A 56962-nucleotide genomic window follows, 5' to 3' on the forward strand; every position below is an offset into this window, starting at 1 on the left:
ACGGCGCGGGTGTCGGGAGGGGTCGCGCACGAAGCGTGGCGTGGCCATGTTTCGGGACGGCACGAACGCGGTGACCCGCGTGTGACGAGTCGGTGGCGCGCCGTCTGCCCCGTCGGCGCACGCCCTCGTCCTCGAGCGACGTCGTCACCCTAAGGGACCACGGCGGAGGGCCGTGGGCGTTTCGCACCCACGGCCCTCCATGTCGTGATCGGGGTGGTCGGCGGCCCGTCCGGTGGGCCGCCGACGCCCCGTCACGGGTACTGCGTGACGAACGACGGCGTGCCCGTGTTCGAGTTGTCGACCTGCCCGCCGACGCCGTTCACCACGTGCCGGATCGTGCCCGCGCTGAGGTTGACGGTCATGACGTGCGTCAGCCGCACGCCCGGGCGCCGCGGCACCTCGAACCCGTTCTCCGTGACGATCGACGGGTTGTTCTGGTTGAACACGTAGACGCCGCCGCCCCACAGCTGGTGCTCGCGGACGCGGTCGCCGACCTTGTAGCCGGCCCAGCCGAGCGTGCCGTCGGGCTCGGTCCAGTCCGCCTGCGTCGGCGGGTCGTACGGCAGCTCGTTCTGGTAGAGCACGACGCGTCCGCGCTCGCCCTCCCACACGGTGTTGTGCCGCTGGAAGTGCTCGACGAACAGGCCGGTCGCGGTGACGTCGTCGCCGGTGACGACGACGCCCGTGCGGCCGATGTTCGTGCGCCACCGCTCCGTGTCGCCGTTGACGCCCTCCGTGAAGCCCTCGACGCCGTGGTCGGCGCGCCACACCCAGGTGTGGTCGACGAGGACGTCGTCGGCGTCGATCCGCAGCGCCACGTCGGTCGATCCCCGGTGCGGCCCGCCGACGCGGAAGTACACGTCGCTCAGCGTGATCGGGTCGAGCCCGCGGCCCTTCTCCGGGCCGCGACCGCGGTGCCCGGCCTCCTGGCCGTCGCGTCCGTGCCCGCGTCCCTGCGTGCCGACCTGCAGCAGCACCGGCGACTCCTGCGGCCCGGCGTCGATCGTCACGCCGGCCACGATCGCCCCGCGCACGTCGGCCACCGTCAGCGGCACCGCCCCGCCGACCGACGTCAGCGTCGCGTGCCCCATCCCCAGCACGACCGTGCCGGCGCGCCTGACCTCGATGCTGCGCGCGGCGTCGTACACGCCCGGCGTGAGCAGCAGGTGCTTGCCGCGTGCGAGCTGGGCGTTGATGGTCTGCACCCGGTCGCCGGGCCTGGCGACGTAGAAGTCGCGCAGCGGGATCGACGTGCCGGGGGTCATGCCGTCCGCCCACGTGATGCCGCGCGTGCCCTCGTGCGCCGACGGCACGCGGACGTTCCAGCGCCCGCGCTCGTCGACGTAGAGGTACGGCTTCTCGCGGCTCAGGGGCGTCTCGTCGAGCGTCGTGTACGGCGGGTCGGGGAACGTCGCGTCGTCCGGGGCGCCCTCGACGCCCGCGAACACCTGGTTCCAGACGGCGTTCGACCAGCTGCGCACCTCGCTGTTGCGCGTGAGCCACTGCTGCTGCGACCCGTTCGTCACGTCGCCGAAGCGGGAGTCCGCGATGAACCCGCCGCTGGCGAACTGCGGGCCGGCCGTGCAGTAGTCCATGAGCGAGAAGCCGGGGTCGCCCTCGTCGGCGAGGACGTTGACGCGCCGCAGCGAGACGGCCTGCGAGACGGCCCAGAAGTTGGCGGTGCGCCGGCAGTCGTCCTGGCCCGTGCCGTCGATGTCGAGCGTGAGGTTCGACAGCGTGCGCCAGAAGTTCACCAGCGCGATGCAGTTCGGGTTCGCGGGGTCGTCGGACAGGCAGCGGTTGTACGTCTCGATCTTGCCGTGCACGACGACGTCGGTCGGGGAGCCGCCCAGGCCCGCGACCTCCGTGTAGTAGCCGACCTTCATCTGCAGCGGCTGCTCGGCGGTGCCGTACTCACCGGGCAGGAACAGCAGGCTGTAGCGGGCCGTGCCCATCTCGGCGTCGACCTGCTGCGCGTGGATCGCGTCGACGCGGGACTGGATGTCGGCCACGGGCATGCTCGGGTCGAAGACGACCACGTTCGGGCCGAGGTCCGGCGCGGGGGAGCCGCCGCGCGGCGGGCCGGCCGCGGCGGACGAGGCGACGGCGCCGGCCGCGACGGTCAGCGCGGCGACGGCGGCGAGCGTGCGGGTGCGGCGGCGGTGCCGGTGGGGTCGTCGCCCGGGGGCGGGCGGGGTGTGCAGGTCCATGCGCGGTGCCTCTCCGTTGAGATCCGACTCGGACATCCGGAGCAGACCACATTCGACGGGCAATTAGTAAGGGGTCCGTGCAATTCGGTCGGCGCCGGTGTGCGGGCCGGTGCCCGCAGGGTCGGCGGGTGGGCTGTCGGCGGGGCGGGTTAGCCTGGCGCGACCCCAACCGGAGGAGGCTGTCCGTGGTGCTCATCGGCGCACACGTGCGGGGCGACGACCCGGTCGCCGCCGCCCACGAGGTCGACGCGCAGGCGGTGCAGATCTTCCTGGCCGACCCGCAGGGCTGGAAGAAGCCGGTGCGCCGCGAGGACGCCGACGCGCTGATCGAGTCCGGCCTCGGCATCTACGCGCACGCGCCGTACCTGGTCAACGTCGCCTCGACGAACAACCGCATCCGCATCCCGAGCCGCAACATGATCGCCCAGCACGCCGCGGCGGCCGCCGACCTGGGCGCGCGTGGGCTGATCGTGCACGGCGGGCACGTCGGCGACGGCGACGACATCGCCGTCGGCATCGACAACTGGCGCAAGACGTTCGCGCGCGCCCAGTACCCCGTGCGCGTGCTCGTCGAGAACACCGCCGGCGGCGAGAACGCCTGCGCCCGCACCCTCGACCGCTGGGCGATGCTGTGGGACGCGATCGGTGAGTACGAGGTCGGCGTCTGCCTCGACACGTGCCACGCGTGGGCCGCCGGCGAGGACCTCGAGACGATCGTCGAGCGGCTCACCGCCATCACCGGCCGCATCGACCTCGTGCACGCCAACAGCTCGCGCGACGAGCACGGGTCGAGCCGCGACCGGCACGCCAACTTCGCCACCGGCACCATCCCGCCCGAGCTCATCGCGCACGTCGTGCGGGAGGCGGGCTGCGACGTCGTCGTCGAGACGCCGGGGGAGCGGCAGGCCGAGGACGTGGCGTTCCTCAGGGCGGCGCTCGCGGGCTGAGGGGCTTCCGGGGGTGCGCTCGGGGCTCTAGCGTCGGGGGCACATGCCTACCGACCACCGTTCCCGCATCGTCGCGTGGGACCGTCAGCTCCGCGACGTCCACGCCCGCCTCCGTGACAGCCTGCAGATCGCGCGCGACGCGATCGACGACGACGCCGCGTCCGGTGATCGCCTCACGTCCGACCTCCGGCTCTTCTGCACCGGCTTCTGCGCCGCCCTCGACGGCCACCACCGCAGCGAGGACGCGGCGATGTTCCCCGACCTCGTGGCGCTCGACCCATCGCTCGCCGACGTCGTCGCCCAGCTGGTGCGCGACCACAGCGTGCTCGCGCAGCTGCTCGGCTCCCTGCAGGAGGCCGTCGAGGCGGGCCACGACGCGGCTGCCCTGCACCGCCACCTCGACGGCATCGAGGCGATCATGGAGACGCACTTCCGGTACGAGGAGAAGCGCCTGCTCGAGCCGCTCGCGAGGCTGACGAGCGACCGGCCGCCGCGCGAGATGCTGGGCCCGCTGGCATGAGCCGTGCGGCGCTCGTCGCAGCGCACGCGACGAACGCCGCACGTGCCCCGGCCGGCAGCCGTCAGGCCGGCGGGGGCAGGACCACCTCGTAGCCCGCGCGGTTCAGGGCCTCGACGTGGTCCATGCCGCCCTCGAACGAGCCCGGCAGGTCGCCCGGCCGCATCCACCCGTCCGCGTCCGACCCGAAGATCTGCGTGACCTGGTACCCGTCCCGCTGCTCCGCGAGCACCACCACGTGCTCGTAGCCGCCGCTGCGCGTCCGCATCGGCGGGTCGAGGCGGTACAGCGACGCCGTGTGCGGGAACAGCGCGACGAGCGTCGGGTCGAGCGGCAGGGTGCGGACCAGGAACGCGTACCGCAGCCCCGTCGGGCGGACGACCCCCTCGACGCACGGGCTTGCGACCGCGTCGGTGGCGACGCTGAGGTACCGGCTGCCCACGCGCACGACGCCGCCGTCGTGCAGGCAGACCGTCGGGTCCGCGGCCGCCGCGTGCTCCGCGAACGGCGCCGGGTCGTGCGTCCACCACCGGGCGGGCACGCCGTCGTGGCGGGTCACCTGCACGACGCCGCCGTCGACGCCCGCGACGCGGTACGTCTCGCCCTCCGCGGACACCGCCGCGCTGACGCGGCGCGCCACCGGCGCGTGACCGGGCTCCTGGCCGACGCAGCCCGTCCGCGGCGTGCCGAGCGGGGACTCGATGTCGAAGGGTGTAGCCATGTCTCCTCCTGGGGAGGTCGAGCGTCTTCCCGCGCCGGGCGGCACGGGCGGATCTTCCTCCGGGGGCACCGTGCGCTCGCGCGGTTGCCAGTCGGCCGGCTGGAGGGCTTGAGGCCGAGCTTCGTGATCGGTGCCGACTGTAGGGGCGGGGTGCGACAAGTGCCGTACGCGCCATCCACAGGGTGGGCGGGGCTGGCGTCGAGCACGTCGGGAACCGGTACTTTCCGGGCATGCTTCGACGACGGCGTAGTGCGCTCGTGGCCGCCTTGACGCCCGTGATGCTCGGGGCGCTGGTCGCCGGGTGCACGGGACAGGGGTCGCCGCCCGCGCCGACGTCCTCCGGAACAGCGTCCTCCGACACGCCGTCACCGACCCCCGCGCCGACCGCCGCACCGACACCGACGGCGGACCTGAGCGTCCCTCCTGCTCGGCCCGACGCCATGGCGACGCCGAGCGCCGATGGGGCAGCTGCGGCGGCGTCGTACTTCATCTCGCTCTACCCGTACGCGTACGCGACGGGGGACACGGCCGAGTGGGCCACCATGTCGGGGGCGCAGTGTGCGTTCTGCACCCGTACCCGCGACGGGGTCAGCCGCGTGCACGATGGCGACGGCCGCGTGACCGGTGGCGCGATCGACATCCACGAGGCGCGCGGTACAGAGCTTGATGCGGGTCGTTGGTACTCGGCCAAGGTGATCGCTACGGAGGCCCCCTCGACTGAGACGGACGCCAGCGGGTCGCGGGTCTCGGCCTCCGAGGGCGGCAGGTATGCGTTTGAGGTCGCGTTGACCTACGCCAGTGACGGCTGGACGGTCGACGCCGTGGACGTGAACCCGGCCGACGCGGGATGACCGCTTGGCTTCCGGCCGTCGCGGTCCTGCTCGTCGTCTCCGCGACCACACTGCCAGGGCGCGGCGTCGATGCCGAGGTGCCTGAGGACGACTCTGCGGCGGTGCGGATCTCGGCCGCTCGCTCGGAGCAGCTCGCTCACGCCAACAGCACCGTGCCGGCGGGACAGAGGTTGGTCGAGTACGTGCGGGCGCCGTTGTGCCGGGAAGTGGCGGCGACGTGGACCATGGGAGCGCCTGGCGGCGGGTGTCCGCCCGGAGCCGACACGGCGGGCGCCCTCGACGCCTGCGAGGGCGACACGATCGTGCAGCCGATGTGGCGGCGGGAGCGCGCCACTCCTGCGTCGCCGTGGGGTCAGTGGCAGCAGATCGACAGTGGCGGCTGCGGTGCCGACATCCTGCCCGTGCTCACGGCGGAGGACTTCCGGCGCCTCCCCATCCCCGCCCCGGTCCTCAACGTCCAACCCGCCGCGGACTGGGTGCTGGTGAACATGGAGACGATCGTCTACACCGACCCCTCCCCGGTGACCCTGACCACCGACCTCCTGGGTTACCAGGTCACGGTCGAGGCGACCCCCACCCGCTACACCTACGACTTCGGCGACGGCTCGACACCCCTGGTCACGACCGACCCCGGCTCCCCGTACCCGGCGTTCGACACGTTCCACGTCTACCGCGCGCTGGGTACCCGCACGATCACCCTGACCACCGAGTGGTCCGGCCGCTACCAGGTCGCCGGCTCCCCGGCCTGGCGCGACGTCGACGGCACCGCCCAGACCACCGCCACCAGCGCCCCGTTCGACGTCGTCGAACGCACCAGCAAGCTCGTCGCCGAGCTGTGCACCGCCGTCCCCACACCCGAGGACTGCTGAGGCAAACCCGAGAAGTCCTGCGCCGTCGTGTCGCACCGATGAGCCGCCGCGGGCGGGCACGTCGGTGGTGAGCGGTCGGCGCGTGCTGCCATCGGGTCACGTGCGGCGCCTCCGACCTCCCCGTGAGCCGCCCACAGACCACGATCAGGGCGAGCCCGTCCACGACCGCCCGGAGGTGTCGTCCGGCGTCCCGGCGCGACGACGAGGCTCCTCCGCATGCCTGCTACGACACCTCCTCCGTCCTCCCGCCACCGTCTCCGGGCCGTTCGTCGCGCCGTGTGTCAGCGCGCGGCCCTTGCGCCCGTGCTCGTGCTGGTTGCCGCGCTCGGCGCCTGCGCGCCCGGTGGCGCCGAACCCGACGCCTCGCCGGCTCCACGCCCCGCTCCGAACGCCGCGGCGAGCCCCACCCCGGACGCCGGTCCGTCGCGGGTGGGTGGCGCGCCCAGCGCAGCGCCGCCGACACCCGACGCCCCGGCGTCCTCCGGGACGGTCACCGTCGCCGGCGTCCCCGGTTCCGCGCCCCCGCCGGCGGCGGGCATGGAGGACCCCGGCCAGTACGGCGCCATGGCCTCGGTCGTCCACCTCTTCGCCCTCGCCGACCACGCCATGACCGCCCTCGAGCCCGAGCCGCTGCTCGCCCTGTGCGCCCCGGAGGTCGCCTTCTGCGGGCAGATCGCACGGCAGGTCGACGAGGTGACCGCGGCCGACGGCGCCGAGACCCTGATGCTCAGCACGCAGGTCGACCACGACATGCTCGTCGGGCAGGACGTCGACGCGAGCTGGGTCGTCGAGGTCGACACGGAGATGCTCGGGACGCGTTCCTGGGTGGACCCCGCGAGCGGGCAGTGGCAGGTCCAGGTGGAGGACCCGGTCCGGCAGACCTTGCGGGTGCGGCTGCGGCACGACGGCGCGTCGTGGAGCGTCCTCGAGGTCGGGGTGCCGTGAGGCTAGACCGACGCCACCCACAGGCCGTCGCGTGCGCGGGTCATCGCGACGTACATCTCGCGCAGGCGGTACTCGCGGCGTTCCCGGTCGACCTCGTCGAGCTGCTCCGGCTTCTCGGTGAACCAGGAGGCGCGCACGTCGACCACGAGCACCTGCTTGAACTCCAGCCCCTTCGCCCGCTTGATGGTGCCGACCTTGACCGCGTCCACCGGGACGCCGTCGTACTTCTCGAGGTTCACGACCGGGACGCCGGCGGCCGTGAGTGCCGCCGTCGCGTCGTCCACCCCGCGGCGCGAGAGCGACAGGACGCCGACGTCGCCGTAGCCGGTGCCGACCTGCCGGACGGCCTCCTGCACGCGAGTGACCATGCGGCGGGCGCGGTCGGCCTGGTTCGCACAGCGCACGTACACCGGTTTGGGCCCGCGGCGGGGCACCTGCGTCGGGCGGTCGCCGCGGGCCGTGGCGCCCTCGATGTCGGCGAACTCGTCGTCCGCGACCAGCATCGACGCGAACTGCAGGATCTCCGCGGTGTTGCGGTAGTTGATGTCGAGGACCGTGCCGCGGCCGGCCACCGAGACGCCGGCCTCGGCGAGCGTGAACCCGCCGGGGTAGATCGTCTGCTGGCCGTCGCCGACGAGGGTGAGGCCGTCGGGAGCGTCGCCGACGAGCGCGTGCAGCATGCGCAGCATCACGCACGACAGGTCCTGCGCCTCGTCGACGATCACCGCGGTGTACGGCTCGGCGGGCGGCTGACGGCGCAGCTCGGCCTCGGCGAGCGCGATCTGGTCCGCGAAGTCGTGCACGCCGCGCACGCGCAGCTCGGCGTCGTACGCCTGGTACAGGTCCCACACCACGCGGCGCTGCTGCGGGCCGAGGCGGTGCCGTCGCCCGAGGCGTGGCAGGTCCGCGTACTGCTCCCACTGCGTCAGGCCACGGCCCTTGATGACGTAGCGGACCTCGTCGTGCCAGTAGTCCTGCTCGTGGCGGTCGGTGTCGATGATGCTGCCGCCCGCGACCCGGCCCCACGCGCTGGTCCACGCCGCGGTGATCTGCCTGCCGTCGATGCGGTGCTGCACGCCGCGCTCGTCGAGGATGCGCTTGGCCGTCTCGTGCACGCCCGCGAACTCGACGCGGTCCACGACGTCCGGCGCCAGGCGGGTCAACAGCTGGCGCAGCACGTCCGGCAGCGTCCGGATGTACGTCGTGACCAGCACCCTGCCCTGCCGCGTGCGCGCCAGGTACGCCGCGCGGTGCAGGCCGACGACCGTCTTGCCGGTGCCCGCCGCGCCGCGGATCCGCGACGGACCGTTGAACGAGCGCCGCACCACGCGCGCCTGCGCGGGGTGCAGGAACGCCATCCAGTCCTCGACCGGCGCCGCCATGAGGCCGTCGAGCAGCGCCGCCTGGACCGTCGCGTCGTCGAGCAGGGGCTCGATGGTGAACGTGCCCGGGTCGTCCGGGACGGGCGGCGCCACGGGCGCGTCGTCCGCTGCGTGCCGCTGGGCCGGGATGGCCACGACGGCGGTCGACGGCGCGGGCAGGACCGGTTCGGGCAGCGTGGTGCTGACGGGGGCCGGTGCACCGACCTGCCGGAACCAGCTCAGCGCGCGCGTGAGGACCACGTCGACCTGCGTCGGGGACAGCCGCTGACCGTGCCGCGCCACGAGCTGCAGGACGTCCCGCTCACCGACCACGCGCACCGGGCCGACGTGCTCGTCGACGCCCGACCGGCCCGCGAGCACCGCCACGGCGTGCACCTCGCCGGGCGCCAGCCCGACCTCGGCCAGCTCGCCCTCCGTGCGGTACGCCAGGTCGGCGAGGGCCATCAGCTCGTCGGTGACGTCGGCGTCGCCGCGGTGGATGCGGTCACCGACGATCGACACCTCCGCCCAGGCCTTGGTGTCGACGACGAACACGCCACCCGGGCCGATCACCACCATGTCGACCTGCGCCCGCCGGCTCCCCGGCCACTGCCGGTCCGCGAGCAGGTGGTACCCGGCTGCGGCCAGCGGCGCGAGGGCGCGCGCCGTGCGCTGCTCCGTCGCCGACGCGAGGCCGTAGCTCGCCGCGGTCCGGCGGGCGTCCGCCGCTGCCTTCTCGTGCGCGGTCGCGAGCAGCAGCTGACGCTGCGCCTCGTTCGCCGCGGAGTCTCCTGCGGGCATGTGGAAGTCCTCCCTGCTCGCCGCTCCATCGGCCCGGCGGGGGCGCAGCATGAGCCGGGGCCGGGCGAACCACCCGATCACCCACGACGCGCCGTCGGCGCTGGCGCACTCGCGCGCCGTACCGGCTCACCCGGGCGAGGTTCCTGGCTCCCTCGGGCGAGGCGACCGGCTCACCCGGGCGAGGCGACCGGCTCACCCCGGGCGAGGTGCCCGGCTCCCTCGGGCGAGGCCGCCCCGGTCAGTCGGCGTCGGGCGTCGTGGGCGGGGTCTCGGTGGCAGCGGAGACGGGCGTGGTCGGCGGTGCGACGGCGCCGGCCGCAGCGCCCGCGGCACCCGCGGTGCCCGTCGCCGGTGCACCGCCGAACCGGGGCGAGACCGCCACGGCGGGCAGGAGCAGGAGGGCGGGGATGAGGAACGCCGGGCCGAGCCCCGGGCCCTCCGAGAGCAGCCCGAGGACGACGGCGCCCAGCAGGGCGCCGACGTAGTTGAACAGGTTGATGCGCGCGATGACCTCGTCGAGGCGGTCGGGCGCGAGCTCGCCCGCCGCGGAGAACGCCTGCGGGACGAGCGCCCCGACGCCGATGCCCGTGAGCGCGAAGCCGACGATCGCCGTGCTCGGCGACGGCACGAGCGCGACCAGCCCCAGGCCCGCGACGGCGAGCAGCACGGTCGCGCCGACGACCCTGCCGCGCCCGAACCGGCGCACCAGCGGGTCGCCCGCGAGCCGCGAGACGAGCACCGCGCCCTGGTACGCGGCATAGCCGAGCGGCGCGACGGTGGCCGGCGCGTCGAGGCCGTCGGCCAGGTACACCGCGCTCCAGCTGCTCACGGCCGAGTCGGCGACGAACGCGGCCGCGACCATCGCGCCGAACAGCCAGATGCCGGCTCGGGGCAGGGGAGTCCTCGCGGCCCGGGCGGTGGCACCGCCCACGGTCCGGGCGGCCGTGCCGGCGGCCTCCGCCGCCGCCCGGGGGATGAGCGACCCGCGGATCGACAGCGCGATCGCCGCCGCGACGACCGCCGCCACCAGCAGCGACACGACGGCGCCCGTCGTGGCCCCGAGGTTCGCGAGCGCCGCCTGCGCGAGAGACGCCACGATCGCCGCGGCGGTCAGGCACGCGAACAGCGTCGACATGATCGACCGGCCCGCGAACCGCTGCAGCAGGACGCCCTGCATGTTGATCGACGCGTCCACCAGCCCGAGGCCGACCGCGAAGACCGCGAACGCCCCGAAGAGCGGCGGCACCGACGTCGCCGTCGTGACGAGCGCGAGACCCACCGCCTGCGCGAGCAGGCCCGCGACGAGCGCCGTCCCGCTGGACCGGCGCGTCGCGATCCGCTCCGCCGTCACCGACCCGGCCGCGGCGAGCAGGCAGCCGAGCAGCAGGACGAGCGAGATCGTCATGTCGTCGATGCCCGTACGCACCTTGAACCCGGGCAGCGCCGTGACGACGGTGGCGTACCCGTACCCCTGCGCGGCGTAGGCCGCGCCCACGGCGGCACGCGTCCGCCACGGCGCGGACGTCGACGTGGTGACCGACATGTGGTGCTCCCCCCGCTCCGGCCGCCTCGTGCGACGCGAAGGGGAGGCTACGGCCTCGCGTCGCCGAACGGGAGGGGACCGGTGCACACCGGACGCTTGGGATGGTCCGGACGGGCGCCCACCAGGGCCGCACGAGGCGCCGCGCGCGCCACCGGTCAGGTTGCCGTGCGCTCCACCTCGCGGAGCAGCACCTCGCCGAGGTCCTGCGGGCGGGTGAGCTGCGGCCAGTGGCCCGTCGGGAGGTCCACGTACGTGACGTCCTCGACGGTCGCGAGCTCGGCGAACCACGGCAGGCCGCCCTCGAGCAGGCGGCGCACCTCGGCGGCGGGGTACTCGCACGTCACGACGGTGACCGGGACCCGGTACCGAGCGGGCGAGTCGGACAGCTGCTGGGGGTCCGTCGCGGCCGCGGCCGGGATCGGGCGCGCGACCGCCCGGAAGCGCTCACGCAGCGTGTCGTCCAGACCGATGAGATCGCGGTCCTCGAAGAACTCCCACGGCGGCAGCGGGATCGAGTCGCCCTCGGCCGGCAGCTCGTCGTTGATGACGCTGCCCTGTCCGGTCGGCCAGCTGTCCGTGTAGATCGCACGCCGCACCCGGTCCGGCCGCGCGTCGACCACGGCGTGGATCACCGCGCCGCCGCCGGAGTGCCCCACGAGCACCACGGGCCCGTCGACCGAGTCCACGAGCGCCACGACGGCGTCGACCCAGTCGCGCAGCCCGAGGGAGGCGTGCCGGGCGACCTCCGAGCCGTCCTCGAGCCCCGGCAGGGTCACGGGGTGCACGCGGTGGCCCGCGGCGACAAGGGGTGGCGTGACCGCGTCCCACGACGACGCGTCGAGCCAGAAACCGGGAACCAGGATGACGTCCATGGCGGTGACGTTACGGGCGCCCACCGACATCTCGGACGAACCCTCCCCAGCCGCACGGCCGGGCCGACCCCAGCCCTCGAGCCGAGCCGACCACAGCCCCGCGGCTCAGCGCGGCTCAGCGCGGCTCCGCCCCGCCGCGCCCCCGGTCGGGCCGCCGAAGGGGCCGTCCGCGCAGCTGCGGCACCGTCCGCGACCGCACCTGCGGCATCGTCCGGCCCGCCACCGCGTCACCGGCCGGCCCGTCGTCGGCGCCCGGGCCGACGAGCGAGTCGAACACCTCCGCCGCGAGCGCGTCGGCCTCGGCGGACACCCGCGCGAGCATGTCCCGGCGGGCAGGTCCGCTGCGCGTGAGCGCGAGGTCGAGCGCCTGGCGCAGGTGGTCGGCGCGGCCGTCCCACGCCTCGGCCTGCACCGGGTCCACGGGCTGACGGTCCGCCGCGAGCCGGGTGACGAGCTCGATCGTCGCGTCGATCTGGCCCTCCGGGGACCGCCGCCGCTGCGCGGCGAGGACCGCGTCGCTCCACGTCTCGACCCGGCGCCGGACCGGCCCGGCGATCTCGGGGTGCGCCTTGAGGTAGGCCGTCACCTGGCCCGACGCGGCCACGACCATCGGTCCGTACCGCCGCACCATCGTCCACAGCCGCTTGCCGTCGGTGGCCACGTGCCCTCCCGCCTCGTCCCGCTGGTCCGCCCTTGGTGGCCGCCCGCGACGACCGTCCCGTACCCGCCCTGCGCTGCCGCCCGATCACCTGCGGCGATCGCCTGCGCCGATCATCTGCGCCGATCATCTGCCGGGCACCACCCTGCCCCGCACGGCACCGCGGCGCACCCGATGAGTCGGCGCGCCGCGGGACGTCTGCCCCTCTGAGCGCGCACGCCCTGTGCGCCCGCACCCCGGGAGCAGCCATGACCGTCACCCTCAACCCCTACCTCGGCTTCCGCGGCGAGGCCCGGGCGGCGCTCGCCTTCTACGCGTCCGTCCTCGGCGGCGCACCGGTGATCACGACGTTCGCCGAGGGCGGCATGCCGCACGACCCCGAGCACGCGGACGACGTGATGCACGGTCAGCTCGACGTCCCGGGCGGGCTGACCCTGATGGCGTCGGACGCGCCGGCGGACATGGACGTGCCCACGGAGTCGTCGGTGACGATCTCGCTGAGCGGCGGCCCCGACGACGCGGACACGCTGCGCGGCTGGTACGCGGGCCTGTCGGCCGGTGGCTCGGACGTGCTGCCGCTGGAGCGGGCGCCGTGGGGCGACGACTTCGGCATGTTCACGGACCGGTTCGGCACGGGCTGGATGGTCACCATCTCGGGCCTGGGGCCGCAGGAGGGCTGAGCGCGCCGCCCGAAGGGTCCCGTCCGGCGCGTCGAGGGGTAGCGGGTGCACGACAAGATGTAGTACACCTACTACATGGCGACGACGACCGAACCAGCGATCCGCGTGGCCGGGCTGCGCATGGCGTACGGGCGCCACACCGTGCTCGACGACGTCTCCTTCGACATCGACGGCGGCGTCGTCGCCCTGCTGGGGCCCAACGGCGCGGGCAAGACGACGACCGTCGAGATCCTCGAGGGGTTCCGCCGCCGGGACGCGGGCACCGTCCGCGTCCTGGGCGCCGACCCGGAGCACGCCGACGAGACGTGGCGCGCGCGCGTCGGCGTCGTGCTCCAGTCGTGGCGGGACCACAAGCGGTGGCGGGTGCGCGAGCTGCTCGACCAGCTCGCCGCCGCCTACCTCCCCTACGCGGCCGGCCGCGCACGCGGGCCCCGCGACACCGACGACCTCCTCGCGCGCGTCGGGCTCACCGCGGTCGGCGCGCAGCGCGTCGGGACGCTGTCGGGCGGCCAGCGCCGGCGCCTCGACGTCGCCGTCGGGCTCGTCGGCCGCCCCGAGCTGCTGGTCCTCGACGAGCCGACCGCGGGGCTCGACCCTGCCGCGCGCCGCGAGTTCCACGAGCTGCTGCACGAGGTCGTCGACGACGACGGCACGCTCGTCCTGCTCACCACGCACGACCTCGCGGAGGCGGAGGTCGTCGCGGACCGGATCCTCGTGCTCGCGGGCGGGCGGATCGTCGCGGACGGCAGCCCCGACGCGCTGGCCCGCGCCGTCGCCGGCCCCAGCGAGGTCCGGTGGACGTCGGGCGGTGTGCGGCACGTCCACAGCACCGACGACCCCGTCGGCTTCAGCCGCGGGCTGCTCGCCGGGCCGGAGCCCATCGACGAGCTCGAGGTGCTGCACGCCCGGCTCGAGGACGCCTACCTCGAGATCGTGCACCGGCACGAGGCCGACGAGGCGGCGGCCCCCGCAGCCGCCGACGCAGCGGACGCCGGCCCGGCGGGCACGCCGTCCCGCACACCCGCGCACCGGACGGGGGCCCGGCGATGACCGCTCCCCGCACCGCCCCGCACGGTCGCACCGCCCACCCGCGCCCCGCCCCGCGCGCCGCCGGACCCCGCGCGTGGTCCGTCCGGCTCGGGATCCGGCGCGGCGTCACCGAGTTCGGGCACATGCTGCGCACGCCCGAGGACGTCGGCTGGAACGTCCTCATCGGCGTCGCGCTGCTGGTCTACCTGTGGACGCAGAAGGACACGCCCGTGCCGGGGGCCGACGGCCTGACCGTGCCCGCGCTCGCCCTGGCGGGCATCCTCGCGGCGACCATCATGTTCGGCATGACGCTCGGACCCGCGTTCGCCCTGGCCACGGAGGTCGAGGACGGCACCGTGCTGCGGCTGCGCGCCGCCCCGCGCGGCACGAGCACGTACACCGTCGGCATGCTGACGGCGCAGGTGCTCGGCACGCTGCCCATGCTCGCGGTGCTGCTCGTGCCCTGGCCGTTCCTGCTCGGCGACCCGATGCACCAGGGGCCGGGCGGCTGGGTCGCGCTGGTCGGCTGGCTCCTGCTCGGCACGCTCGCGATGCTGCCGGTCGGCGTCGTGGTGGGTGCGCTGTGCGGACGGCCCGCGCGCGTCCTGCCGTTCGGCGTGGCGCCGGTGGTGATCCTCGCGTTCGTGTCCGGAGTGTTCGGCCCGCCGACCGGCCTGCCCGGGTGGGCGCAGGGCACCGTGCAGGCGTTCCCGCTGTACTGGCTCGCGCACGGGATGCGGTCCACGACCCTTCCGGAGGCGGCCGAGGCGCTCGAGATCGGCGGTGCGTGGCACCCCGGGATCGCGGCGGCCGTGCTGGCCGCGTGGGCCGTCGCCGGGGTCGTCGTGGCGCCGCTCGTGCTGCGCCGGGTGACGTCGCGCCAGACCGCGGGGGCGATGGCCGCGCGCCTGCAGGCCCACCTGCAGCGGACGGCCTGAGCGTGGCGGAGCAGGGCGGGGAGTCCGTCCACAACCGCATCGCCGTGCTGCGCGCCGAGCGGGGCGTCAGCCGGCGCGAGCTCGCCGACGCCCTCGGCGTGCACTACCAGACCGTCGGGTACCTCGAGCGCGGCGAGTACGCCCCGTCGCTGCACCTCGCGCTGCGGATCGCGACCTTCTTCGACGTGCCGGTCGAGGTCGTGTTCTCGCTGACGCCGTTCCCGCGGATCGGGACGCCGGCGGCCACCTCGGGGGGGTGACCGCCGGGACGCCACGACCCGGCCCGGGCCGCCGCGACGGCGGACCCGGGCCGGGCCGGGGGGCGGGCCGTGGCGGCGGCCCCCGCGGTGAGCGCGTGCGCCGTCCGGTGCGTCCGGCCGTCGGACGCACGCGCCCCCGCGAGCGTCAGGACGGCGTCACGCGGCGTCGTCCAGCGGGCGGACGTCGTGGTCGTGCCGGCCCTTGCCGGGCCACCACGGCTTCCACGGCTTGCCCTGGTCCCCGGGGCCGGAGACGCCGTTGATCGCGGACGTGTCCTGTGCGAGCGAGAACGTCGCGAACGCCATGGCCTTCGTCATGATCCGCAGCGCCTCGTGGCTGACGTTCGTGATGTCGTCGGCGGGGGAGTGGTAGTTCGGGTCGTAGGGGATGCCGGCGGTGCCGCCGAACAGGGCGACCTCCGCCTCCGTCTTCGAGCCGTCCGCCCCGGTGAACAGGCCGGACGCCGGCACGCCGTTGACGATGAACGCCTGGTAGTCCGACCGGCCGGAGAACTCGGTGTCGACCCACGGCTGGCCGATCCCGTCGAAGTACCCGGTCAGCACGTCCTCGGTCTCGGCCGACCCCGCGGGCACGGCGACGGGTGCGGGGTACGTCGACTCGTCCGCGTCGTAGACGCCGATGATGTAGTTCGGCGATCCGACCATGTCGAAGTTCAGGTACGTCGCGAGGCGGTCGAGCTCCCCCTCCTGCGTCGCGAGCTCCTCGACGTAGGCGGTCGACCCGATCAGCCCCAGCTCCTCCGCGCCCCACCACGCGAACCGGACGGTGTTGTTGAGGCGCTTCTCGCGCGCCAGCTGCACGGCGACCTCGAGGATCGCGGCCGACCCGGTGCCGTTGTCGTTGATGCCGGCGCCCTCCTCGACGCCGTCGAGGTGCGCGCCCAGCATGACGACGTTGTCGTCGCGGCCCGCGCGCGTCTCGGCGAGGACGTTGAAGCTCTCGACCTCCTCGCCGTGCAGGCGGGCGTCGAGCGTGACCTCCACCGGCCCGGCCTGCGCCGCCGCGACGATCGCCTGCCCGTCCGCGAGCGACAGCCCGACCACCGGCACCGCGACGACGCCCTCGGCGCCCAGCGTGCCGGCGAACAGCCCCTCGACGTTGTTGTGCACCACGACGCCCACCGCGCCGAGGCTCTCCGCCGCGAGCGCCTTCGCGGAGAACGGGCAGTCGCCGCGGCTGACGACCGCGATCGCGCCCGCCGGGTCGGCGTCGCCCCACGCCTCGGCGGTGCAGCCGAACGGGTCGTCCGGGATCGCGGCGGGGGCCGTCAGCCCGCCCTCGGGCGTGTTGACCGAGAACGCCATCTGGTCCACCTCGTACGCCGCGCCGCCGGTCACGGTGAGCGTCGCGGCGTCGACAACCTCGCGGTCGAACGTGAACGGGTCGCGCCACGTGCGGTAGCCGGCGCGGCGCAGCGTCCGCTCGACGTACTGCGCGCTCGCCTCGTAGCCGGGGGTGAGCGCGGCGCGGTTGCCGTCGTTGCGGTCCGCGATGCGCTGGAACGCGTCGAGGTGGCGCAGGACCGCGCGCGAGCTGACCTTCTGCGCGAAGCGCTCGGCGCTGCCGCCCTTGCCGTGGGCCGCCGCGGGTGGTGCCAGGAGTGCCGTCACCCCGAGCGTCAGCGCGACCGCGCCGGCGAGGGTGGTGGTGGGACGTCGAGCGGACACGAGGTGCCCCCTTCTCCACGGTGAGGGGCGCCGGCCGGTCGGCCGGGCCGCGATGGTCACGTCGCCCGCCCAACGTAGGCGCCGGAGGCCTGCGACGTCACCACCCTGGATGACTTCCGCGTTACGACTCTGTGACGCGGGCCGCTGCGGGCGCGTGCCGTGGACCGTCGGCGGGGCCGCGGCACCGCCGACGTAGCATCCCGAGCCGTGACCACCCCCATCGCCACGACCCACGCCGGCTCGCTGCCGCGCACCCCCGAGCTCATCGCCGCCAACGCCGCCCGCGCCGCCGGCGAGCAGCGCCCCGACTGGGACGAGTTCCTGCGCGACCAGGTCGTCGCGCTCGTGCAGCGCCAGGTCGACCTCGGCATCACCGTCCCCGGCGACGGCGAGTACGGCAAGGCCATGAGCAGCGCCCTCGACTTCGGTGCATGGTGGTCGTACTCGTTCCAGCGGACCGGCGGGCTCGAGCTCGACACGTCCATGGCGTGGGCGACCGAGCAGCACCTCTCGTCCCCCGGCGACCTGCGCACGACCGGCTTCCTGCACCGCCGCGACCAGCAGCGCTTCACCGAGGCCTACCGCGACCCGGCGTCCGGCGTCATGTCGGGCGAGGCGCCGACCGGCTTCCCCAAGGCCACCGGCCCGCTGACGTACACGGGCCAGGCGGCCATCGCCGCCGACGTCGCGAACCTGCGCACGGCCCTCGACGCCGCCGGGGTCTCCACCGGCTTCCTCACCTCCATCGCGCCCGGGTCGGCCGCGCGCCTCGCGAACGAGCACTACGCGACCGACCGCGAGTACCTGTTCGCGTGGGCCGACGTGCTGCGCGAGGAGTACGTCGCGATCCTCGACGCCGGCCTCGTGCTGCAGCTCGACGACCCGTCGATCGCCGAGAACTGGGACCAGATCGAGCCCGAGCCGTCCGTCGACGACTACCTCGCGTTCACCGCGCTGCGCGTCGAGGCGCTGAACCACGCGCTGCGCGACCTGCCCAAGGACCGCATCCGGTTCCACCTGTGCTGGGGCTCCTGGCACGGCCCGCACACCACCGACCTGCCCATGAGGGACATCGTCGGCACCATGCTCCAGGTGCACGCCGGCGCGTTCTCGTTCGAGGCCGCCAACGTGCGGCACGAGCACGAGTACCGCGTGTGGGACGACGTGACGCTGCCCGCGGGCGCCGTGATCCTGCCCGGCGTGGTGTCGCACGCGACGAACGTCGTCGAGCACCCCGAGCTCGTCGCCGAGCGGATCGAGCGGTTCGCGGCGCGCGTCGGGCCGGAGAACGTCGTCGCGTCGACCGACTGCGGGCTCGGCGGGCGCGTCCACCCGCAGATCGCGTGGGCGAAGCTCGAGGCGCTCACCGAGGGCGCCCGCATCGCCGGCGCCCGTCTCGGCTGACGCCACCGACCACCGCCCGCCCGGCGCCCGCGTGCGGCGCGGCGTCGGTGCGCGCAGGGTGGGGGCATGACGGCGGGGGCGACGGCATGAGCGGCGACGGGCACCACGAGCCCTGGGGCGACGAGCGGCGGACGCGGCAGCTCGCACGGGTGCTGGTCTGGCTCGGCGTCGTGGTCGTGCTCGGGGCCGTGTTCGGCATCGTGTTCGTGCTCGCGAGCTGACCCACGGGGGATGCCCCGGGGGACGGGCGTCGGCCCTGACCTGCGCACCGCGTGACGCACGCCGCGCACCCGTCACGTGCTGGGCGCCCGTCCAGCATGTGGCGGGTGCGTGCTTATACTCCGGACAGGTCCTGAGTTCCGGCGACAAGCTCTGGCTGGCCGGGCAGCAACCCTCCGACCGCGACGGGGTGCTCCAGATGACGACCGGGCCCTCCCCCGGAGGGCAAGTGCGGCCCCGGACCGGGGCGCTGGTGAGCGACTCGAGGAGCGTGCGCGATGTCCTGTTGTACCGGCTGGTGAGCGGCCTCCTCCGCTGAGCCACGGCGCCCCCGCGCCGTCGTCCCCACGGCCCCCCTGCGGCCGGTGCTCCGCCGTCCGCGGCGCGGGCGAGCCGCCGCGCGTCCTCCCCGAGGTCCCCATGAACGTCCGTCGTCCCCTCGTCCGCGGGCTCGTCGCCCTCACCGCCGCGACCCTCCTGCTGAGCGCCTGCACCACCACCGGCGACCCCGAGCCCGGTGGGACCGCCGCCGCCGGCGGCACGGTCCAGGAGGCGACCGTCGTCGTCGCCCAGGAGCTCAACACGATCGACCCGCCGCTCGCGATCGACTCCAACTCCGCGATCGTCGTCAACAACGTCTACGAGGGCCTGTACCGCCTCGACGAGGCCAACCAGCCCGTGCCCGCCGGCGCAGCCGACCTCCCGGAGGTCAGCGCGGACGGCCTGACGTACACCATCCCGCTCAACCCCGACGCGACGTGGTCCGACGGGACCCCCGTCACCGCGCACGACTACGTGTTCGCGTGGCAGCGGGCGGTCGGCCTCGACAACGCAGGCGAGAACCAGAAGTACTACGGGACGATCCTGAACGCCGACGCGATCATCGCCGGCGAGCAGGAGCCCGACCAGCTCGGCGTCGAGGCGACCGACGACCACACGCTCGTCGTGACGCTCGCGGCGCCCGTCGCGTACTTCCCCTCGATGCTGGCCGTCGTGCCGTTCTTCCCGGTCAGCGAGGCGTACGTGACCGAGCAGGGCGACGCGTTCGCGTCCGACTCCGAGCACGCGGTCTACAACGGCCCGTTCGTGCTCGCCGACTTCGCCGGCCCCGGCATCGGGACCGACTGGACGTACGAGCGCAACGACGAGTACTGGGACGCCGGGTCCGTGCGGCTCGACTCGATCGCGGTGCGGGTCGTCAAGGAGACGACCACCGCGGTCAACCTCTACAAGAGCGGCGAGGTCCACCAGGTCGCGATCGCGGGCGCCCAGGTCCAGGCCGAGCAGGCCGACCCCGGCTTCGTCGCCGACACGACCGCGACGTCGGCGTTCCTCGGCTACAACCACGCCGACCCGGTGCTCGCGGACCCGCGCGTGCGCGAGGCGATCTCGCTCGTCATCGACCGCGAGGCGCTGACGGCGAGCGTGCTGGCCGACGGCTCGACCCCCGCGACCGGCCTGGTCCCGCCGGGCCTGGCCACGAGCCCCGACGGCGAGGACTTCGCCGACGCCGCCGGTGACCTGCTCACGACCGACGTCGCCCGCGCGCAGGACCTGTGGGCCCAGGCGCGCGCCGACCTCGGCGTGAGCTCGCTCGCGATCGACCTGCAGACGTTCGAGTCCGACCGCACGCGCGCCGTCGCGGAGTACCTGCAGGGCGCGGTGCAGGAGAACCTGGAGGGCGTCACGCTGGCGGTCACCACCAACCCGGTGGCGAACTTCCTCGAGAAGACGGGCTCGGGCGCCTTCGGCGCGTACCTCGTCACGTGGGGCGCGGACTACGCCGACCCGTCCAGCCAGCTCGGCCTGGTCCGGTCGGACGCCGGCACCAACTGGGGCGGGTACGCCAACCCCGAGTTCGACGCCGCCCTCGAGGCCGCGCAGGTCACGCACGCGACCGACGCCGCCGCACGCTTCGACGACCTGCTGCACGCGCAGGAGGTCCTCGTCGCCGACCAGGGCGTCACGCCGATCTACTTCCAGAGCTCGACGCTGCTGCGCTCGCCGGACCTCAAGGGCGTGGTGTTCCACACCGCCGGGCCGGCGTTCGAGTACAAGTCGGCGTACCTGGAGGACTGAGTCACGACGGGCTCAGCGCCGCGGCCAGCGCCGCGACCGCGACGAGCCCGGCCCCGGCGAGCACCCAGGGGGACCACCCCCGCGGCTGCCGCACCCGGCGCACCTGCCCGGGTGCGGCGGCCGGACCGGGCCGGCGTCCGCGCAGGACGCCGAGCTGGCCGGACGCCCCGATGGTCCGCACGGCGCCGACGAGCAGGAGCAGCAGACCCACGATGAACGCGACGTCCGACACGGCCCTCACGCGGCACCGCCGCGCGCCCGGGAGGTCGTCGTGAACCTGGCGAGGTACGTGGGCGGGCGCCTGGTGTACATGGCGCTCACGCTGTGGGTCGTCGTCACCGTGACGTTCTTCCTCATGCACCTGCTGCCCGGGTCGCCCTACGTCGACCTGCACAAGCTCACGCCCGAGCAGATCGCCATCCTCGACGCGCGGGCGGGTCTGGACCGACCGCTCCTGGAACAGTACGTGCTCTACGTGCGCAACCTCCTGACCGGTGACCTGGGCGTCTCCTTCCAGTTCAAGAACCAGCCGGTCACCGCGCTGCTCGCGGGGCGGATCGGCCCGTCCGTCCAGCTCGGGCTGCAGGCGCTCGTGGTCGGGACCGTCCTCGGCGTCGTCCTCGGCGTGGTCGCGGCCGTGCGGCGCGGGACGTGGCTCGACGGCGGGTCGACCGTGCTCGCCGTGATCGGCCGCTCGGTGCCCAGCTTCGTGCTGGCCGCGGTGCTGCAGTACGTGCTCGCGCTGCGGCTCGGGCTGTTCCCGATCGCCGGCTGGCGCGACCTGTCCTCGACCGTGCTGCCGACGCTCGCGCTCGCGATGGCGCCGCTCGCGGACTCCGCCCGGTTCGTGCGCACCGAGATGGTGGAGGTGCTCGCGTCCGACCAGGCCGAGCTGGCGCGCGCGAAGGGCCTCGGGCCGTGGCAGGTCGCGTGGCGGCACGGCGTGCGCAACAGCGTCGTCCCGCTCATCACGCTGCTCGGGCCGATGTCCGTCGCGCTGCTCACCGGCTCGCTCGTGGTGGAGAACATCTTCGCGGTCCCCGGCATCGGCGAGCAGTTCGTCAAGTCGGTGCTGGCGAACGACTACCCGACGATCATGGCGGTGACCATCCTGTACTCGGCCCTCCTGCTCGTGGTCGTGCTCGTCGTCGACGTGCTCTACAGCCTCGTCGACCCGCGCATCCGGCTCGGCGGGGAGGTGCGGCGATGACCGCGCCCGCGCTGCCGCCGGAGGCGTTCGCGCCGGTCCCGCGCCCCGACGGCGAGGCCGGTGCGCCGCGCCCCGACGCGCCGCACGCCCCCGCGCGCTCGCACGACGCCTGGCACCGGCTGCGGCGTCGGCCCGCCGCGCTCGTCTCGCTCGCGCTGCTCGTCGTGGTCGCCGCGGTCGCGGTGCTCGCGATCTGGTTCACGCCGCACGACCCGACGCTGCAGGACGTCACGCGCGTCAACCTGCCGCCGCGCCTGCCGGGCGTCGACGTGGCCGGGCTCGACGGCACCGCGGTCGTCGGTGGCGAGCGCGTCGACCGGTACGCGCAGGCCGGGGTCCCCGCCGACGTGCACCACCTGCTGGGCACCGACGGCTTCGGCCGGGACCTGCTGTCGCGGCTGCTCGTCGGCGTGCGCGTCTCCCTGACGATCGCGCTCGTCGCCGGTCTGCTGGACCTGACGATCGGCGTCGCGTGGGGTCTGGTGTCCGGGCTCGGGGGACGGGCCGTCGACGGCGTGCTGCAGCGCGTGCTCGAGGTGCTGTCCGGCATCCCGACGCTCGTCGTGCTCGTCCTCATGCTCACCGTGCTGGAGCCCGGCCTGGTGACCATCGTGCTGGCCATGGCCGTCACGGGTTGGATCCCGATGGCGCGCCTCGTGCGCGCGCAGGCGCTGCGGCTGCGCGAGCAGGAGTTCGTGCTGGCCGCGCGCGTGCTCGGCGCCGGCCGCGTGCGGCTCGCCCTGCGCCACGTGCTGCCCGGGTCGGTCGGCCTGATCGTCGTGCAGACGATGTTCACGATCCCGACCGCGATCTTCTTCGAGGCGTTCCTCAGCTTCATCGGCCTGGGCCTGCGCCCGCCGACCGCGTCGCTCGGCACGCTGCTCGACACCGGCTTCGAGACGTTCACGTTCCTGCCACACCAGATGCTCGCCCCCGCCGTGACCCTCTCGGTCCTCATGATCGCGTTCAACCTGCTGGCCGACGGCCTGCGAGACGCGTTCGACCCGCGGGGGGTGACCCTCCGGTGAGCGCCGCACCGGTCCTCGAGGTCGACGACCTGCACGTCTCGTTCGCGACCCGCGCGGGGCGCGTGCAGGCGGTCCGCGGGGTGTCGCTCACGCTGCACGCGGGCGAGGTGCTCGCGGTGGTGGGCGAGTCCGGCTCCGGCAAGTCCGTCACGGCGCGCGCCGTGACGGGGCTGCTGCCCGCCAACGGGCGCGTCGACGCGGGCTCCGTGCGGTACCGCGGGCAGGACCTCGTGCGCGCCGACGAGCGGGCGCTGCGGCGCGTGCGCGGCAACGGCATCGCGATGGTCTTCCAGGACCCGATGACGTGCCTAGACCCGACGATGACGATCGGCGCGCAGGTCGCCGAGCCGCTGCGCGTGCACACGTCGCTCTCGCGGCGCGCGGCCCGGGACGCCGCGGTGCGCCTGCTCGAGCGCGTCGGCATCCCCGAGCCCGCCGTGCGCGCCCGCCAGTACCCGCACCAGTTCTCCGGCGGGCAGCGGCAGCGCATCGCCATCGCGATCGCGCTCGTGTGCGGGCCGGACGTGGTGCTCGCGGACGAGCCGACGACCGCGCTCGACGTGCGCGTCCAGGCGCAGGTCCTCGACCTGCTCGGTGAGCTGCGCCGGGACACCGGCACGGCGGTGGTCCTCGTCACGCACGACCTCGGCGTCGTCGCGAGCGTCGCCGACCGCGTCGCCGTCATGTACGCCGGTCGCATCGTCGAGATCGGCACCGCCCGGGAGGTGTTCGGCCACCCGCAGCACCCGTACACGTGGGGCCTGCTCGGGTCCCTGCCCACCGCCGACCAGCCCGACGGGCGGCTGCTCGCGATCCCCGGGTCGCCGCCCGACATGATCGACCCGCCGACCGGCGACGCGTTCTGGCCGCGCAACCCCTACGCCGTGCGCATCGACACCGAGCAGGCGCCGCCGTTCTTCGACGTCTCCCCGACGCACCGCGCCGCGACGTGGCTGCTCGCACCGGGGGCACCCGCGGTGGAGCCGCCCCCGGCGGTCGCGCAGCGGTGGGCGCGCCACGCCGCGTCGGCGGACCTGCCCGCGGGCCGGCCGACCGAGCCCGTCGAGCCGGGCGGTGGCCGGTGAGCGGCGAGCACCTGCTCGAGGTGTCCCGCCTCGTGCACACGTTCGGCGGCCGGCGCGGGCCGCGCGTGCACGCGGTCGACGACGTGAGCCTGTGGGTCGACGAGGGCGAGACGTTCGGCCTCGTCGGCGAGTCCGGCTCCGGCAAGTCGACGCTCGGGCGCTGCGTCGTCGGGCTGTACGCGCCGACGGGCGGGAGCGTGCGGTACCGCGACCGCGACGTCACCCGCTGGGCCCGCGCGCGCGACGCGTCGCAGCTGCGACGCGAGGTGCAGATGGTCTTCCAGGACCCGTACGCGTCGCTCGACCCGCGCATGCGGGTCCGTGACATCGTCGCCGAGGGCCTCGAGATCGGGCGCCTCGAGCCGGACGCGCGCCGGCGTGCGTCCCGCGTCGACGACGCCCTCGCCGCGGTCGGCCTCGACCCCGCGGTCGGCGGCCGGTACCCGCACGAGTTCTCCGGCGGTCAGCGCCAGCGCGTCGGCATCGCGCGGGCGCTCGTCCTCGAGCCGCGGCTCGTCGTGTGCGACGAGCCCATCTCGGCGCTCGACGTGTCCGTGCAGGCGCAGATCGTCAACCTGCTCACCGACCTCAAGCGCGACCGGGGGCTGACGTACCTGTTCGTCGCGCACGACCTGGCGATGGTGCGCCACGTCAGCGACCGCGTGGGCGTCATGCACGACGGGCGGCTCGTGGAGGTGGGCCCGGCGGACGACGTCTACCGCGACCCCCTGCACCCGTACACCCGCAGCCTCCTGGCGGCGGTCCCGGTGCCGGACCCCGACGCGCCGCCGCGGCCGCGGCTGCCGTACGACGCACCCGCGCGGCACGGCGAGCTCGTCGAGGTGCGTCCGGGCCGGTGGGTGCGCGAGGCGGTCGACGCCGGGTAGGTGTTCCCCGAGGGGCGCCGTGCTCAGTTCTCGTCGGTGGTCGCGGTGGGCTCGGGGCTCGCGGGGCTCGCGGTGCTCGCGGTGCCCTCGGCGGCGACCTCCGCCGCGACCGGCACGTCGAGGAGGCGGAAGTCGTCCGTGGCGGACGAGGTGCCCGTGCCGGCCTGGAAGACGACCGTCTCCACGTCGAGGCGCGGGTACACGAACGAGAACGTCCGCGTCTGGCCCCCGTCGATCCACGAGCTGGCGTCCAGGTCGGAGGCGGTGAACCACTCGCCGCCGGGCCACGCGTCGTTCGCGCCGACCTGGTAGTCCAGCGGGAACAGGCGCGTCGCGCCCTGCAGCACCGAGCCGCGCGCGGTGATGCTGTGCGGGGTCACCGTGTCCCTGCCGCGGTGCGAGGAGAAGCCGCGCAGGAAGCCCGGGGCCCAGCCGAGGCCGTCCTTCTGGTCGGTGGCCGTTACCGTCAGGTCGACCACGACGTGCCCGTGCACGCGGCGTGCCGACGCGTCGACCTCCCACTTACGGATGTTGTTCGCGATGGGCAGCGGGGTGCCTGCCGTGCCGACGAGGGCCTCGAACGGCGGCAGCTCGCCCGTCGTCGTGACGTCGGTGCGCGTGACGACCGTCGACGTCAGCGTCACCGTGACGCGCCGGTTGAGCGCCCGGCCCTCGTCGGTGCCGTTGTCGGCGACGGGCTCCTGCTCGCCGCGACCCTCGACGCGGGCCGGGTACGCGGCCGCGTCGACCTGCGCGCCGAGGGCGTCGGCGACGGCCTGCGCGCGCCGCCGGGACAGGTCCAGGTTGTACGCGTCGTCCGCCTGGTCGTCGGTGTGGCCGACCACCTGGACCGTGCCGGGGTCGCGCTCGGACAGGCGCTGCGCGACGAGCGCGACGGCGTCCGCGGCCTCGGGGGCCAGGTCCGCGGAGTCGAACGGGAAGAGCACGTCCGAGCCGAGCGTCACCTCGACCCGGTCGGTCGACTCGGTCGTGCGCACCGCGCCCGCCAGCTCGGCGCTCGTGGACTCGAGCGGGAACGTCGGCGCCGTCACGACGGCGTCCAGGTCGAGCGCCTCGGGCGGCTCGACGTCGTCGGGCGTCGCGGTCGACGACGTGCCGCCCGTCGGGCGGGCGGACGCGCTCGCCGCGGCGTCGGCGGCGGCGGCCACGTCGTCGGGGTGCGCGGCGGACGGCAGCTCGCCGTCGACGATCGGCACGTCCGCGAACAGGGGCGCTCCCGGGACCAGCAGCGACAGCCCGGTCACGTCGGCGGGCGGCGCCGCGAACGGCATCTGCAGCCGCGTGCCGTGATCGGCGCGCACCCGGTTCCAGTGCTCGGGTGCGACCACGGGCTTGCCGTCGGCGCCGGCACCCACGTGGTGGACGACGTCGCGCGCAAGGTCGAGGAGCCGGACGTTGACGGGCGGCCTGCCCTCCGCGACGAACGACGTGACCCCGAAGCCGGTCACGTGCACGGGGTCGTCCTCGTCCACCTCCTCCAGGGGCACCAGGTCGAGCGTCAGCACCACGTGCTCGCCCGCACGCACGAGCGGGTGCACGCGGACCTCGAGGTCGACGCCGCCCTCCGGGATCACGGCGGTGGCAACCACGTCCTCCGGCTGCGGGCCGGGGTCGGCGCTCGCGGTCGCCGGAGCCGAGGGGTCGGGGGAGCCGCCGGCCGTGCAGGCAGCGAGCGCGGCGACGAGCAGGGCGCCGACGAGGGCACGGACGGGACGCTGCGGGCGCACGGAAAGGCTCCTGGGGGTGGGGAAGGGGCCCATCGTGCCGGATACGTCCGGCCGCCCGCGTCAGGCGTCCGGGTGACGCGGCGGGAGCGCACCCGACGTCGCACGAGCGCACCGGACGTCGCACGAGCGCACCGCTGAGCACGGGCGCGCTCGACCGACGACCGGCGCGGTCGACGGAGCCGTCAGGAGGTCTGCGCCACGAACCCGTCCCCGTCGGCGACGACGCTCCACCGGCGGACGTCCTTGCCGACGCCGTCGTTGCTCTTCTCCTGCAGCACGGCGGTGTGGGTGTCGGCGGTGCCCTGGCCGCAGACGACGTGCTCGCCCGTGCTGCCCCGCAGCAGGACGGAGACGGTGCCGACGAAGTCCGTGAGCGCGACCGGGGTGCGCCCCTGCACCTCGAGCACCTCGTAGGGGACGGCGGACACGATGGGGTCGACGGTGGTGTGCATCGTGGTGCTCCGATCGGATGCCGGGTCTTCTCACGGCGGGGGTGGGCCTGCTGCGGAAGTGCGGCGTCGGCCGCGCCGAGCCGACGCGGTGCGGCACGGAGGTGCGTGTCGCGCGAGTGACGTGGAGCACAGTGACGGTACCCCGTCGACCCCGGCACCTGCTACGGCCGGCGCCGGCCGGTGACCGGCGCCCACGCGTCCCGCCGCGGGCCCGTCAGGCCGACGCGCGGGCCAGGACGATCTCCTCCGCGGCGGCGCGCAGCACGGGCGGCGCGTCCAGGGCCGCCAGGTGCGAGAGGCGCACGTGCAGCGGCCGGTCGGACGTGAGCACCTCCAGGACGCGGCGCTTGAGCTCGTACCCCGCCTGCGCGGCGTCGAGCAGCCGGTGGAGCCGGCCCGCGACGTCGTTCGGGCGCAGCGTCGGTGCCGCGCCGAGGCCGACGCGCAGCACCGCGCCGACGGGCACGTCGTGGACCGTCACGCGCAGGTGCCCCTCGGCGGTGCGCGCCACGACCGGCTCGACGGCCGCGCCCTCCACGGTGGCGACGGGCGCGACGTCGTCCGCCACCGACAGGAACGTCGCCGTCCACGTCCGCGCCGCGGGCAGGAACCCGGTCGCACCGGTCGCCGGCCCGACCGTCAGCACGCCGGCCGCCTGGTCCCACCGCAGCGGCGTGCGCGCGACCCGGGACTCGTCGCGGCCGTCGCCCGTGCCGTCGTCCTCCACCATCGTGAACGCGCCGTCCGCGCCCACGACGACGAGCACCTCGAGCCAGGTCGGCTCGACCGGGTCGTCCGCGGGCACCTCGGCGGCGTCGAGCGGGACGAGTGCCCCGGCCGGTGCGAGCACCGGGACCGAGGCCAGGTCGCGGTGCAGCACCAGCTGCCGGCCGCCGTCGTAGACCAGGCCCGTCAGCACGTCCACCCACACGCCGTCCGGGAGCCACGCGCGCACGGGCGCGACCGCCGCCGCGCGGTCCCGCGGCGTGGTCACCGCGGCGACCAGCAGCTCCGAGCCGAACGCGACCTGGCCGGGCACGTCGTACGCCTCCGTGTGCCGGGACCAGCGGTGGTACATCGGCGTCACGAGCGGCACGCCGTCGCGCGCCGCGCGGTGGTTCATGGTGTGCAGGTAGGGGACGAGCCGGTGCCGCAGGCGCAGGAACTCGGTCTGGACGGCGGCGTGCTCGGGCGCGTAGGCCCACGGCTCCTTGGTCATGAACGGGTTGTTCGAGGAGTGCAGGCGCAGGACCGGCGAGAACACGCCCAGCTGCACCCACCGGGTCGCGAGCTCGTCGTCCTTGGCGCCGAACATGTGCCCGCCGACGTCGTGGCTCCACCAGCCATAGCCGATGTTCGCGGCCGTCGCGGTCACGTACGGCTGGAACCGCAGCGACGCCCACGACACCACGGTGTCGCCGGAGAACCCCACGGGGTAGCGGTGCGAGCCCGGCCCCGCGTACCGGGAGAACGTCAGGGGGCGGCGCCCGTCGCGCGCGGCGTCGAGGAAGTGGAAGTGGTTGAGCATCCACAGCGGGTCGATCCCCGCGATGCGCGAGTGCGCGCCCTGCTGCCAGTCCAGCCACCAGAAGTCGACGCCCTCGGCCTCGAGCCGGCGGTGCAGCACGTCGAAGTAGGCCGTCAGGAACGCCGCGTCGGTGACGTCGAACGCGACCGGCTCGCGCGTCGCGGGGTCGAGGCCCAGCGCCGCGCACATCTCCTCGTACACGTCCTCGTGCGGGCCGACGCCGTCCGCCGGGTGCACGTTGAGGGTCACGCGCAGGCCGCGCGCGTGCAGGTCGTCGAGGAACGCGCCCGGGTCCGGGAACAGGTCGCGGTTCCAGGAGTACCCGGTCCAGCCGCTGGAGATCGCCGGGTCGACGTCCGTGACGTGCCAGTCCATGTCGAGCACGGCCACCGAGAACGGGATCCCGCTCGCCGCGAACCGGTCGAGCAGCGCCGCGTACTCGTCGGCGGTGTACGGGTGGTACCGGCTCCACCAGTTGCCGAGCGCCCACCGCGGCAGCACCGGCTGCGGCCCGGACACCGCGTACAGGGCGCGCACCGCCTCCGCGTGGTCGTGCCCGTACGCGAACACGTAGAGGTCGGTGCGGCCGCCCTCGCGCGGTGCGACCCAGCCGTCGTCGGTCAGCAGGAAGGACCGGGAGTCGTCGAGCACGGCGTAGCCCCACCGCCCCACCACGCCCGGCTCCAGGGGGATGGCGCCGTCGGCCTCGTCCAGCGTGCGCACCGTGCCGCCGAGGTTCCGGTCCGGGGTGTCCTGCCCGTACCGCCACACCGAGTGGTAGTTCGTCACCGCGCCGAGCACCGCCACGGACAGCCCGCTCGTCGTGAACGGGCCCTTGTCGTACGTCAGCCGCAGCCTGCTCGTCACGACCTCGAGGTGGCCGCCCTGGTCGACGACGCGGAAGTCCGGGACGGGCTGGCGGCGGTGCAGCGCGAACGTCGACGCGCGGTCCTCGAACACGCCGTCCTCGGCGTACTCCAGCCGCACCAGGCCCTCGGTGAGGACGGTGATGCGCCACCGGTCGCCCGCGACGACGGCACCGGGGTCGGCGACGGGGGACGTGGGCAGGCTGGGGGACGGCATGCGGTCCATCCTTCGCGCGCCCGCACGGGCCCGCACCCGCAGCCGGCACCCGCCCGCCCCGGCACCCGCCGGCCCCGGCACCCGCGTCCCGGCCGTCGAGCGCGCCACTCGTCGCACGAGCGCGCCACTCAGGACGGGCGCGCTCGTGCGACAAGTGGTGCGCTCGCGAGTGCGCGGGTGCGCGGTTGGACGGGTGAGGGCTCGGGGTGCAGGGGGTGACGATCGGCGGGGAGGAGCGTGCCCGGAGGGGAATGGCCGGCGGGCGGAGGTCGTTGGGACCGGCATGCCACTCGACGGTGAGTACGCCCCCAGCCCCGACGCCTTCCCGCGCGAGCAGGTCGAGCTCTTCGAGCGCTCGAACGGCGCGGAGGGCAACACGCTGAACGGCCGCCCCGTGATCGTCATGACGACGGTCGGCGCCCGGAGCGGGAAGCTGCGCAAGATCCCGCTCATGCGCGTCGAGCACGACGGCGAGTACGCCGTGGTCGCGTCCAAGGGAGGCGCCCCCGAGCACCCGACGTGGTTCCACAACCTCACCGCGCACCCGCGGGTCGAGCTGCAGGACGGGCCCGTGCGCCGCGAGTACGACGCCCGGCTGGTCACCGGCGAGGACCGCGCCACCTGGTGGGCGCGGGCCGTGCAGACGTGGCCGGCGTACGACGAGTACGTGACGAAGACGGACCGGGAGATCCCCGTCTTCGTGCTGAGCCCCGTCGGCGACTGAGCCGACTGAGCGGACTGAGCCGTCGGGGACTGAGCGCGGTCGCTGCCGCCCGGTCGCTGCCAGCCCGGTCGCGGCCCGGACGCGCGGACGCGCCGGCTCAGTGCGCCGCTCGCCCCTCGGCGGCCGCCGCCACGATGCGCCCCACGCGGGCGGCCCGCGTCGCCGGCCGGCGGGCCTCGGCCAGCCAGCGCAGCTGCGCGCGCCGCACGCCGGGCGTGAACGCGTCCCACCCGGACGCGGCGGCGGGGTCGGCGGCCAGCGCGTCGGCGAGGTCGGCCGCGACGACGCCCGCCTCGGCGTCGTCGTACATCTCCCACGTGCCGTCCGCGCGCGCCGCCGCGATCACGGCCCGCCCGGCGTCCGTCATCCGCCCCGACGCCTCCACGCGCGCGAGCCGCTCCTTGGTCAGCCGCGACCAGCCGCTGCCGGGGCGGCGGCGCGTGCACCAGATCTCCGTGCGCTCGTCGTCCACGGTGCGCTGCGTCGCGTCGATCCAGCCGACCGCGAGCAGCTCCTCGACCAGCGGCTCGTAGCCGAGCGCCGGACGTCCCGACGACGGCTTCCACCGGACGACCCACACGCCGGGGCTCGTCGCGTGGTGCTCGGCCAGCCAGGCGCGCCACCCGGCGGCGGTCGCGACGAGCACGCGCTCGTCGCGACCGCTCCCCGGGCCGGGCGCGTCCGTCACAGCGGGGGCGCGTCCTCGCCGAGCGGCTCGGGTGCGCCGCGACCGAGCATCGAGTGCCGGTAGGAGTACGCCGCGTAGATGACGAAGCCGACGACCAGCCAGGCGAGGAACCGCAGCCAGGTCAGCGTCGTGAGGTTGAGCATCAGCCAGATGCACGCCACGCCGGAGATGATCGGCAGGACCGGGGACCACGGCACGCGGAACCCGCGCTCCAGGTCGGGGCGCGAGCGGCGCAGCAGCGGGATGCCGAAGCTGACCAGCACGAACGCGGACAGCGTGCCGATGTTGATCATCTCCTCGAGCAGCTCCACCTCCGACAGGCCGGCGATGAGGGCGATGATCACGCCGCACGCGATCTGCAGCCCGACGGGCGTGTGGAACCGCCGCGACGTCTTCGACAGCCCGCGCGGCAGCAGCCCGTCGCGGCTCAGCGCGAACACGATGCGCGTGAGGCCGAGCATGAGCACCATGAGCACGCTCGTGAGCCCGACGAGGATGCCGATCGAGATGACCCGCCCCGCCCAGTCGGCGCCCACCAGGACGAACGCGCTGGTCAGCGACGGGCTGTCCTGCTCCGCGAGCTCGGTGTAGCTGACCATGCCCGTGACGACCACGGTCACGAGCACGTACAGGACGGTCACGAGCGCGAGGCCCCCGAGGATCCCGCGCGGCACGGCGCGCTGAGGGTCCTTCGTCTCCTCGGCGGTGGTCGCGACGACGTCGAAGCCGATGAACGCGAAGAACACCAGCGCCGCACCGGACAGCAGCCCCATGACGCCGTACGTCGAGGGCTCGAAGCCGAGCAGGAAGCCCGACAGCGGCTGGTCCAGGGTGGTCGAGCCGGGCGCCGCGGGCTGCGACGGCGGCACGAACGGCGTCCAGTTCTCGGCCTTGACGTAGAAGAAGCCGGCGACGATCACGAAGATCGTGATGGCGACCTTGAGGATCGTGAAGACGCTGTTCACGCGCGTGCTCAGGCGCGTGCCGATCGCGAGCAGCGTCGTGAACACGGCGACGATGAGCATCGGCGCCCACGCCACGTCGACGCCCGCGACGGTGGACGTCGTCGGCACGTCCATGCCCAGCAGCGTGAACGCGTCCGCGAGGTACACGCCCCAGAACTTCGCGATCACCGCCGACGCGAGCAGCATCTCGAGGATCAGGTCCCAGCCGATGATCCAGGCGACGAGCTCGCCCATCGTCGCGTAGGAGTACGTGTACGCGGACCCCGCGACCGGGATCGTCGACGCGAACTCGGCGTAGCACATGATCGCCAGGCCGCACACGACCGAGGCGATGAGGAACGAGACGATGACGCCCGGGCCGGCGTACTGCGCCGCCGCGGTCGCGCCGACGGAGAAGATGCCCGCGCCGACCGCGACCGCGACCCCGAGGACCGCGAGGTCCCACGCGGTGAGCGACCGGTGCAGCTGCCGCTCCGGGTCGTCGATGTCCGCGAGCGAGGCCTCGACCGACTTGCGCCGCAGGACGCCGCGGGGCGCCGGTGCGGTGGCCCCCCGGCCTGCCGTGCCGTCGTGCGTCATGGTGGTTCCCCTCCCCCTGGTACGGGCCGGCGGCGCGCGTCACCGTGGACCTGCCGTCGCGGCGGGGCGCCCCGCGCACGAGCATGTCGGAGACGCGGATCGACGGCCAATCGGGTGACGCGACGGTGCCGGTCGCCCACCTCACCCGGCCCGCGGCACCGGGTCCGCCACACCCGGTCCGCCACGGCCGGCGAAACCGGACTTCCTCATCACGGCCGGGCGGATGTGGTGAGGAAGTCCGGGGTCGACGACGGGCGGTGGGCGGGGACGGGGGGCGGGGACCGGGGTCGGCGGGCGGGGTGGTGGGGGCGCGGGCAGCATGGCGCGCATGACGCAGCAGGACGGGTCCACGGGAAGCCTCGCCGAGGACGACGTGGCGGGACGGCCCGCCGGGGACGCCCGGTCGCGGCAGGACGGCCCGGACGACGCGCACCGCCGGCCGCCCGGCGTGGACGACGCGACGGTCGAGGCCGTCGGCGGCGTGACGGCGGCCCTCGAGGTGGTCGAGCACGCGCGCGGGGTGCTGTACGAGTTCCACCGGCTCATCGGCCAGGCCGACATCGAGCTGGGTGAGGCGCTCGAGAAGCTGGAGGCCGCCGGGCACGCCGAGCTCGCCGCGGGCCTGCGCGCCGACGTGCTCGGCGCGAACGTGCTCGCGGGCCGCTGGACGTTCCAGGTGGTCGAGGACTTCGACGCCGGGTACCACGCCACGTTCCGCGCGGCCGAGCAGCGGGTGCGCGACGAGCTCATGGCGGGCCGCCGGCACGTGTACGAGGCCGCGCTGAAGGAGCGGAACCGCACGCACGGGCGCGCGGGGCACGAGGCGCTGCCGGAGGACCTCGGCACGGGGACCTGACGGCGCGCGGCGCCGTCGGGCGGGGTACCGCCCGGCGAGGGCGCTCGGCCGTCCCCAGCGTCCGCCGCGACGACGCGATCCCCGTGGACGGCGGGTCGGCGGCGTCGATGTCCGAGGTGTCCGGCATGCTCCCGGTCCGTGACCTCACTGCTGGACGCGCTGCCCGACAGCCCACGACGCCGCGCCCGGCGCGGGCCCTGGGGGCTGGTGCTCGTGGTGGCGGTGGCGGTGGGGCTCGGCGGTCCCGTCTGGCTCGACGCGCGGGCGGGCGCCCGCTACCCGGTGGCGGCGGCCGACGTGGAGACGGCCCGCGCCCAGCTCGCGGACCTGCCGGTCAAGGGCCGCGCGCCGCGCACGGGGTACGAGCGCGAGGAGTTCGGGCAGGCGTGGGCGGACGTGGACCGCAACGGCTGCGACACGCGCAACGACGTGCTCGCGCGCGACCTCGTCGACATCGCGACGAAGCCCGGCACGCAGGACTGCGTCGTGCTCAGGGGCACGCTGCACGACGTCTACACCGGCACGACCATCGACTTCGAACGCGGGCCGCAGTCGTCGCAGGTGCAGGTCGACCACGTGGTCGCGCTCTCCGACGCGTGGCAGAAGGGCGCGCAGCAGTGGACGGACGAGCAGCGCCGCGAGTTCGCCAACGACCCCGCGAACCTGCAGGCCGTGCAGGGCCGGGCCAACCAGCAGAAGGGCGCCGGCGACGCCGCGACGTGGCTCCCACCGGAGAAGGGCTACCGCTGCGTGTACGCGCTGCGCCAGGTCGGCGTGAAGCACGCGTACGGGCTGTGGGTGACGCGGGCCGAGCGGGACGCGCTGGCCCGGGAGATCGACCGGTGCGCGGTCGTGCGGTGACCGTGCTGCGCTCGCTCCGGCGTCAGCGCTCGCCCGTCGGCGTGTGCACGAGCTGGCCCAGGTCGTCGAACCGCAGCGCCCAGCCCGGCACACCCGGCCGGCGCTGCCACGGTCGCGGCCCCTCGAGCGGGCGGTACCCGACCCCGGCGGCGTCGAGCCGGGCCAGGTGCGCACCCGTGAGGCGGCGTTCCAGGTCGGCGAACCCGGCGCGCTCGCGCATCTCGCGCGGCGTCCACACCACCTCGGCGAACGCGCACAGCCGCGGCCACGTCGCGTAGTCCACGCGCCGCGGGGAGTCGAGCTGTTCCGTCCACACCTGCGCCTGCGCGCCCAGCACGCGCCCGGCGCCGTCCTCGGCCATCGTCTCGGCCGCCGCCGGGCTCACCGGCTCGAAGGCGTGCACGTCCTCGAGCGTGTGCACCGTGCCGACCGGCACGGGCTCGTCGAGGCCGGGCGCGGCACGGTGGTCGAGGTACAGGCGGTGCTCGGTGCAGACCACGACGTCGTGGCCGTCGCGCAGCGCGTCCAGGCCGCTGCGCACGCCCCGCCAGGAGTTCACGACGACGTCCCGGGGCACGCGCGCGCCGCCCACCTCGTCCCACACGCTGACGCGCCGCCCGTGCCCGCGCAGGTGCTCGGTGAGCCGGCCGACGAACCACGGCAGCAGCTCGTCCACGTCCTCCAGGCCCAGCTCGCCGACCCGCGCGAGCGCGGCCGGGTCCGCGGCCCAGGCGTCGAGCGGCACCTCGTCCCCGCCGAGGCACACCACCGGGGAGTCGAAGACCTCGACGAGCTCGTCGAGCACCGTGCGGTAGAAGTCGAGCACCGCCTCGGTCGGGGCGAGCGCGTGCGGGTTGAGGCCCCACCGCGTCCACACCTCGTCCGGCGCGGTCCCCGCCGCGAGCTCCGGGTACGCGGCCATCGCCGCCTGCGAGTGCCCGGGGACGTCCAGCTCCGGCACCACGGTGACGCCCCGCGTGCGCGCGAACGCCACGATCTCGCGCAGGTCGTCCTGCGTGTACCAGCCGCCGTGGGGGCGGCCGTCGAACAGCGGCGAGCGCGACGAGCCGAGCTGCGACTCCCGGCGCCAGCCCCCGACCTCGGTGAGCCGCGGGAACGCCCGGACCTCGAACCGCCAGCCCTGGTCGTCGGTGAGGTGCAGGTGCAGCACGTTGAGCTTGTGCGCGGCGGCGAGCTCGACGAACCGCAGCACCTCGCGCTTCGGCAGGAAGTGCCGCGCGACGTCCAGCAGCACGCCGCGGTGGGAGAAGCGCGGGCCGTCCTCGACGCGCACGCCCGGCAGCGGCAGGGCGGACGCGTCCAGCGGCGCGTCGCGGAACGCGGCCGGGCCGACCAGCTGACGCAGGGTCTGCACCGCGTGCCGGGCGCCGTCGGCGCCGGCGGCCCGGACCTCCACGCCCGCGGGGCCGACGTCGAGGACGTGGTGCTCGGGCGCGAGCGCCGGGTCGTGCGTGAGCGTGACGACGAGGGCGCCGGGCGGCGGCTGGTCCGCGGAGGGCGGTGCGGGGGGTGCGGTGCCGTCCGCGGAGGGCCGCACGGGCGATGCGGTCCCGTTCGCGGGGAGGGGCGCGGGGCGTGCGGGACCGCCGGGGGACGGTGCGGGTGCCGCGCACCCGGGACGGTCCGCGACCGTCAGCCGGCGGCCGAGGCGGCGCACGACCAGGTCGGCGAGCAGCGGCAGCGCACCCGCGAGCGCGGGGTCGAGGACGACGTGGACACGCTCCCACACGGCGGTGCCGCGGGCGCGGGACGTGACTCGCACGGGGGCGGGGACGAGCGCGGGCCCCGCGGCGGCCGGCCCCGCGGCATCCGGCTCAGCGGCGCCCGGCGCCCGGGCGGGCCGGGGCCTCGGGGTCCACCCGGAGGCGTCGGCCGCCGCCGTCATGCGCCCGTCCGCGCGCTCGTGCGCCCGGCCCACGCGGTCACGCCCCCGTCCTCGACCCCGGGGCCGCCGTCGCCACGCCGCGGTGTGCCGGCGCGGTGTCGGTCGCCGGGACGGGCACGCGTCCCACGGACGCGCCGCCGAGCAGCCGCGTGACGGCCCGCGCCGCCAGCACGACCGTGCGCGCGTGCGCCTGCACGGCCGCGGCGGACAGCTGGGTCGCCGGTGCGTGGACGCCGAGCGCACCGACCACCGTGCCGGTGTGGTCGAGCACGGGCGCCGCGACGCCGCGCACCTCGGGGTCGCCCTCCCGGTCGTCGATCGCGAAGCCGCGCCGGCGCGTGCGCAGCAGCTCGGCACGGAGCTCGCCCGGGTCGGTGATGGTCCGCGACGTGTAGGGCGCCAGGCCTGCCGCGACGGTGCGGTCGACCAGGGACGGTGCGGACAGCGCGAGCACGGCCTTGCCGGTGGCGGAGCAGTGCAGGGGCGCGTGCGCGGCCGCCCGCTCGGCGACGCGCCCGGACGCGGCGGGGGCGGCGTGCCGGCGCGTCACGCGCACGAGCAGCCCGTCCGGCACCGCGAGGACGGCCGTGCACCCGGTGGTCGCGGCGACCTCGGCCAGGTGCGGGTCGGCGACGGCGCCGACGTCGAGCGCGGCCAGGTACGCGTGCCCGAGGCGCAGGGTCCCGGGCCCGAGGCGGAAGCGGCCGCCGGCGACGTCGCGGGCGAGGAGCCCCGCCTCGAGCAGCGGGACGGCCAGCCGCAGCACGGTGGACTTGTGCACGCCGAGCCTGCGGCCGAGCTCGGCGGCGGACAGCCCCGCGGGGTCCGGGTCGGCCGCGCACACGTCGAGGAGGGCGAGCGCCCGCCGCAGCGACAGGGACTCGTTGCGCCCGGAGGCGCCCGGGTCGCCGGCGGCCTGGGTGTCGCCGGGAGCCGTGTCGGTGGGTCCTGCCGCGGTGGGCGTTGCGTGCACCGCGACACCGTGGCACGCCCGGCCCGGTTGCCGGGAGAGGCGCCCCCGCCGTCGCGCGTCGCCGTCGCGACCTGCACACCCGTCCAGTGCGTCGCGCCCGCGGCGCGGCGACCGGCGGGCCGGCCTCAGGACGACGACGACGACGGTGCCGCCGCCCGGGCGCGCCGCGCCACCGCCGACCCGACCGCGATGCCCGCGAGCACGCCCAGGGAGATCGCCACCATCGTGGCGCCGGCCGTCACCACGGTCGCGAGCGCCGGTGCGCCCTCGCCGATCACCGTGGTGACGCCGACCAGCCCCAGCGCGCCCGGCACGAGCAGCCAGAACCCCGGCAGGAAGCCCACGAGCGTGGGCGGGCCCGTCGGCCGCGTCGCCGCGAACATCGCCACGACCGTCATGGCCAGCGCCCCGACGAACGCGGACGGCACGCGGCCGAGCAGCAGCCCGCCGATCACCTGGCCGGAGTAGGCGACGACCAGCACGAGGAGGATCCACGGCAGCGCGCTGCGGTACGCGCAGTTGTGGAACACCACGCCGCACCCGTACACGAGCACGCCGAGCCACGGGCCGGCCCAGCCCAGGGGCTGGGGGGACGCTGCGCCGACGCTCGTCGCGGGCACCCCGACGAGCGCCGCGGCCGCGGTGATGCCGAGCGCCAGCAGCACCAGCTGCATCGATCCGGCGGCGAGGCGCGCGGACCCGGCGATCATCTGCCGCGTGGCGAGGTCGATCGCGGCCGTGGTGAGCAGGGCCCCCGGCAGGAGGGACACCAGCGGCGCGGCGAGCGGTGCGAGCGTGCCGACGTCGAGACCCGTGCGGGACAGCGCCAGGACCGCGGCGGAGACGAGGAACGCACTGACCAGCACGAGCAGCGCCTGGTACACGGCGGGCAGGCGGGTCGCGGCCACCTGGAGCCCGGCGACCCCGGCGCCGAGCACCGCCGCGACCACGACGTCGAGGAGGCTGCCGCCCAGGATCATCGCGAGCCCCGCGGACGACGCCACGTACCCCAGCACCCGCGTCGGGCCGTCGTACAGCGGCGGCGCGTGGACGGCCGCGCGGACGCGCGCCAGGCCCTCGGCCGGGTCGATGCGGCCGGACTCCGCGGCGTCGGCGACCTGCAGCACGTCGGCCACCTGGTGCAGCCGCAGCGCGCGACCGCCCGCGCTCGAGGCCACGGTCTGCGGCGAGGCGCCCTCGGGCACGGAGATCACCAGCGCCGTCGGCAGGGCGACGACCGCGACGCCGGGCAGCGCGTTGACCGCGGCGATCCGCTCGATCGTCTCCTCGACCTGCACGACCGGGGCGCTCGCGTCCGTGAGGGCCGTGCCGAGCGCGACCAGGAACTCCATCGTCACGGCGGGGTCGGCCGCCGGGGCCGACCGGGTGGGGGCAGTCGCCGGCGCGGGGGTGTCGGTGACGGCGCCGTCCGCGTTCGTCACGACCGCCGCGGCCGCGGGCTCCGGCCCCGACGCCGGGTCGCCGCGGCGCGCGCGGCGGTACAGGACGACGAGCACGGCGGTGACGACCAGCAGGACCAGGGCCGCGGTGAGGACCACGCCGAACGGGATGGTCGACGACGCGACGGCCGGCTCGCGCGACCACGGCACGACGGTCCCCGGCACGGACGCGGGGGTGGTGGGCGTGGCGGTCGGGACCGTGGTCGGCGTCGCGGTCGGCACCGGCGCCGGGACCGGCGTGGACAGGTCCGTGGCGGTCGGGGCCGGTGCGGGGCCGGGGACGGGCCCGGCGGTCGGGGCGTCGGTGGCGCTCGGGGTGGGCGCGGGGCTGTCGACCGTCGGCGCGGGCGTCGGCGTCGTCGGCGGCTCGACGCCCTGCGGCGTCTCGGGCGGTGTCGGCCCAGGGGCGGGCGGCACGTCGACCCCGTGCGCGAGCCGTCCGCCGGGTGCCCCCATGGGTCGATCCTCTCCCTCCGGCACCGGGACCGCACCGGTGGCCAGGGCGGGTCGGGGCGTGCGGTTCAGGCCGGCCAGGCCGCCAGCAGCCAGGCCCCGCCGACGACGAGCAGGGCGACGCACACGAGCAGCAGCACCCCGACCCACGCGACCGCCGGCAGGTGCGTCAGCCCGGCGAGCAGGCCCGCGTCGGACTGGTCCCGGCCGCCGTTGCGCCGCACCCGACGACGCTGCGCCTGCATCTCCAGCACGGCCCGGGGTGCGCCGAGCAGGAAGAACCACGTGAGCGCCGCCGCCACGACCGTCTGCACGGCGGTGGGTGCCCAGCCGGTCACGCCGACCAGGACGGCGGCGCTGACGAGCACCGCCCACAGCCCGTACCAGTTGCGGATCTGCAGGAGCACGAGCGTGACCACGAGCAGCAGCAGCCAGAGCACCCCGACCGCGTACCCGCGGGAGAGCAGCCAGGCGGCGGCGGCGCCGAGCACGGCCGGGGCCGGGTAGCCGGCCGCGACGGTGGCGACCATGCCGGGACCGCGCGGCTTGCCGCGGGAGACCGTCAGCCCCGACGTGTCCGAGTGCACGCGGATGCCGCTGAGCCGGCGGCCGACCAGCACCGCCACCGCCGCGTGGCCGGCCTCGTGCACGATCGTCAGGCCGTGCCGCAGCAGGTGCCAGACGCCGGGCACGAGCAGCGCGGCGAGCACGACCGCTCCCACCACGGCCACCGTCGCGCGGGCCGGTGCGGGCTGCGGCGTGGTCACCTGCTCCCACCACGCGGCGAGCTGACCGGTGACGTCCTGGTCCGCGGGGGCGGCCGCGACGGGGCCGGTGACGGCGGTGCTCACGGGGCCACCGGCAGGACGACGTCGGTGCCCTCGGCGGTGATGCGCACGCCGTCCGGCACCACGACGGCGGACGTGAGGACGACGCCCTCGGGCAGGCCCTCGACCGGCACCTCGATGCCGCTGACGTCGTCCCCGAGGCCGCCGGGCAGGTCGTCGAGGTCGAGCCTGCGGTCGCCGAGCGCGACGTCGGCGAGGTCGACGAGCAGGACCCCGTCCTCGACGCGCGGCTCCAGCCCCGCGGACAGCGACAGGCCGAGCACGTCGCCGGCCACGCGCAGCAGGCCGCCCTCCACGGTGAGCGTGACGTCGAGGTCGGTCTGCTCCACGAGGACGCGCTCGAGCGACGCGGGCGGCAGGGTCGCGGCGAGCGTGGCCGCGCGCACCGTGGCCGGCTCCGTGAGGCCGACGCCCTGCGCGGTCACGCGCACGTCGGTCGCGTCGATGCCCTCGAGCGTCAGCCCGGCCGCGGCCGCGTCGACGTCGTCGAGCTCGCGCGCGGCCAGCTGCGTGAGGAACGGGAACCCGTGGATCGTCACGTCCGGCTCGCCGGTGACGGCGAGCTGCTGGGTGACGACCTCGCGCGCGCGGTCCTCGGCGAGGCCGAGCGCGACCCGGTCCGCCACGACCGCACCGGCTCCCACGACGACGAGCGTGACCACCGTGCCGACGAGCGCTCTCCTGGCTCCCATGACCCTCCGTCCCTCGACGCCGCGCCCACCGTACGGGTCGCGGGGCCGGCGTGCGGGGTGGTTCGGCGCGCGCCCGGGTCGCCCGCCGCGGCCATCCGCCGGCCCTGTCCACCCCGGCGTGTGGCGTGCGTCACAACGGCGACCTAGGCTGGTCGCCGGACCACGAGGGACGCGCGATGACCTGGGCACTCCTCCTGCTGACTGCCGTCGCACCGACGGTGCTGCTGGCGGCCGTCTGGTCGCTGATCCCCTCGGCCGAGGAGCGCCCGCGCTGGCGGGTGGCCCTGGCCGAGCGGCTCGAGCGGGCGGCGGCACGACTGCGCCGTGAGCGGCCGGTGCCGGAGGACCCGTTCCAGACCCTGCGCGTGCAGCAGCGCCTCGGCGTGGTCGCCGCGCACGTGCGCAGGCTCGAGGACGACGACCGGATGTTCGCGCGCGCGGAGCGGATCATCGCGTCGCAGCTCGCCTACGACCAGCTGCTCGCCGAGGCGTGCCGCATGGCCGGCGTTGAGGTGCTGCCGGCCGCGAAGGGGGACCCCGCCGAGCGGTTCCGCGAGGAGGTGGAGCTGGCCGAGCGCGGGTGGTCGTGGTGACGCCGCGCCTCCCGCCTGCGCCGCCTCCCGCCTGCGCCGCGGCCCGCTCTCAGCCCGCGCGCACCGTGAGCGTGCTCGGGCCGGACGGGGTCGGACGGACCTCGATGCGGTCGGCGACGGCCTGCTTCAGCGCCTCGACGTGGGAGACGACGCCGACCACGCGCCCGCCGGCCCGCAGCCGCCCGAGCTCGCCGAGCACCTGGTCGAGCACGTGCGGGTCGAGCGCCCCGAACCCCTCGTCGACGAACAGCGTGCCGAGCTCGACGCCGCCCGCCTCGGCGGTCACGACGTCGGCCATGCCGAGCGCCAGGCACAGCGAGACGTAGAACGTCTCGCCGCCGGACAGCGTGCGGGGGTCGCGGGCCTGCTCGGTGCGGTGGTCGAGCACGCGCATCGACAGCCCGGTCGTGCGGGTGCGCACGTCCTCCTTCTCGTCACTGCGCGCCAGCTCGTAGCGTCCGTCGGACATGACGCGCAGGCGGTCGTTGGCCGCGTCGACGACGTCCTCGAACCGGCGGGCGAGCACGTACGTCGCGAGCGACAGCGCGTGCGCGTTGTCGCTGCCCGTGCCGGCCGCGAGGCCCGCCATGCGGGCGACCGGCACGGCGTCGGCGACCCGCCGCTCGAGCGTCGTCGCCGCGCGGCGCACGTCCGCGCCGGCAGCCAGCGTGGCGTCGGCGCGCTCGCGGGCGGCGTGCGCGCGGCCCGCGAGGCCGTCCGCCGCGGCGCGGGCCGCGCGCTCGGCCGCGCGGGCGGCGTCCACGTCGACGGTCACGTCCTCGGGCAGGTCGCGCACCGCGGGCTCACCGAGGCCCGCGGTGACGCGCGCCTGCTCCTGGCGCCAGCGCTGCACGTCCCGGTCGAGGGTCGCGAGGTCCGCGGGCGTCAGCCACGCGTCGCGGGCGGTCCGCGCGTCGTCGAACCCGTGCTCACGCAGGCCGACGAGCAGCTCGGCGAGCCGGCGGCCGGCGTCGCGGGCCGCCGCGCGCTCGGCCGCGAGGGCGTCGAGCAGGTCCGCCGCGAGGTCCGCGCGCGCGGCGAGCGCGCCGTGCCGGGCCGCGACGGTGGGGTGCTCGCCGCGGCCCTCGCCGACCTCGACCTCGGCGCGCGCGAGCGCGTCACGCAGCGCGTCGAGCGCCGCCTCGGCGGACGCGACACGGCGGGCGCGCTCCTCACGGCGGGCACGGCGCGCCTGGGTCGCGGCGTCGAACCGGTCGATCTCGGCGTCGCGCCGGCCCGCCTCGGCGGCGGCGGCCCGCGCGGCGGTCGCGTCGGCGGTGGCGACGGCGAGCGCCTCGCGTGCGGCGGCCTCGTCGAGGTCGCCGACGCGCTCGCGCAGCGCGGTCGCGCGGGCGTCCGCGGCGGCCTCCGCGGTGCTCTGGGCGGCGAGCCGGCGTTCCGCGGCGACCCGCTGCTCCTCGGCGGCCGCGACGCGCTCGGCGGTCACGTGGTCGGCGCCGAGCGACGCCTTCCTCGGGTGCTCGACGCCCCCGCACACGGGGCACGCGTCGCCGTCGCCCAGACCCGCGGCGAGCTCGCCCGCGAGGCCGGCGACGCGCGCGGTGCGCAGCTCGGCCTCGGCGCGGACGGCGGCGTGCGCCTCCTGCGCGGCGGCCGCGCGTGCGGTGCGCGCGCGCTCGTGCTCCTGGGCGGCGGTACGCAGCGACGTCACGTCGCGCAGCACCTGCTCGGCCGCGCCGACCCGCGCGTCGCACGTCGCGACCGTGGCACCGTGCGCGCGGGCCGCGTCGCGCGCGGCGACGAGCGCCAGCCGGTCGTCGGGGCGCGCCGCGAGCCAGGCGTCGTCGGCGGTGATCTCCACCCGGAGGTCCTCGATGGTGGTCCCCGCGTCCCGCACCGCACGGCGCTGGGCCCCGAGCCCCTCCTCGACGCCGACGAGCCGCCGCAGGGCCGCCGCGTCGTCGGCACTGGCCGCGCGCGCGTCCGCGAGCCGCACGCGCCAGTCCTCCGCGTCGACCTCGTCCGCGCCGCCGGTGCGCGTGCCGGTCGTGCCAGGCCCGTCCGTGCCCGCGCCGCCGGCCGGGTCCGTCGCGTCGGTGCCGCGCAGGGCGTCGAGCACGCGCGCCGCGGGGTGCAGGTCGGCGGGCGCGGCGTCCACGGCCGCGAGGAGGGCCTTGCGGGCACCGGCCCACGCCGTGGCCGCCTCGTCGGCGCCCAGCAGCAGCGGGCGCACCGCCGCGGCCGCGCGCGCGGCGGAGAGCCGCAGGACGTCGGCGTCGTGACGGGGCCGGGCGTCCTCCAGGCGCGCGAGGTCCGCCCGCAGCTCGGTCCGCCGGGTGAGGAGCCGGGCGGTCGCCACGGCGTCGTCGCAGCCCTGGCGTGCGCGGTCCCACGTGGCGCCCGCCGCCGCCGACTCCGCGGTGAGCCGGGTCGCGGCCGCGGTGAGCCGCGCCACGACGGCGTCCACGGCGGCCGCGGCGTGTGCCGCGGGACCCTCGGCCCCGGTCGAGGTGGCCTCGGCGGCCGCCGTCAGCTCGGCGCGGAGCGTGTCGGCCGCGTCGGCGTCGAGCCCGCACGCGCCGACCAGGTGCGCCGACGCGCCCTGCAGCCGGCTGCGCGCGTCCTCCACGGCGCGGTCCGCCTCGCGGCGCAGCTGGGCGAGGCGCTGCTGCACCTGCTCGTAGACCGCGGTGCCGAAGATCTTCTGCAGCAGCCCGCGCCGGTCCTCGGGGTTGGCACGCAGGAACCGCGCGAACTCGCCCTGCGGCAGCACGATCGTCTGCACGAACTGCGCCCGGTCCAGCCCGACCACGCGCTGCAGCTCGAGCCCGACCTCGTCGAGGCGCGTGCTGACGAGCTCGCCGACGGTGTCGAGCGCGTCGGGTCCGCCGGTGCAGTCGACGTCGGCCGGCAGCCGCCACAGCCGGGCGCTCGCCTGGGCGGTCGTCGTCCCGGCGCCGCGGCGCTTGGCACGCTGGTACGCGGGGGTGCGACGCACGCGGTAGACGCCGGACGGCACCTCGAGGACCAGGTCGACGACCGACTCCACGTCCGGCGCCGCGTACGCCGACCGCAGCCGCTCGTCGCTCGCGTCGGCGCCCGCGACCTTGCCGTACAGCGCGAAGACGACCGCGTCGATGAGCGTCGACTTGCCCGCGCCCGTCGGCCCCTCGAGCAGGAACAGCCCGGCCGCGCCGAGCGCGGCGAAGTCGACGGTGTGCCGGTCCGCGAACGGCCCGATCGCCTGGACGGTGAGAGAGCGCAGGTGCATCAGGCGCTCCGCTCGCCGGCGAGGACCTGCTCGTACGCGCGGCGCAGCACGTGCACCTCGGCATCGGTCGGCGGGGCGCCCGTGACGTGCGCGACGAAGTCGCCCGCCACCTCGACCGGGTCGGCGGCCGACGTGACCAGCGCGGCCCGCGCGGCGACCCGCTCGACGCCGGCGGGGCGGTGGTGGACCGCCAGGGCGTGCGGGAACCGCGCGCGCACCCGCCGGAACAGGTCGGCGGGCCGGGCGGCGTCGGTCACGGTGACGCGCACCCAGTCGTCGGCGTGGGCCTCGCCGGCCGCACCCAGCAGGTCCTCGAGCGCGCCCGAGACCTCGGCCAGGCGCCGCGGCACGGGCGCGGGCACGAGCTCGGTGACGGGCACGTCGCCGCTCAGGTCGACGAGCACCGAGGACTTGCGGTGCCGGAGCTCCGAGAACGAGTAGGCGAGCGGCGAGCCGGAGTAGCGCAGCACCGTGCGGCCCGGCCCGGCCACCGCCTGCGGCCCGTGCAGGTGGCCGAGCGCGACGTAGTCGACCCCGTCGAAGACGTCGGCCGTCACCTGGTCCACCCCGCCGACGCGGATGTCGCGCTCCGACTCGCTGGCCTCGCCGCCCACGACGAACGCGTGCGCCGCGACCACGGTGCGCGGCCGCCCACCGCCGCCGCGGGCCGCCGCGTCGGCGCGCACCCGCGCCATCGCCGCCGTCGTCACGGCCTGGTGGGACCGCGCCAGCGGCACGCGCCCGTCCGGGCCGTCCTCGCCCAGCTCCGTGCGGGCGGCGTCGGGGTCGAGGTACGGCAGCCCGTAGACGAGCACGTCGCCGTCGTCGGACGGCAGCACCACCGGCTCGGCGAGCCCCGCGACGCGGGTGCGAAGCCGGACGCGCTCGCGCATGAGCACGGCACCGAACCCGAGCCGCGTCGCCGAGTCGTGGTTGCCCGACGTGACGACCACGGTCGTGTGCTCGGCCAGGCGCGCGAGCGTCTCCGACAGCAGCGTCACGGCCTCGACGGGCGGGATCGCGCGGTCGTACACGTCCCCGGCGACGACGACGGCGTCGACCGCCTCGGCGCGCACGACCTCGACCAGGTGGTCGAGGTGCGCCGCCTGGTGGTCGAGCAGGTCCACCCCGTGCAGGGTGCGGCCCAGGTGCCAGTCGGAGGTGTGCAGCAGCCGCATGCGGGCAACGTATCCGGGGGCACCGACACGGCCGCCGCCGCCGCGCCCGCCCCGCCGTGCAGGGGGTGTGAGATCAGCCCTCGTCGTCGGGGATGAGGACGGACAGCCCGACCATGTCGAGCACCTCGCGCAGCACCCGGTGCGGGTCGCGCAGGGTCACGGGGATGCCGGCCTCGGAGGCGGCGAGGTGCAGCTGCAGGACGAACGCCACGCCGGAGGAGTCGACGAACGTCGCCTCGGTCGCGTCGATGACGACCGGCAGGCCGCTCATCAGCGCCATGCCCATGGAGGCGCTCGCCTCGGCCCGCAGCGCGGCGTCGACCTCGCCGACGAGCCGCACGACCGCGCGGCCGTACTCGGCCTCGACACGGATCGCGTGCACGGGCGCGGGGTCCGCGGCGGCGACAGCGGGGTCGAGAGCCGGGTCCAGGACCGGGTCGGGCGTGGGGTCCGCGAGCGCGCGCACGGCGTCCCTCAGCTCCGTCATGGGTGGTGTCTCCTGCTTCTCGTCGACATCCCGGCACGTCTCTGGACCGGTCCGACGGCGCCGCCACGCTACCGGGCGCCCGTACGGCCGTCTCCCTCAACGCCGAACCTGCGCTCGACGTTCCCCGGACGCGCGTCTGCGCAGGTGGGACGCGTGCGCCGGCGCGGCGAGGGGCGTCCGGCGCGTCACTCCTCCGGGTCGGTGACGTCCGCGACCGTGGCGCTGAGCGCCTGCACGAGGTCGTCGCCGTCCAGCGTGAACCCGACGCCGTGGCCGCCACCGCCGATGGACACCCGGTGCCCGCGCACGCGCTCGTCCGCCACGACGGGCCACGTGTGGGTCGTGCCGAACGGGGTGATCGTGCCGCGCTCGTAGCCGGTCACGGCCAGCGCCGTCGCCGCGTCCGGCATCGACATCCGGTTGACGCCCAGCAGCGCGCGCAGCCGCGGCCACGCGATGGTCCGGTCGCCCGGCACGAGCACGAGCACGTAGTCGTCGTCGCCACGCCGCACGACGATCGTCTTCAGCAGGTCCGCGGGGGCGACGCCCCGGGCCGCCGCCGCCTCCGCGAGGGACGAGACGCGTCCGTGCCGGGTGCGCTCGTGGGTGACGCCCGCCGCGGCCAGGGCCTCCGCCGCGCGGCGCTCGCCGTCGGTCCGCAGGTCGTCGTCGCCGGTCGCGTGCTCGCTCACGCGCCCACGGTAACCAGACGTCAGAGGCCCAGCGCGAGCGCCAGCACGAGCAGCGGGACGACGACGGCCGCGACCGCACCGGCCACGAGCCAGCGCGCGGCCGTGCCCGCGCCGTCGCGGCCGGGTGCGTCCGGCTCCGGGGCACGGCGCGCGAAGGCCCCGACCCAGTCCTGCTCGGGGGTCCAGCGCTGCTCGGGCGCGGGGGCCGGGTGCGGGATCCACGCCGGCTCGGGCAGCCAGGTCGCGCCCCGCAGCGGGTCGGCGGACGGCTCGGGTGCCGACCGGCCCGCACGCCCCCCGTCGCCGCGGGTCCCGCCGCCGTCGTGCGCGGGCTGCGGCTGCGCGCTGCCGTCGGTGCGGTGCGGCGGTGCCCCGCCCGGGGGAGCCGCGGGCCGCCACGCCGCCGGGGGGCGGACCGGCAGGGCGGCGTCGTCGGCCCACGCGCGGGCGTGCGCGTCCCGCGGCTGCTGCGGGCCGTCGTGCGCGGGGGGCCAGGGTGCGTCGAGCACGTGCCCTCCCATCGTGGACGTCGGACGATCCGGACGAATCACCCGACGCCCCAGCATGCCCTGCCCGGAGCCCCCGGGGGCACCGCGGCACCCGAACGTGTCACGCGCCGCGGTCACCGCGTGAGACCGGCGTCGGCGGGGGTTGTACGCCCGCCGGCGACGGGCTCGACGCCGCGCACGCGTCCCCGGTCCGTGGCGGTCCGGGCTATGACCGCGCGGTGCGCGCCCCGGGCCTGGGAGGATGGGACGCCGTGAGCACGACCGACCCCACCCCGAGCACGGACGAGCGCGCACCGCGCCGCCCGCGGGGTCGTCGTCCCCGCAGGGACGGCGAGGACCGCCGGTCCGGCGGCCGCCCGGACGCAGGGGGGTCGGACGCAGGTCGGTCGGACGCAGGTCACCCCGACGCAGGTCGCCCGGACGCAGGCCGCCCGGACGCAGGCCGCAGGGACGGAGGCGGGTCGGACGGCACCGCACCCGACGACCGCAGCGCCCCCGACGCGCCGCACGACGGCAGCACCCCGGACGCGCGGCGCGACCGCCGAGCCGACGACCGCCCAGCCGACGACCGCCGCACCCACGACCGCCGCACGCCCGACGACCGCAGCGACCGCCGGCCCCGCTCGGACCGCCGCGCCCGCGACGAGCACCGCCTCGCGCAGGCCGCCGAGCGCCGCGCCGCGGTGCAGCTGCCCCCGATCGTCTACCCCGAGCAGCTGCCGGTCTCGGCGCGCCGGGACGAGATCGCGGCCGCGATCCGCGACCACCAGGTCGTGGTCGTCGCGGGCGAGACGGGGTCGGGCAAGACCACGCAGCTGCCGAAGATCATGCTCGACCTGGGCCGCGGCCGGGCCGGGCAGATCGGCCACACGCAGCCCCGGCGCATCGCGGCGCGGTCGGTCGCGGACCGCATCGCCGACGAGCTGGGCACGACGCTCGGCGGCGTCGTCGGGTACCAGGTGCGGTTCACCGACGAGTCCTCAGACGAGACGCTCGTCAAGGTGATGACGGACGGCATCCTGCTCGCGCAGATCCAGCGGGACCCGATGCTGCGCCGGTACGACACGCTCATCATCGACGAGGCGCACGAGCGCTCCCTCAACATCGACTTCATCCTCGGGTACCTCACGCGCCTGCTGCCGCAGCGGCCGGACCTGAAGGTCGTCATCACGTCGGCGACGATCGACTCGGCGCGGTTCGCGCGGCACTTCGCCGGCCCGCCGACCCCCGAGCACCCCGACGGCGTGCCCGCTCCCGTCGTCGAGGTCAGCGGGCGGACGTACCCGGTGGACATCCGGTACCGGCCGCTGACGGGTGACGGCGGCGAGGACCGGGACATGGTCACCGGCATCACCGACGCGGTGGACGAGCTCATCGCGGAGGGCCCCGGCGACGTGCTGGTGTTCCTGTCCGGCGAGCGGGAGATCCGGGACGCCGAGGAGGGCCTGCGCGGCTCGCTCGGCACCCGCGCGACGGACCCGCGGCACCCGCAGGCGGTGGAGCTGCTGCCGCTGTACGCGCGGCTGTCCGCCGCCGAGCAGCGGCGGGTCTTCGAGCCGCACTCGACCCGCCGGGTCGTGCTCGCGACCAACGTCGCGGAGACGTCGCTGACCGTCCCCGGCATCGCGTACGTCGTCGACCCCGGGACCGCGCGCATCTCGCGGTACTCGAAGGCGACGAAGGTGCAGCGGCTGCCGATCGAGCCGATCTCGCAGGCGTCGGCCAACCAGCGCTCGGGGCGGTCCGGGCGCCTGTCGCCGGGCATCGCGATCCGGCTGTACTCGGAGGAGGACTTCGCGTCCCGGCCGCAGTACACCGAGCCGGAGATCCTGCGCACGTCGCTGGCGTCCGTGATCCTGCAGATGATCTCCGTGGGGGTCGTGCGCAGCCCCGACGAGGTCGTGGAGTTCCCGTTCGTCGACCCGCCGGACGTGCGCGCGGTCCGCGACGGCGTCGCGCTGCTCACCGAGCTCGGCGCGCTCGAGGTGCGCGACGGCCGCACGCGCCTGACCGAGACGGGCCGCGCGCTCGCGCAGATCCCGGTCGACCCGCGCATCGCCCGCATGGTCGTCGAGGCGGGCCGCCGCGGTGTCGCGCGGGAGGTCGTCGTCATCGCGGCCGCGCTGTCGATCCAGGACCCGCGCGAGCGCCCCGCGGAGCAGCGCGACGCCGCCGACCTGATGCACCGGCGCTTCGCCGACCCGAGCAGCGACCTGCTCAGCTACCTCAACCTGTGGACGTACCTGCGCGAGCAGCAGCACGCGCTCTCGGGCTCGGCGTTCCGGCGCATGTGCAAGGCCGAGCATCTGCACTACCTGCGCGTGCGCGAGTGGCAGGACGTCGTCACGCAGCTGCGCGACCTCACCAAGCCGCTCGGCATCGCGGCGAAGGGCGCGCCGACGCCCGTCTCCGACGAGGTCGTCGCCGCGCGCGCCGCGGCGGAGGCGGCCGGCGGGGACGGCGGCCGGGGGCGGCGCGGGCCCGCGGGGGCGCCGGTGCAGGAGGTCGTCGAGCCGACGACGCCCGCAGGTGCGGCCGAGGGCACGCGGACGCGCTGGTCGTGGGACGGCGACGCGATCCACCAGGCGATCCTGTCGGGCCTGCTCTCGCAGGTCGGCATGCAGCTCGCGACCGAGGTGCAGGCGACCGGCAAGGACGCGAAGGGCCGCGGACGGGCGCAGTCGGACCGTCGGGCGCGCAACGAGTACCTCGGCGCGCGCGGCGCCCGGTTCGCGCTCTTCCCCGGGTCCGGGCTGTCGAAGCGGCCGCCGGCGTGGGTCATGGCGGCCGAGCTCGTCGAGACGTCCCGGCTGTGGGCGCGCGACGCCGCGCGCATCCGCCCGGAGTGGGCCGAGGAGCTCGGCGCGCACCTCGTGAAGCGCACGTACTCCGACCCCACCTGGTCGACGCGGCAGGGCGCCGCGATGGTCGTCGAGAAGGTGCTGCTCTACGGCGTGCCGATCGTCGCGGACCGTCGCGTGCTGCTCGGCAAGGTCGACCCCGCGGGCGCGCGCGAGCTGTTCCTGCGGCACGCGCTCGTGCAGGGCGAGTGGACGACCCACCACGCGTTCTTCCACGAGAACCGCCGCCTGCTCGCCGAGGTGGGCGACCTGGAGGCGCGCACGCGCAGCCACCTCGTCGTGGACGACGACGTGCTGTTCGACTTCTACGACGAGCGCGTCCCGGACGACGTCGTCTCCGCGCGCCACTTCGACCGGTGGTGGAAGGACGCGCGCCGCCGCGACCCGGACCTGCTGTCGTTCACGCGCGAGCTGCTCGTCGGGTCGGACACGGCCGTCGACGAGCGCGCGTTCCCGTCGCGCTGGCCGCAGGGCGAGCTGTCGTTCCCGCTGACCTACCAGTTCCAGCCCGGCACCGAGGCCGACGGCGTGACCGTGCACATCCCGCTGCCGCAGCTGCCGCGGGTGCGGCCCGAGGGCTTCGACTGGATGGTGCCCGGCCTGCGTGCCGAGCTGCTCACGGCCACGATCCGCGCGCTGCCGAAGGCCGTGCGCGTGCAGCTCGTGCCCGCGCCGGACGTCGCCCGGTCCGTCGACGCGTGGATGGCCGAGCACGTCGCGACGTGGGAGGACACCGTCCGCGCCGCCGACGCCGCGCCGTCGTTCCGGGAGATGTTCGCCCGCGCCGTGCGCGCGCTGCGCGACGTCGAGGTGCCGCCCGACGCGGTCGACGAGGACAAGCTCCCGCCGCACCTGCGCATGACGTTCCGGGTCGTCGGCGAGCGCGGCGGCGTCGTCGACGAGGGCAAGAACCTGCTGGTCCTGCAGCGCCGCAACGCCGACCGGGCGCAGGACGCGGTGTCGTCGGCGGTGCGCAGCGCCGTGCGGGCCGCGATGGAGGAGGCGATGGCGGCGACCGGCGCGTCGGCGGGTCCGGTCGCCGCGGCCGCGGACGGCGGTGCGCCGGCGGGGCGTCGCGCCGCGGGTCCGCGACCGTCCGACCGGGCGCCCGCACCGGGCGTCGACCTCGAGCGCACGGGCCTGACGTCGTGGCCCGACCTGCCCGGTCCGCTGCCGGACGTCGTCGAGGCGCCGTCCGCCGCGGGCGGTGCCGTGCGCGCGTACCCGACGCTCGTCGAGGAGACCACGGGCGGGCGCGCGTCCGTCGCGCTGCGCGTGCTCGCCGACGCCGCCGTCGCGGAGGCCGCCGCCCGGCGAGGGCTGCGCCGGCTGCTCGTGCTCGACGCGGGCCTGCCCCCCGGGCGCGTGACGAGCCGGTGGACGGGCCCGCAGGCGCTCGCGCTCGCGGCGTCGCCGTACCCGTCGACGGAGGCGCTGGTCACCGACGTGCAGCTCGCGTCCGTGGACCGGCTCATGGCCCGCCACCTGGGCGGCCGGTCGCCGCGCGAGGTCCGCGACGCGGACGCGTACGCCGCGCTGCGGGCGGACGTCCGCGGGGGCCTGGAGGACGACGTGCACCGCGTGGTCGGCGACCTCGTGGGCGTGCTCACGGCGTGGCGCGAGCTCGACGCCGACGTGCGGGCGTCGACGAGCCTCGCGCTGCTGTCCACCGCGCAGGACGTGCGCGAGCAGGCCGCCGCGCTGGTCCACGACGGGTTCGTCTCCGAGGTCGGCGCGGACCGGCTCCCGCAGCTCGTCCGGTACCTGCGCGCGGCCCGGCACCGGCTCGGCAAGGCGGGGGAGAACCCGCACCGGGACGCCGACCTCGCGTGGCAGGTGCACGACGTGCTCGAGCAGTACGAGGCGGTCCGGGCCCGGCTCGCCGCGGCGTCGCCCGACCCGGCGCGGGCGCGCGCGCTCGACGACGTCCGGTGGCTGATCGAGGAGCTGCGCGTGAGCCTGTTCGCGCAGCAGCTCGGCACGCCGGTGCCCGTCTCGCCCACCCGCATCCGCAAGGCGCTCGCGGCGATCGGCTGAGGCCGGCGGGCGACGACGCCCGGACCGCGCACGTCGGCCGCGTCGGACGGTGCCGGTGGGTCCGGCGCGCAGGACGCGGGCAGGATGGCGGCATGACCCGCTACGCCATCGACCACCTCGTCGCCGTCGAGCTCGCCCGGGACGGGGTCGTCGTGCCCGAGGAGCACCAGCTCGTCGGGCCGACGCTGCTGCGCTCCCACGTGCTCGGCTACCTGTACCGGGCCGTGCGCGCCGGCGTGCTGCCGGAGGCGGAGGGGCGGCGGCTGCTCGACGGCGTCACGACGACGAGGATCCGGCTGCTGGGCGACCGCGTCTCGCGGGCGGCCGCCTGGCGCATCGCCCACGAGCTGGGCTGGTCCGACACCGCCGACGCCGAGTACCTCGCCGTCGCACAGCTCCAGGCCGACGCGTTCGTCACGCTCGACCCCGTGCTCCGCACCGCCGCCGCGGGCCGCGTGCCGCTCGCCGACGTCGAGGACCTCTACCCGTCCTGAGCGCAGCACGCGGGCGCGGGCCGGTCGCGGGGCCGGCCGGTTGCGGCCGCCCCGCCGCGGGACGAGCATCGCCGGATGACGGACCCGCGCGAGCACGACCTCGTCCTGTTCGGCGCGACGGGGTTCGTGGGGAGGCTCGTCGCGGCGCACGTCGCCGAGCACGCCCCGCCGGGCCTGCGCGTCGCGCTCGCGGGCCGCACGCGGGCCAAGGTCGAGGACGTGCGCGCCGCCCTGCCCGCGGCGGCCCGCGACTGGCCCGTCGTCGTGGCGGACACCGCCGACCCGGCGTCGCTCGCCGCGATGGCCGCGTCCGCGCGGGTCGTGGTGAGCACCGTCGGCCCGTACCTGCGCCACGGCCTGCCGGTCGTCGGCGCGTGCGCGCGGGCCGGGACCCACTACGCCGACCTGACCGGGGAGGTGCCGTTCGTGCGCCGGGCGATCGACCGGTACGACGCGGTCGCCCGGGCGTCGGGCGCGCGGCTCGTGCACGCGTGCGGGTACGACGCGGTGCCGTCCGACCTCGCCGTCCTCGCGCTGCACCGCCGGGTCGCGGCGGACGACGCGGGGGCGCTGCGCGACGTGCGGCTCGTCGCGACCGCCCGCGGGGGCGTGAGCGGCGGCACGGTCGCCTCGATGCGGGGGATCGTGCAGCAGGCCGCCCGCGACGCGCGGATCCGCCGGCTGCTGGCGGACCCGCACGCGCTGAGCCCCGACCGCGACGCCGAGCCCGACGTCCCGCAGCCCCCGGACACCCCGGCGCCCGGCCGCACGGTCGACGGCGGCTGGGTCGCGGCGTCCCCGATGGCGTCGTTCAACACGCGCGTCGTGCGCCGCAGCAACGCGCTGCAGGGCTGGGCGTACGGGCGCACGCTGCGCTACGGCGAGGTCGCGGGCACGGGCCGGGGTGCGCGCGGCGCCGCGGCGGCCGCGGGCCTGACCGTGGGGCTGGGCGTGCTCGCCGGGGCGGTCCTCCTCCCGCCGACGCGTGCGCTGCTCGACCGCGTCCTGCCCGCCCCGGGCGAGGGGCCGGACGAGGAGACGCGCCGCACCGGCCGGTTCCGCATGGACGTGCACGCCGTCACGACGACCGGCCGGCAGTACCGCGCGCTCGCGGCGGGCAGCGGGGACCCGGGCTACGCCGCCACGGCCGTGATGCTCGGCGAGGCGGCCCTCGCGCTGGCCCTCGACCAGGACCGCCTCCCGGACGCGGCCGGCTCGCTCACGCCCGCGACGGCCCTGGGTGACGTGCTCGTCGAGCGCCTGCGCGCCGCGGGCCAGACGTACGAGGCGACACCCCGCTGACGCCCCCGGCGGGGACTCGGGTCAGGACTCGTGCGTCCCCGCGGGCTCGCCCTGGTCGACGCCGAGCGCGGCGCCCTCGGCGGAGGCCCGGGGCACGAACAGCCGGTTGACGACGTAGAGCACGACGCCGATGCCGAGCAGCAGGCCGGCGCGCGCGTACACGTCGAGGTCGCGGCCGGTGAGCGGCGACGCGAGCACGAGCGACACGACGGCGCCGAGCGCGGGCGCCCACGTCGGCGCACGGAAGGTGCGCTCGGCGTCGCCCTGCGGCGTCGCGTCGTCGTCGGCGTGGGAGCGGCGGCGCAGCACCAGCACCGACACGTTGACGGTCGCGAACACGAGCAGCAGCAGGAGCACGGTCGTGTCGGCCAGGCCGGACAGGTCGCCCGTGCTGACCAGCGTCAGGGCGATGACGGTCGTGAAGAGGATCGCCGTCCACGGCGTCTGGCGGCCGCTGCCGACCTTGCCCAGCCAGCCGGGGACGATGCCCTCGCGCGACATCCCGTAGACCACGCGCGACGCCATGATCATGTTGATCAGCGCCGTGTTCGACACCGCGACCAGGGCGATCAGCGCGAACAGCCACGGCGGGAAGACGAGCCCCGCGACCCGCACGACCTCGAGCAGCGGCCCGGTCGAGTCCGCCAGCGTGTCGGTCTCGACGAGCATCGACGTCGTGAAGGCGACCGCGAGGTAGATGACGCCGGTGATGGCGATGCCGCCGAACAGGGCGCGCGGGAAGTCGCGGCGGGGGTGCTGGCACTCCTCCGCGAGGTTCACGGAGTCCTCGAAGCCGAGCAGCGCGTAGAACGCGAGCGCGGTGCCGCCGAGCACGGCCATCCACGCGGGGCCGTCGGCGGTGAGGGTCATCGCGCGGGACGGGTCGCCCTCGCCGGACAGGAACGCCCGCGCCCCGATGACGAGGATCACGGCGAGGCCGGTCACCTCGACGGCGGTCAGCACGAGGTTGACGCGCACGGACTCGGCGACGCCGACCGCGTTGACGGCTGCGATGACCAGCACGAACACCCAGGCGGCGAGGAGCGTCGGCACGGTGACGAGCTCGGCGAGGTAGTCGCCGCCGAACGCGCGCGCGGCCGCGCTCGCGCTCGTGATGCCGGACATGAGGACGGCGAACGCGACGAGGAACGTGACGAACGGCCGCCCGAACGCCTGCTGCGCGTACACGGCCGCACCGGCGGCGCGCGGGAACCGGCCGACCAGCTCCGCGTAGGCGGTCGCCGTGAGCGTGGCGAGCACGAAGGCGACGACGAACGGGATCCAGATCGCCCCGCCGACCTCGCCGGCGACGCGGCCGGTCAGCGCGTAGATCCCCGCGCCGAGGATGTCCCCGACGATGAAGATCAGCAGCATCCGGCGGCCCACGGTGCGCCTCAGCGCGCTGGGCGGTGGTGCGGTGGCGACCATGGCGACCTCCCCTGGCGGCGGTGAGGGGGAGTCTGCTCCTGCTCGCCCCGTCGCGCCTGCCGAGCGCACCGGCCGCTGCCCGCGCGGTGCGCTCGACAGGCGCGCCGGGCCGTCCGCACCTACGCTCAGGGACCTCCGGGTGGTGCGTGCGAGCAGGCCGCTGCCACCCGACGGCACGCATGTCCCACAGACGACGACCGGCCGTCGCGGCCGGTCCGAGGAGGCCGCATGAAGGGCAAGCTCACGTTCCTCGTCGGAGCCGGGGTCGGGTACCTGCTGGGCACCCGGGCCGGCCGGCAGCAGTTCGAGAAGATCAAGGGCTGGGCGACCGAGACGTGGCAGGACCCCCGGGTCCAGGGCTACGTGAAGGACGCCGAGTCGGCCGCCACGGACTTCGCGAAGACCCAGGGCGGGGCGCTCAAGGAGAAGGCGGTCAGCACCGCCAAGTCCGCGTTCCACAAGGGCGACTCCGACGAGTCGGCCGACGAGCCCACGAGCGAGACGTCGTACCCGCAGACGTCGTACCCGCAGACCGACGGTCCGCTGGTCGACGCCGACGACGCCAACCCGAACGCGCCGAAGATCTGACGCGCTCGGCACGGAACGGGCGACGGGCGGTGGGGGAGAACCCACCGCCCGTCGTCATGTCCGGACCCGTCAGGAGCGCAGCAGGCGCAGCGCCTCCGTGACGGTCGCGTCGACGTCACCGCGCACGTGCACCGTGACGCCGTCCTCGTCGGTCTGCAGCGCCTCGAGCACCGCGAGCTGGGAGTCGAGCAGGCTCGGCGGCATCCAGTGCCCGGTCCGCCGGGCGACGCGCTCGCGCAGCAGCTCGGGCGGGACGTCGAGCAGCACGAACCGCACGCGCCCCTGCGCCTGCGTGAGGGTCGCGCGGTAGACCCGGCGCAGGGCCGAGCACGCGGTCACCGTGGACCGGCCGGCGCGCGCGTGCGCCGTCATCGCGTCCCGGACCGCCTCGAGCCACGGCCACCTGTCCTCGTCGGTGAGGGCGGTGCCGCTGCTCATCTTCGCGACGTTGGCGGCCGGGTGCAGGTCGTCGCCCTCGACGAACGTCCGGTCGAGGCGGGCGGCGAGCCCGCGGCCCACGCTCGACTTGCCGGTGCCGGAGACGCCCATGACGACGAGGTGCTCGACGGGTGCGGTGTCCACGCCGACACCCTGCCACCCGGCGCGCCCGGCGCGGGCCGTCCCGCGCGTGCGGGGGCTGACCGCCGGTGCGCCGGGTACGGTCACCGGCGACGGAGGGAGCGGACGTGGACACGGACGCCGGGACGGGCGACGCACGCGGGGCCGACGCACGCGGGGCCGGCGCAGCCGGGGCCGACGGGACGCGGCACGCGGACCGGGTCGTCGTCGACTGCGGGCTCTACGTCGACGGGCGGCGCGCACCCGGGCGCCTCCCGCTCGGACGCGCCGGCGACGTCGCGCGCGAGACCGGCGGATTCGTCTGGCTCGGCCTCGAGGGGCCGACCGTCGCGGACGTCGCGGAGGTGGCCGGCGAGTTCGGCC

50 protein-coding genes and 2 riboswitches (1 of these 52 only partly in view) are annotated in these 56962 nt (G+C 76.1%); of the genes, 25 read left to right on the forward strand and 25 right to left on the reverse strand.

All coding sequences use genetic code 11. The annotated features are described in order from the left end of the window. Positions 1–251: 251 nt before the first annotated feature. On the reverse strand, positions 252–2210 hold the full coding sequence (locus E5225_RS01085; RefSeq protein ID WP_243738086.1) for a pectate lyase family protein: 1959 nt from the start codon (positions 2208–2210) through the stop codon (positions 252–254). A 185-nt stretch (positions 2211–2395) separates the two neighbouring features. On the opposite strand from E5225_RS01085, the gene E5225_RS01090 reads away from it, so the two are divergent. After that, complete coding sequence (locus E5225_RS01090) at positions 2396–3157, forward strand: deoxyribonuclease IV (protein ID WP_208012449.1); 762 nt, start codon at positions 2396–2398, stop codon at positions 3155–3157. Between the two features lie 43 nt (positions 3158–3200). Next, positions 3201–3677: a hemerythrin domain-containing protein gene (locus tag E5225_RS01095; protein ID WP_135972259.1), complete on the forward strand. Its 477-nt coding sequence runs from the start codon at positions 3201–3203 to the stop codon at positions 3675–3677. A gap of 61 nt (positions 3678–3738) precedes the next feature. On the opposite strand, the gene E5225_RS01100 is transcribed toward E5225_RS01095, so the two are convergent. Continuing rightward, on the reverse strand, positions 3739–4395 hold the full coding sequence (locus E5225_RS01100; RefSeq protein ID WP_135972258.1) for a hypothetical protein: 657 nt from the start codon (positions 4393–4395) through the stop codon (positions 3739–3741). Positions 4396–4411: 16 nt separating this feature from the next. Continuing rightward, positions 4412–4524: riboswitch (SAM riboswitch) on the reverse strand. A gap of 149 nt (positions 4525–4673) precedes the next feature. Here E5225_RS01100 and E5225_RS01105 point away from each other — a divergent pair. From E5225_RS01105 to E5225_RS01115, 3 genes are all read left to right on the forward strand, one after another. Beyond that, positions 4674–5246, forward strand: coding sequence for a DUF6318 family protein (locus tag E5225_RS01105; RefSeq protein WP_279536518.1), 573 nt, complete (start codon positions 4674–4676; stop codon positions 5244–5246). 224 nt (positions 5247–5470) lie between these two features. Beyond that, positions 5471–6115 (forward strand): hypothetical protein, encoded by a 645-nt coding sequence (locus E5225_RS01110; RefSeq protein ID WP_135972256.1) that lies wholly within the window; start codon positions 5471–5473, stop codon positions 6113–6115. Between the two features lie 537 nt (positions 6116–6652). Beyond that, the gene (locus E5225_RS01115) at positions 6653–7060 is read left to right on the forward strand and encodes a hypothetical protein (RefSeq protein ID WP_135972255.1); all 408 of its coding nucleotides are present in this window, start codon (positions 6653–6655) and stop codon (positions 7058–7060) included. A gap of 2 nt (positions 7061–7062) precedes the next feature. Here E5225_RS01115 and E5225_RS01120 read toward each other — a convergent pair whose 3' ends face one another. The 4 genes from E5225_RS01120 to E5225_RS01135 form a co-directional block, all read right to left on the reverse strand. Continuing rightward, on the reverse strand, positions 7063–9222 hold the full coding sequence (locus E5225_RS01120; protein ID WP_135972254.1) for a nuclease-related domain-containing DEAD/DEAH box helicase: 2160 nt from the start codon (positions 9220–9222) through the stop codon (positions 7063–7065). A gap of 238 nt (positions 9223–9460) precedes the next feature. Next, positions 9461–10765, reverse strand: coding sequence for an MFS transporter (locus E5225_RS01125; RefSeq protein WP_135972253.1), 1305 nt, complete (start codon positions 10763–10765; stop codon positions 9461–9463). Positions 10766–10920: 155 nt separating this feature from the next. After that, positions 10921–11637, reverse strand: coding sequence for an alpha/beta fold hydrolase (locus tag E5225_RS01130; RefSeq protein ID WP_135972252.1), 717 nt, complete (start codon positions 11635–11637; stop codon positions 10921–10923). 115 nt (positions 11638–11752) lie between these two features. Next, complete coding sequence (locus E5225_RS01135) at positions 11753–12298, reverse strand: hypothetical protein (protein ID WP_135972251.1); 546 nt, start codon at positions 12296–12298, stop codon at positions 11753–11755. 245 nt (positions 12299–12543) lie between these two features. Here E5225_RS01135 and E5225_RS01140 point away from each other — a divergent pair, with 245 nt between their 5' ends. The 4 genes from E5225_RS01140 (at position 12544) to E5225_RS01155 (ending at position 15202) form a co-directional block, all read left to right on the forward strand. Further along, complete coding sequence (locus E5225_RS01140; RefSeq protein ID WP_135972250.1) at positions 12544–12975, forward strand: VOC family protein; 432 nt, start codon at positions 12544–12546, stop codon at positions 12973–12975. 75 nt (positions 12976–13050) lie between these two features. Continuing rightward, entirely contained in the window at positions 13051–14025 is a 975-nt protein-coding gene (locus E5225_RS01145) for an ABC transporter ATP-binding protein (RefSeq protein WP_135972249.1), read from the forward strand. Further along, positions 14022–14942, forward strand: coding sequence for an ABC transporter permease (locus E5225_RS01150; RefSeq protein WP_135972248.1), 921 nt, complete (start codon positions 14022–14024; stop codon positions 14940–14942). The genes E5225_RS01145 and E5225_RS01150 overlap by 4 nt, the downstream gene beginning before the upstream one ends. A 2-nt stretch (positions 14943–14944) precedes the next feature. Beyond that, positions 14945–15202, forward strand: coding sequence for a helix-turn-helix transcriptional regulator (locus tag E5225_RS01155; protein ID WP_135972247.1), 258 nt, complete (start codon positions 14945–14947; stop codon positions 15200–15202). Positions 15203–15358: 156 nt separating this feature from the next. Here the strand turns inward: E5225_RS01155 and E5225_RS01160 are convergent, their stop codons facing one another. Continuing rightward, positions 15359–16891: a M20/M25/M40 family metallo-hydrolase gene (locus tag E5225_RS01160; RefSeq protein ID WP_135972246.1), complete on the reverse strand. Its 1533-nt coding sequence runs from the start codon at positions 16889–16891 to the stop codon at positions 15359–15361. 207 nt (positions 16892–17098) lie between these two features. On the opposite strand from E5225_RS01160, the gene E5225_RS01165 reads away from it, so the two are divergent. The 3 genes from E5225_RS01165 to E5225_RS01170 all read left to right on the forward strand — a co-directional run bounded on the left by E5225_RS01165 (position 17099) and on the right by E5225_RS01170 (position 20593). Then, entirely contained in the window at positions 17099–18295 is a 1197-nt protein-coding gene (locus tag E5225_RS01165) for a cobalamin-independent methionine synthase II family protein (RefSeq protein ID WP_135972245.1), read from the forward strand. Positions 18296–18381: 86 nt separating this feature from the next. Then, positions 18382–18516 (forward strand): hypothetical protein, encoded by a 135-nt coding sequence (locus E5225_RS18100; protein ID WP_279536515.1) that lies wholly within the window; start codon positions 18382–18384, stop codon positions 18514–18516. A gap of 127 nt (positions 18517–18643) precedes the next feature. After that, a riboswitch (SAM riboswitch) is annotated at positions 18644–18752 on the forward strand. 182 nt (positions 18753–18934) lie between these two features. After that, positions 18935–20593 (forward strand): peptide ABC transporter substrate-binding protein, encoded by a 1659-nt coding sequence (locus E5225_RS01170; protein WP_135972244.1) that lies wholly within the window; start codon positions 18935–18937, stop codon positions 20591–20593. 1 nt (position 20594) lies between these two features. On the opposite strand, the gene E5225_RS01175 is transcribed toward E5225_RS01170, so the two are convergent. Then, positions 20595–20834 (reverse strand): hypothetical protein, encoded by a 240-nt coding sequence (locus tag E5225_RS01175; protein ID WP_135972243.1) that lies wholly within the window; start codon positions 20832–20834, stop codon positions 20595–20597. Between the two features lie 30 nt (positions 20835–20864). On the opposite strand from E5225_RS01175, the gene E5225_RS01180 reads away from it, so the two are divergent. The 4 genes from E5225_RS01180 to E5225_RS01195 are packed head-to-tail and all read left to right on the forward strand — an operon-like array spanning position 20865 to position 24803. Then, positions 20865–21803, forward strand: a complete 939-nt coding sequence (locus tag E5225_RS01180; RefSeq protein WP_279536514.1) for an ABC transporter permease — start codon at positions 20865–20867, stop codon at positions 21801–21803. After that, complete coding sequence (locus tag E5225_RS01185; protein WP_135972242.1) at positions 21800–22831, forward strand: ABC transporter permease; 1032 nt, start codon at positions 21800–21802, stop codon at positions 22829–22831. The genes E5225_RS01180 and E5225_RS01185 overlap by 4 nt, the downstream gene beginning before the upstream one ends. Continuing rightward, the gene (locus E5225_RS01190) at positions 22828–23916 is read left to right on the forward strand and encodes an ABC transporter ATP-binding protein (RefSeq protein WP_135972241.1); all 1089 of its coding nucleotides are present in this window, start codon (positions 22828–22830) and stop codon (positions 23914–23916) included. Before E5225_RS01185 ends, E5225_RS01190 begins: the two co-directional genes overlap by 4 nt. After that, positions 23913–24803: an ATP-binding cassette domain-containing protein gene (locus E5225_RS01195; RefSeq protein ID WP_279536513.1), complete on the forward strand. Its 891-nt coding sequence runs from the start codon at positions 23913–23915 to the stop codon at positions 24801–24803. Before E5225_RS01190 ends, E5225_RS01195 begins: the two co-directional genes overlap by 4 nt. Before the next feature lie 23 nt (positions 24804–24826). Here E5225_RS01195 and E5225_RS01200 read toward each other — a convergent pair whose 3' ends face one another. From E5225_RS01200 to E5225_RS01210, 3 genes are all read right to left on the reverse strand, one after another. After that, positions 24827–26551, reverse strand: coding sequence for an OmpA family protein (locus E5225_RS01200; protein ID WP_166435888.1), 1725 nt, complete (start codon positions 26549–26551; stop codon positions 24827–24829). Positions 26552–26733: 182 nt separating this feature from the next. After that, a complete protein-coding gene (locus E5225_RS01205) occupies positions 26734–27003 on the reverse strand; it encodes a hypothetical protein (protein WP_135972239.1) in 270 nt (89 codons plus the stop codon). Between the two features lie 214 nt (positions 27004–27217). After that, the gene (locus tag E5225_RS01210) at positions 27218–29614 is read right to left on the reverse strand and encodes a glycoside hydrolase family 31 protein (protein ID WP_135972238.1); all 2397 of its coding nucleotides are present in this window, start codon (positions 29612–29614) and stop codon (positions 27218–27220) included. Positions 29615–29897: 283 nt separating this feature from the next. Between E5225_RS01210 and E5225_RS01215 the strand changes: the two genes are divergently transcribed. Continuing rightward, positions 29898–30338: a nitroreductase family deazaflavin-dependent oxidoreductase gene (locus E5225_RS01215; RefSeq protein WP_135972237.1), complete on the forward strand. Its 441-nt coding sequence runs from the start codon at positions 29898–29900 to the stop codon at positions 30336–30338. A 97-nt stretch (positions 30339–30435) separates the two neighbouring features. Here E5225_RS01215 and E5225_RS01220 read toward each other — a convergent pair whose 3' ends face one another. Both E5225_RS01220 and E5225_RS01225 read right to left on the reverse strand, forming a co-directional pair. Continuing rightward, a complete protein-coding gene (locus tag E5225_RS01220; RefSeq protein ID WP_208012448.1) occupies positions 30436–31026 on the reverse strand; it encodes a YdeI/OmpD-associated family protein in 591 nt (196 codons plus the stop codon). Continuing rightward, complete coding sequence (locus tag E5225_RS01225; RefSeq protein WP_135972236.1) at positions 31023–32570, reverse strand: amino acid permease; 1548 nt, start codon at positions 32568–32570, stop codon at positions 31023–31025. Before E5225_RS01225 ends, E5225_RS01220 begins: the two co-directional genes overlap by 4 nt. Positions 32571–32898: 328 nt before the next feature. Between E5225_RS01225 and E5225_RS01230 the strand changes: the two genes are divergently transcribed. Continuing rightward, the gene (locus E5225_RS01230) at positions 32899–33426 is read left to right on the forward strand and encodes a hypothetical protein (RefSeq protein ID WP_243738085.1); all 528 of its coding nucleotides are present in this window, start codon (positions 32899–32901) and stop codon (positions 33424–33426) included. A 138-nt stretch (positions 33427–33564) separates the two neighbouring features. After that, a complete protein-coding gene (locus E5225_RS01235) occupies positions 33565–34287 on the forward strand; it encodes an HNH endonuclease family protein (protein ID WP_135972235.1) in 723 nt (240 codons plus the stop codon). Positions 34288–34309: 22 nt separating this feature from the next. On the opposite strand, the gene E5225_RS01240 is transcribed toward E5225_RS01235, so the two are convergent. The 5 genes from E5225_RS01240 to E5225_RS01265 form a co-directional block, all read right to left on the reverse strand. After that, positions 34310–36070 carry a family 20 glycosylhydrolase gene (locus E5225_RS01240; protein ID WP_243738084.1) on the reverse strand — a complete coding sequence of 587 codons (1761 nt, stop codon included), beginning with the start codon at positions 36068–36070 and terminating at the stop codon, positions 34310–34312. A gap of 160 nt (positions 36071–36230) precedes the next feature. Next, positions 36231–37166 carry an IclR family transcriptional regulator gene (locus E5225_RS17385; protein ID WP_166435887.1) on the reverse strand — a complete coding sequence of 312 codons (936 nt, stop codon included), beginning with the start codon at positions 37164–37166 and terminating at the stop codon, positions 36231–36233. 125 nt (positions 37167–37291) lie between these two features. Next, the gene (locus E5225_RS01255) at positions 37292–39082 is read right to left on the reverse strand and encodes a threonine/serine exporter family protein (RefSeq protein WP_135972233.1); all 1791 of its coding nucleotides are present in this window, start codon (positions 39080–39082) and stop codon (positions 37292–37294) included. A 65-nt stretch (positions 39083–39147) separates the two neighbouring features. After that, positions 39148–39930: a M50 family metallopeptidase gene (locus E5225_RS01260; RefSeq protein WP_341765555.1), complete on the reverse strand. Its 783-nt coding sequence runs from the start codon at positions 39928–39930 to the stop codon at positions 39148–39150. Continuing rightward, positions 39927–40619, reverse strand: a complete 693-nt coding sequence (locus tag E5225_RS01265) for an LmeA family phospholipid-binding protein (protein ID WP_135972232.1) — start codon at positions 40617–40619, stop codon at positions 39927–39929. The genes E5225_RS01260 and E5225_RS01265 overlap by 4 nt, the downstream gene beginning before the upstream one ends. A 176-nt stretch (positions 40620–40795) precedes the next feature. Here E5225_RS01265 and E5225_RS01270 point away from each other — a divergent pair, with 176 nt between their 5' ends. Beyond that, positions 40796–41212: a hypothetical protein gene (locus tag E5225_RS01270; protein WP_135972231.1), complete on the forward strand. Its 417-nt coding sequence runs from the start codon at positions 40796–40798 to the stop codon at positions 41210–41212. A 49-nt stretch (positions 41213–41261) separates the two neighbouring features. On the opposite strand, the gene E5225_RS01275 is transcribed toward E5225_RS01270, so the two are convergent. From E5225_RS01275 to E5225_RS01295, 5 genes are all read right to left on the reverse strand, one after another. Further along, on the reverse strand, positions 41262–44444 hold the full coding sequence (locus E5225_RS01275) for an AAA family ATPase (RefSeq protein WP_136225260.1): 3183 nt from the start codon (positions 44442–44444) through the stop codon (positions 41262–41264). Continuing rightward, on the reverse strand, positions 44444–45622 hold the full coding sequence (locus E5225_RS01280) for an exonuclease SbcCD subunit D (protein ID WP_135975547.1): 1179 nt from the start codon (positions 45620–45622) through the stop codon (positions 44444–44446). Before E5225_RS01280 ends, E5225_RS01275 begins: the two co-directional genes overlap by 1 nt. 73 nt (positions 45623–45695) lie before the next feature. Continuing rightward, a complete protein-coding gene (locus tag E5225_RS01285) occupies positions 45696–46109 on the reverse strand; it encodes an STAS domain-containing protein (RefSeq protein ID WP_135975545.1) in 414 nt (137 codons plus the stop codon). 185 nt (positions 46110–46294) lie between these two features. Then, entirely contained in the window at positions 46295–46801 is a 507-nt protein-coding gene (locus E5225_RS01290; RefSeq protein WP_243738422.1) for an aminoacyl-tRNA deacylase, read from the reverse strand. Positions 46802–46821: 20 nt separating this feature from the next. Further along, entirely contained in the window at positions 46822–47310 is a 489-nt protein-coding gene (locus tag E5225_RS01295) for a hypothetical protein (protein WP_136225262.1), read from the reverse strand. A 251-nt stretch (positions 47311–47561) separates the two neighbouring features. Here E5225_RS01295 and hrpA point away from each other — a divergent pair, with 251 nt between their 5' ends. The 3 genes from hrpA to E5225_RS01310 all read left to right on the forward strand — a co-directional run bounded on the left by hrpA (position 47562) and on the right by E5225_RS01310 (position 54004). Beyond that, the gene (gene hrpA, locus E5225_RS01300) at positions 47562–52208 is read left to right on the forward strand and encodes an ATP-dependent RNA helicase HrpA (protein ID WP_243738330.1); all 4647 of its coding nucleotides are present in this window, start codon (positions 47562–47564) and stop codon (positions 52206–52208) included. A 92-nt stretch (positions 52209–52300) separates the two neighbouring features. Continuing rightward, positions 52301–52702, forward strand: a complete 402-nt coding sequence (locus E5225_RS01305) for a type II toxin-antitoxin system VapC family toxin (protein ID WP_135974287.1) — start codon at positions 52301–52303, stop codon at positions 52700–52702. Positions 52703–52777: 75 nt separating this feature from the next. Further along, positions 52778–54004: a saccharopine dehydrogenase family protein gene (locus E5225_RS01310; protein ID WP_135974286.1), complete on the forward strand. Its 1227-nt coding sequence runs from the start codon at positions 52778–52780 to the stop codon at positions 54002–54004. Between the two features lie 21 nt (positions 54005–54025). Here E5225_RS01310 and E5225_RS01315 read toward each other — a convergent pair whose 3' ends face one another. Continuing rightward, entirely contained in the window at positions 54026–55432 is a 1407-nt protein-coding gene (locus E5225_RS01315) for an APC family permease (protein WP_135974285.1), read from the reverse strand. Positions 55433–55660: 228 nt separating this feature from the next. Here E5225_RS01315 and E5225_RS17845 point away from each other — a divergent pair, with 228 nt between their 5' ends. Continuing rightward, a complete protein-coding gene (locus E5225_RS17845) occupies positions 55661–56020 on the forward strand; it encodes a BAR domain-containing protein (protein ID WP_243738329.1) in 360 nt (119 codons plus the stop codon). 69 nt (positions 56021–56089) lie between these two features. Here E5225_RS17845 and E5225_RS01325 read toward each other — a convergent pair whose 3' ends face one another. Then, positions 56090–56602: a gluconokinase gene (locus E5225_RS01325; protein ID WP_243738328.1), complete on the reverse strand. Its 513-nt coding sequence runs from the start codon at positions 56600–56602 to the stop codon at positions 56090–56092. Between the two features lie 104 nt (positions 56603–56706). Here E5225_RS01325 and E5225_RS01330 point away from each other — a divergent pair, with 104 nt between their 5' ends. Next, positions 56707–56962, forward strand: the 5' portion of a protein-coding gene (locus E5225_RS01330; protein WP_136225264.1) for a magnesium and cobalt transport protein CorA. Its footprint extends 833 nt past the window's final position; 256 of the gene's 1089 nt are visible here — the first part of the coding sequence; its start codon is at positions 56707–56709; its stop codon lies off the right edge, out of view.

Source organism: Cellulomonas shaoxiangyii (genome assembly GCF_004798685.1).
Classification (GTDB): Bacteria; Actinomycetota; Actinomycetes; order Actinomycetales; family Cellulomonadaceae; genus Cellulomonas; species Cellulomonas shaoxiangyii.

Excerpts from the sequence above, each read along its gene's own strand:
- E5225_RS01085 (WP_243738086.1), bottom strand. The coding sequence starts at position 2,210 with ATGGACCTGCACACCCCGCCCGCCCCCGGGCGACGACCCCACCGGCAC.
- E5225_RS01095 (WP_135972259.1), top strand. The coding sequence starts at position 3,201 with ATGCCTACCGACCACCGTTCCCGCATCGTCGCGTGGGACCGTCAGCTC.
- E5225_RS01100 (WP_135972258.1), bottom strand. The coding sequence starts at position 4,395 with ATGGCTACACCCTTCGACATCGAGTCCCCGCTCGGCACGCCGCGGACG.
- E5225_RS01105 (WP_279536518.1), top strand. The coding sequence starts at position 4,674 with ATGCTCGGGGCGCTGGTCGCCGGGTGCACGGGACAGGGGTCGCCGCCC.
- E5225_RS01110 (WP_135972256.1), top strand. The coding sequence starts at position 5,471 with ATGGGAGCGCCTGGCGGCGGGTGTCCGCCCGGAGCCGACACGGCGGGC.
- E5225_RS01115 (WP_135972255.1), top strand. The coding sequence starts at position 6,653 with ATGGAGGACCCCGGCCAGTACGGCGCCATGGCCTCGGTCGTCCACCTC.
- E5225_RS01120 (WP_135972254.1), bottom strand. The coding sequence starts at position 9,222 with ATGCCCGCAGGAGACTCCGCGGCGAACGAGGCGCAGCGTCAGCTGCTG.
- E5225_RS01125 (WP_135972253.1), bottom strand. The coding sequence starts at position 10,765 with ATGTCGGTCACCACGTCGACGTCCGCGCCGTGGCGGACGCGTGCCGCC.
- E5225_RS01130 (WP_135972252.1), bottom strand. The coding sequence starts at position 11,637 with ATGGACGTCATCCTGGTTCCCGGTTTCTGGCTCGACGCGTCGTCGTGG.
- E5225_RS01140 (WP_135972250.1), top strand. The coding sequence starts at position 12,544 with ATGACCGTCACCCTCAACCCCTACCTCGGCTTCCGCGGCGAGGCCCGG.
- E5225_RS01145 (WP_135972249.1), top strand. The coding sequence starts at position 13,051 with ATGGCGACGACGACCGAACCAGCGATCCGCGTGGCCGGGCTGCGCATG.
- E5225_RS01150 (WP_135972248.1), top strand. The coding sequence starts at position 14,022 with ATGACCGCTCCCCGCACCGCCCCGCACGGTCGCACCGCCCACCCGCGC.
- E5225_RS18100 (WP_279536515.1), top strand. The coding sequence starts at position 18,382 with ATGAGCGGCGACGGGCACCACGAGCCCTGGGGCGACGAGCGGCGGACG.
- E5225_RS01170 (WP_135972244.1), top strand. The coding sequence starts at position 18,935 with ATGAACGTCCGTCGTCCCCTCGTCCGCGGGCTCGTCGCCCTCACCGCC.
- E5225_RS01185 (WP_135972242.1), top strand. The coding sequence starts at position 21,800 with ATGACCGCGCCCGCGCTGCCGCCGGAGGCGTTCGCGCCGGTCCCGCGC.
- E5225_RS01205 (WP_135972239.1), bottom strand. The coding sequence starts at position 27,003 with ATGCACACCACCGTCGACCCCATCGTGTCCGCCGTCCCCTACGAGGTG.
- E5225_RS01210 (WP_135972238.1), bottom strand. The coding sequence starts at position 29,614 with ATGCCGTCCCCCAGCCTGCCCACGTCCCCCGTCGCCGACCCCGGTGCC.
- E5225_RS01215 (WP_135972237.1), top strand. The coding sequence starts at position 29,898 with ATGCCACTCGACGGTGAGTACGCCCCCAGCCCCGACGCCTTCCCGCGC.
- E5225_RS01225 (WP_135972236.1), bottom strand. The coding sequence starts at position 32,570 with ATGACGCACGACGGCACGGCAGGCCGGGGGGCCACCGCACCGGCGCCC.
- E5225_RS01230 (WP_243738085.1), top strand. The coding sequence starts at position 32,899 with ATGACGCAGCAGGACGGGTCCACGGGAAGCCTCGCCGAGGACGACGTG.
- E5225_RS01255 (WP_135972233.1), bottom strand. The coding sequence starts at position 39,082 with ATGGGGGCACCCGGCGGACGGCTCGCGCACGGGGTCGACGTGCCGCCC.
- E5225_RS01265 (WP_135972232.1), bottom strand. The coding sequence starts at position 40,619 with ATGGGAGCCAGGAGAGCGCTCGTCGGCACGGTGGTCACGCTCGTCGTC.
- E5225_RS01270 (WP_135972231.1), top strand. The coding sequence starts at position 40,796 with ATGACCTGGGCACTCCTCCTGCTGACTGCCGTCGCACCGACGGTGCTG.
- E5225_RS01275 (WP_136225260.1), bottom strand. The coding sequence starts at position 44,444 with ATGCACCTGCGCTCTCTCACCGTCCAGGCGATCGGGCCGTTCGCGGAC.
- E5225_RS01280 (WP_135975547.1), bottom strand. The coding sequence starts at position 45,622 with ATGCGGCTGCTGCACACCTCCGACTGGCACCTGGGCCGCACCCTGCAC.
- E5225_RS01285 (WP_135975545.1), bottom strand. The coding sequence starts at position 46,109 with ATGACGGAGCTGAGGGACGCCGTGCGCGCGCTCGCGGACCCCACGCCC.
- E5225_RS01305 (WP_135974287.1), top strand. The coding sequence starts at position 52,301 with ATGACCCGCTACGCCATCGACCACCTCGTCGCCGTCGAGCTCGCCCGG.
- E5225_RS01310 (WP_135974286.1), top strand. The coding sequence starts at position 52,778 with ATGACGGACCCGCGCGAGCACGACCTCGTCCTGTTCGGCGCGACGGGG.
- E5225_RS01315 (WP_135974285.1), bottom strand. The coding sequence starts at position 55,432 with ATGGTCGCCACCGCACCACCGCCCAGCGCGCTGAGGCGCACCGTGGGC.
- E5225_RS17845 (WP_243738329.1), top strand. The coding sequence starts at position 55,661 with ATGAAGGGCAAGCTCACGTTCCTCGTCGGAGCCGGGGTCGGGTACCTG.